This is a genomic window from Flexibacter flexilis DSM 6793 (assembly GCF_900112255.1).
Taxonomy (GTDB): domain Bacteria; phylum Bacteroidota; class Bacteroidia; order Cytophagales; family Flexibacteraceae; genus Flexibacter; species Flexibacter flexilis.
This window is the reverse complement of record NZ_FOLE01000004.1, coordinates 1-57,671: the sequence shown is the minus strand read 5'-3', so window position 1 is coordinate 57,671 and position 57,671 is coordinate 1. Positions and strand designations below refer to the sequence as shown.

Genomic DNA, 57,671 nt, shown 5'->3' with positions numbered 1-57,671 from the left:
CCTCTCCCTCGATGAGGCTATTACACAGGCTACCAATAGTAGCCGCAGCCTCAAAAGTTTGGACTATAAAGTAAAAAGCCTTACCGCCAAAACGGCTGAAAGTAAGTCAGGCCTTTTGCCAAGTCTCAAATATACAGGGTCTTATAATCGTTTGAGCAAAATTACCCCTGCTACTTTTTCGATTCCTGTGGGTACAGACCCAAGCGGACAACCGATTTTAAGAAGCGTTGCGCTTAACCCTAATATCCTCAATCAGTTTACCAACCGTTTGGCTTTATCACAACCATTGTTTGTGGGCGGACGCTTGCAATTAGGATTGGAAATTTCTAAGCTCAACCAAGAGGTTGCCTCCGTAGAATACGACCGCAGCAAAGCCGACGTAATCCTGAATACCAAAACATCGTACTGGAATTTGTACCGTGCTTATCAGCTCCAAAAGCAAGTACAAGAAAGCGTAACCAAAGCGCAAGCCCACGTAAACGACGTACAGGAGTTAGTGAAATTTGGAGCAGCTACCCAAAATGATTTGTTGGCTTCGCAATTGCAACTTTCTAACGCCAAACTTCAACTGATAGACGCTAACAATAACATTACGATTGCTACTGCATCGCTTAATAATTTACTTGGCACGTCTTTAGACCAGACCATTACGCCAACTTCTGCGCCACGTACCCAGACTATTACGTTGGCTTCTTTGCAAAGCCTAACCGATAAAGCGGTAAGCAGCCGTGCGGAAATGAAAACGGCTCAATTGCAAGAGAAAACGGCTCAACTTGGCATCAAAAACGCCAAAGCGGGTTGGTTGCCACAAGTAAACGCTTCGGCGGCACTGGATTATAACAATCCAAACCAACGCATTGTACCAGCCGAAGACAAATTTTATGCGACTTGGGCAGTAGGCGTAAACGTTTCGATGGATTTGTGGAATTGGAATACCACCAAGCACCAAACCGAACAAGCACGTATGCAGCAGCTCCAAGCCAAAGAAGGCATTGAGCAAACAAAAGAAGGCATTAGCTTAGAAGTAACACAGCTATATGTTTCTGTCAATCAGGCATTAGAAAAAATAAAAGTTACGCAAGAGTCGGTGGAGCAAGCCAAAGAAAACTACCGCATCGTAAACGAAAAATATAAAAAAGGCGTTGCGCTTAACTCCGATGTGATAGATGCCAACACCGCTTTGCTTTCGGCAAATGTAAACCTTACGGCTACTTTGGTAGAATACGAATTGGCTTTGGCCAAATTGGAAAAAGCAGTAGGGGGACTTCAATAAGCACGTACATCACAACAACAATATTAAATCGAGATAAAATGAAAAAGGTTATTATCATATTCGTAGGCGTTTCTGTAGGCATTGGTGCTTTGGGTTGGATGGGCTATACTTTGGCCGAAAACAAAAAGGTAATTGACCAACGTTCTAAAATTGTTCCTGCATCGGCTGTTCCTGTGATGGTTGTTTCGGTAGGCAACGCTATTTTCAATGAAGATTTGTCGGTAATTGGTACCATCGTAGCCAATAGCGAAGTGAAAATCGTATCCGAAACGCAAGGCCGCGCTACTGGCGTAAACTTCAAACTCGGCGATACCAAAGGCAAAGGTGTAGTGCTTGTACAAATAGATGACGAGCTAAAACGCGCCAATTTGTCGGTAGCAAAAGCCAATTTGGATAAAGCAAAATCTGATTTGGATCGCTACGAAGAATTGTTAAAAACCAAAGCGGCTACTGATGCACAAGTAGAAAGCTATCGTTATAGTTTCAAATCTGCTGAAAGTCAATATATTACGGCACGTCGCCAACTCAACGATACTCGCATTACGATGCCTGTGGCTGGCACGGTTACCAGCAAAGACATCGAACTTGGCTCAATGGTACAAGTAGGTACGGTGGTGGCCAATATCGTGGACGTGTCGCGCCTGAAAGTAAAAGTCAACGTGGCTGAAGCCGACGTTATCAAAATCAAAGAAGGACAAAAAGTAACAGTAGCCACAGACGTTTATCCAGGCGTACAGTTCAAAGGAACGATTACGACCATCAACGTAAAAGGCGACGAAGCACATACTTATCCAGTAGAAATTGCTTTGGATAATAGCACCAAAAATCCTTTGAGAGCGGGTATGTTCGCACACGTTCATTTCGACGGACTTACTTCGCGTTCTATTCTCAACATTCCGCGCGAAGCCCTTATCGGTAGTGTAAAAGACCCGCAAGTTTATGTGATAGAAAACAACAAAGCAGTTTTGCGTAGCGTGGTGATTGGTGCAGAAACCGAAACAGCCTTAGAGGTTATCAGTGGCCTGAAAGAAGGGGAACAAGTTGTATTGAGCGGCCATATCAACTTACGCGATGGCGTTGCCGTTCAGGTTATCAAATAATTAACTTTTACTATCTCATCAAGAAAAGAACTCCGTCAGGTCTGTATTTTTTCAAACTCCCTGACGGAGCATTCAAAAACACAAAGCCATGAGTATAACCGAAATTTCTATAAAACGCCCGTCGCTGATAATCATTATCTTTATCGCCCTGACGGTAGTGGGTATGTTTTGCTATAACCTGCTCAAATACGATTTGCTTCCCAAAATGTCGCCGCCTGTGGTTGTTATCACGACCGTTTACCCAGGGGCTTCGCCTGAGGAAGTGGAAACCAACGTAACAAAGCCCATTGAAGATGCCGTAGCCAGTGTTGAGAAAATTTCAACCTTGAACTCTACCTCTTCTGAAGGTGCTTCTTTCATCACCATTGAGCTTGACCAAAGTGCTAGTTCTGAAGAAGCTTTGCAAGATGCCCAACGCAAAATCAGTGGTATTGTGTCCACGTTGCCAGAAGGTTGTAAAGAACCTCAGTTGAGCAAAATTTCCTTAGACGAAACGCCTGTTTTGCGTATGGCCGTTACGGCCTCGATGCCTGCCCGTCAGTTCAACCAATTTTTGGTGGACAACGTACAGCCTCGACTCACCAACGTGCAAGGCGTAGGACAAATATATATGTTTGGCGGCGACGAACGCGAAATCAAAGTAAACTTAGATTACGATAAATTACGCGCCAATGGCCTTTCTATTTCGCAAGTGGCGCAAGCCGTGAAATCTGCGAACATGGATTTCCCGACAGGTAAAATTGACAAAACAGAACGCCAGTTTATTGTTCGTTTGGCGGGTAAATTCTCGACCATTGAGCAATTCAGAGACATTGTCATCGGAACAAGTAAAGCGGGTGGTGAAATTCGTTTGCGCGATATTGCCGAAGTGCAAGACAGCCAAAAAGAATATACACGCCTCAACCGCCTCAACGGCAAACAAGCCATTGGTATGTTTATCGTAAAACAAGCTGATGCCAACGCCGTAGAAGTAAGTAAAGTGTCGCGCAAAGTGCTTACAGCATTAGAGCAAGAATACAAAGGAATTAACCTCAAATTTGATATTGCTCAAGACTCTTCGGAGTTTACAGTAGCCGCCGCCGAAGCCGTAGTACATGACTTAGAGCTTGCCGTAGTATTGGTAGCTTTAGTAATGCTAGTGTTCTTACACAGCTTGCGTAACTCCCTGATTGTAATGGTGGCCATTCCTGCCTCGATGGTGGCAACCTTCATCGGAATGTACTTGTTTGGCTTTACGCTGAACCTCATGACACTACTAGGCCTTTCGTTGGTGGTAGGTATCTTGGTCGATGACTCCATTGTGGTATTGGAGAATATTTACCGACACTTAGAAATGGGTAAAGATTCGCGCCAAGCCGCCCTCGACGGACGTAACGAAATCGGCTTTACGGCCTTATCCATTACACTCGTGGACGTGGTGGTATTCTTGCCTCTGTCCTTGCTGCCAGGGGTAGTTGGTAACATCATGCGTGAGTTCTCTATCGTGGTATTGCTTTCTACGATGATGAGTTTGTTCGTATCCTTTACCATTACGCCGATGCTTGCTTCTCGTTTCTCGAAAGTCCAGCATTTGAGCAACAAAACAATCGGCGGACGTTTGTCTCTGATGTTTGAATCAATGTTCACTTCCCTTCAACACGGGTATGAGTCGCTTATTCGTATGTGTCTCAACAACAAAACCATTACCGCTGCCATTGCCATTGGCTTGTTTATGGGTTCGGTGCAGTTGGCAAAACGTGGCTTCATTGGTTCTGAGTTCTTCAAAACAAGTGATAAAGGGGAGTTTTCTGTAGTAATTGAGTTGCCTACGGGTTCGAGTTTTGAGAATACTAATACGTATTCGCGCCAAGTAGAAGAGTTGGTAAGCAAAATGCCTGAAGTGGCCAGAGTTTACGCCAACGTCGGTTCTAGTACCGAAGGTTTCTTGAGTGCTTCTTCCAATAATATTTCCGAAATCATCGTTACGCTTGTACCAAAAGATAAACGCAAGCAAAGTACCGACGAAATGATTGAGATTGTGAAAGAAAAAGTAGCGCAAATCCCTGGAGTTCGTCCGCGTGTAAACCCTATCGGCATCTTTGGTTCGGCCAACATGACTCCTTTACAGTTGATTGTGAGTGGTTCTAATCCCGACAGCGTGGCCAAATCCGTGAATATTGTACAAAATATTGTGCGTAACACAGGTGGTACAACAGATATTCGCCTTTCGGTGGAAGATGGTAAACCTGAAGCACGTATCAAAATTGACCGTCAGAAATTAGGTGCTTACGGCTTGTCTGTGGGAGAAGTGGGTCAAACATTGCAAATCGCTTTGCGTGGCGACGATGAATCTACTTTCCGCGACGGCAATACAGAATATGACATTCGTATTTGGTTAGATGAGTTTGACCGTTCTAACATTGAGAACTTAAAACATATCACCTTTGTTAATCGTGTGGGTCAGCAAATAGAATTGCAACAATTTGCCGAAGTAACGCAGTCTATCGGACCATCGAAATTGCAACGCCAAAACCGTAACGCCGCCGTAACCATTTTTGCACAAGTCAAAGGACGCGGTGTAGGTGATGTTGCCACAGAAATTGACGCAGCAATTGCCAAATCTAAATTGCCTTTGGGTATTCGTACCACTTACACTGGCGACGTGAAAAACCAACGCGAAAGTGCCATGAACATGGGCTTGGCCGTATTGGCCGCGATTGTTTTCGTGTACATGATTATGGTGGCTTTGTATGACTCCTTTGTTTATCCGTTCGTCGTGTTGTTCTCGATTCCTTTGGCGGTGATTGGTGCTTTCTTGGCACTGGCCTTGACGATGAACACTTTCAATACTTTCACGCAGTTGGGTATGATTATGTTGGTGGGTCTGGTAGCCAAAAACGCCATCTTGTTAGTGGATTTTGCCAACGAGCAAAAGAAACTCGGCAAGAACAGTTTTGAGGCACTCGTAGAAGCTGGTAAAGAGCGTTTGCGTCCTATCTTGATGACGACCATTGCAATGGTAATTGGTATGCTTCCAATCGCGATGGCCAAAGGCGCGGGTGGCGAATGGAAAAACGGCTTGGGTTGGGTTCTTATCGGTGGCTTGAGTAGCTCCATGTTCCTAACATTGGTGTTTGTGCCAGTGGTTTACCTTACAGTTGATAATATTATTGCGTTCGTAAGACGCATCATAGGCAACAGAAAAAAGAAAAGCGATAGCGGTAACCTCGAAATGGTAACAGGCGCGTAATTTTTCTTTTACAAGTTCCAGTATAAAAAATTATTCGTAATTATTTAAGTGTGTTTGTAGTGTTTAGTAAAAAGCGGCGTGAGATTCTCTCGTCGCTTTTTTGTTTGAATAAATATGTAATGTTGGTAGAGACGCATTTCAATGCGTCTTTTCTTTTTTATTTTTGTGGAAATAATTTTGGCAAATCATAGCAAAATGAAAGACCAGATATCTAAGCAGTTACTTGTAAGTGGAATCGAAATAGAGTTGTTGCGCAAAAACGTAAAAACCATTCGCCTGATGGTGCGCGCACCTCGCGGGCAAGTGCGTGTTACTGCTCCGATGCGTACGCCCGAAGCCGTTGTAATGAATTTTATCGAAAGTAAAATAGCATGGATACGCAAACACCAAGAACGTTTTGCGCAACGCCAATCGTTAGTGAATTATGAATTTGTTTCGGGTGAAAAGCATTTGATTTGGGGTAGGGAAGTGGAGCTAAAAATCTTGAATAATCAGCCCGTCAACGCCGCCATTTTGCGCGAAGACGGCTTGTATTTGTGTTTTAAGAAACAAAATAGCACCCCCGACGACCGCGCTTTGTTGCTCAAGCATTTTTATCAAAAGCAAGCCGCGCAAATCTTGCCCGACATGGCCGCCAAATGGCAAAAAATAATTGGTGTAAAGGTAGAATCTTTCCAATTCAAGCAAATGAAGACCAAATGGGGCACTTGCAATACGCGCACGCACCGTATTTGGCTCAACTTAGAGCTTATCAAACTGCCGCCTGTGGGTTTGGAATACGTGTTGGTACACGAGTTGGTGCATTTGCTGGAGGCTTCGCACAATGCCAGATTCTATGCCCTGATGACGCAGTTTATGCCCGACTGGAAAACCCACCAAAATATGTTGCGCAACTATTCTATCCGAGAAGAATAGTTTTCTCTAAAGCTAATATTGTGATGTATTGAAATTGATAGAATACTAAGTGTAGGTTTTTGCCAAATAAAAATCCCTTGCCTGAACTCAATCAAGCAAGGGATTTTTTATGTTTAATGCAGAAGAATATTATTCTTCGCCTTGTCCTCTTTTACCTTTTTTGGCATCAACTACGAATGGAATAGCCAAGTAGATAGTAGAATATGTACCCGTAATTACACCTAACATCAAGGCAAACGATAGGCCGCGAATCGTCTCGCCACCGAATACCAAGAGGATAAGCACCACCAACAACACGGTTGTTGCAGTGATTACGGTACGTGAGAATGTATCGTTCAAGGCTTTGTTTACAACCGTAGCCGTATCTTCTTCGATGTCGCTTTCGCGGAAGAACTCGCGTACACGGTCGAAAATTACCACCGTATCGTTTACCGAATAACCTACGATTGTCAAGATGGCCGCTACGAAGTTTTGGTCAATTTCCAATGAGAATGGAAGAATGTCTTTGAACAAAGAGTAAACCGACATAATAAACAAAGTATCGTGTACAACTGCCACAATCGTACCTGTTGCATATTCCCATTTCTTGAAACGTGCCCAGATGTAAGCAAAAATACCTAACATTGAGATAATTACAGCGATGTAAGCAGCGCGTTTGATGTCGTTGGCAACCGTAGGGCCTACTTTTGAGCTACTCAATACTTCGTATTTAGCATTTGGCAATTTGTCCAAACCTGAACGAAGCGCAGTCTGAACTTTGTCTGCGGCATCTTCGTTTTGGTCGTCAATCAAATAGGTAGTTGTGATTTGCACTTTGTTGCTGCCACCATAAGTTTTTACTTCTGGTGCTGCTTGCAAAGGAGCTGTAAGCACATCACGGATTTCTGTAGTGCCCAAAGGTTGTGCAAATTCTACTGTATAAGTCCAACCGCCTTTGAAATCTACACCGTAGTTGAAGCCACGAATCGCCATCGAAGCAATACCCAAACCAATGAAAATAGTTGAGCCGATGTAAGCCAATTTACGTTTACCTACAAAATCAAAGTTTGTTCCTTTGAACAAATCTTTAGAGAATCCTGTGCTAAACGAGAAGTTAGGGTTACGCGCCAACCAAGATTCTGTGATGATACGTGTAATGTAAATAGAGGTGAACAACGACGTACCAATACCAATGATAAGCGTTGTAGCAAAGCCTTTTATTGGACCACTACCAAAGAATAACAATACGAAACCAGAAATCAAAGTTGTAAGGTTGGCGTCCCAAATCGAAACCGAAGCCGCTTTGTAACCTTGCGAAACCGCTTCCGAAAGAGACAAACCTGTGCGAAGTTCGTCTTTTACGCGTTCGTTAATCAGTACGTTCGCATCTACGGCCATACCGATTGTAAGCACGATACCCGCAATACCTGGAAGCGTAAGTACGCCATGAACAGGTACCAAGAATCCCAAAATCAAGAAAACGTTGAGCAATACAGCCAAGTTAGCCGCAACACCAGAGTTGCTGTAATAAGCCAACATGAACAAAATGATAGTGGCAAAACCTGCAAAAATCGAAAGCAAACCTTTGTTGATAGATTCCTGACCAAGTGTCGGCCCTACTACGGCTTCTTCTACGATGCGTGTCGGAACTGGCATTTTACCAGCTTTCAGCGTGTTTGCTAAGTCTTTTGCTTCTTCGATAGTAAAGCTACCATTGATAGAAGAGCTACCGCCAGGGATTTCGTTTTGAACTACTGGAGCAGAATACACCAAGTTATCCAACACGATAGCGATACGACGGCCAACGTTAGCACCAGTTAGGCGTTTCCATTTGTTCGCACCAGTAGCGTTCATACGCATTGTTACTTCTGGTTCGCCAGTCTGACCGAAATCTTGACGCGCGTCCACGATTACGTCACCTTCCAAAGGAGCTTTGCCGCCACGGCTTTTCTTAATAGCGAAAAGTTGAAGAACAGGCTCATTGTCTGCACCGATTGGTTTAGAAGCCCAAAGGAATTTCATGTCCGAAGGCAACAATGCTTGTACGTCTGCACGTGCAAACAATTGATTTACTTTGCTTGTGTCTTTTACCAAAGCACCAAACACCCCGTATTTGCCACCAGCACTGAACAAACGCTCCAATACAGAGCTTTGCTTCGTGTTAAGTGAATCAGCACCAGCAGCTTTTTTAGCAGTATCGTTAGAGGCTTTTTTACCTTCTAATTGTTGAGCCAAATCGTTGGTATCTTTTTTAGCAGAATCTGAAGAAGCGGCAGCCGTTGTGTCAGTTGTAGCGGCAGCATCAGATTTTGTATCTAAAGCCAAAGGAGCAGCCGAAACGCCTGATTTTTTAGCTTCTTCTTCTTTTACTAATAGTTCGTTGATTTGAACAAAGTATTGGTTAAACTCATTGCCTTCCCATACTTCATAAAATTCTAATTTAGCAACGCTTTGCAACAATTTACGCACACGCTCAGGGTTATCTACACCTGGAAGTTCTACCTGAATGCGGTTTGTACCTTGCAATTGTTGAATGTTTGGTTGTGTTACACCGAACTCATCAATACGTGCACGCAAGATTTTGAAAGATTGTTCGATGGTGTTTTCAAGTTCTGTGCTCAAATATTTCTTCACGTCTTCGTCCGAAGATTGGAAAGTAATTTTGTCACGGTTGTTTTTGTTGGCGAAAATAGTAGCCAATTTCACGCCAGCCGCTTCTTTTTGGAAAGCTGCCACGAAAGCGTCAATGTAAGGTTGGTTAGTGGCACGATTGGCAGCAGTTGCCTCAGCCAAAGCCTTTTGGAAAGCTGCTGATTGGTTGTTGTTGCCCAATACACGTACTACGTCGGCAGCCGAAACTTCCATGGTTACGTGCATACCGCCTTGTAAGTCAAGACCCAACTTTACTTCATTGTTTTTTACTTGTTTGTAGGTGTGACCCAAAAACACAGGTTGTGTCCACATCGAATCGAGGTAGGCTTGCTTTTTGCGCAAATCTACTTTTCCGTCTGTGCTGGTGGCGAAAGAAACCGCGTCGCTTTCAATACCACGTGCCACAAACGTAAACGACAGATAATACAGACACAATAACGACACGATCGCCGTCAGCGTCAATAAGATACTCTTGTTACGCATTGGTTGGTTGTTAAAAATTAAAAGAATTAAACATTAAACTAAAGAAACAGTGCAGCCTACACGCCACTTTTTTATACAAAAGCAGCTGTGTTTCTGTACGGTAAGATTTTTATCAATAGTGATTTTTCGGGAAGAAAAACGATTGGCGGGCAGCTATGGCGCGTTGGTGGCTATGGCGTTGGCAAAAAGTTTTCGGAAATAAGAACTTAACGGTTTGGCCGACAGACTTTTACAAGTAAAAATGGCTGGCTTGGCCAAACAATAAAATACGGGTTGAGCAATCGTGTATTCCTGCGACAAATCCACTTGCAACACACTCATCACGGCCTCATGCGAAGTGGCAACGTCAATGGTTTGTTCGTGGGATTTTTGGGTAGGATTTTGCTTTGAAGCAGACTTTTCGGCCACATATGCGGCCGTACTCACACCATGCGAATAGCGCATAAGCGAAGCCGCCCACAGCAGTAGCGCGAGCAACCCATAAACTGCAATTCGTGTATGTCTTTGAGTCTTGTTCATAATTTGCAAGGCGCAAAACTATACATTATTTAGATTTTACCAAAAAAACTACACTGAAAACCCCGAATATTCGTTAATTGCTCGGCGGTAGGGGCGAGGCGCAAACACTAAAATCTTTATTTTAATAAGCGTGATTTTGGTAAGGCTCTTATATTTGTGCCGATAGCGCAAGCAAACGGCTTATTTTGTATTTTTGTCAGAATGAATAAATCGTCGTGCGCACATAGACATTTAGCTTGCTACCAAACGTTTATTTATAAAGTATTTCACTAAACAAGATTAATCCAAAGCCTTTTTCGGAAGGTTTTGCCAACGATACCCAAAATATTTGCTATGACAGTCGCAGAAGAAAAACGTAACAAAACCATTAGCTTTAGTATTACGGTGGCTTTACACATTTTACTATTGTTGTGTTGCTTTTTTGTATGGAAATGGTATCCGCCAGATCCGCCCTTGCCAGATTATGGCGTAGAGCTGAACTTTGGTTTGGACGAGGCGGGCTACGGCGATTTGCAGACCACCGCGCCGCCCAGCGATGCCACTTCTACGGAAGATGCCATAGCGGGAAATCCCGAAACGGAGCAAACTACCGAAACTGCGCCCAGCGAAGAGACTTCTGCCGAAAACGTAGAAGCCAATAACAAAACGCTCACGACCGACAATCCAGAAAGCCCGATTGCCGTGCCCGAAGAGCCGAAAGAAACCAAGCCCAAAAAGGAAAGCAAACCCGAAACGGCGCGCGCAGGCATCACCAACGAAAATGGTGCAGGTGGTCGCAACGGCAAAAGCAACCAAACGCCAGGCAACAACAACGGCGACAAACCTGGTACTGTTGGCGACCAAGGCGACCCCAACGGAAGTCTTGATGCCAAAGCTTTGTACGGAAAAGCGGGCAAAGGCGGTAGCGGCTCAAGTTTGCAAATGACGGGCTGGGCATGGGACGACAAGCCAAACGTACAAGATAAGTCTTCGGAGGAAGGAAAAATCGTGTTTGAGATAAAAGTAGATGACAGCGGCACCATCATCAACGTAACCACGTTGGAAAGTACGGTAAGCCCTGCCGTTGAGAAACTCTATAAGAAAGAAGTTGAAAATCTGACCTTTAGCCGCACGCGCGATAACGTAACGCCTGCGCCTATTTCTACGGGAAAGATTACATTTATTATCAAGTCTAAATAAATTTTAAATAACACAGCATGGAACTTAACATTCGCCGTCCACGTCGGAATCGCCAATCGGCGGCTATACGTGGTCTCGTGGAAGAAACTAATCTGCAAGTAAGCGACTTTATTCTCCCCGTTTTTTTGATTGAAGGAAAAAATAAAGCCGTAGAAGTGGCCTCAATGCCAGGTGTTTACCGCCATTCTGCCGACCGACTTTTGGACGAAATTGGCTACTGCTTGGATTTGGGAATTACGACTTTCGACGTGTTTCCAGCCCTTTCCGAAGACATCAAAGACCGTTACGCCACCGAAGGCAGCAACCCCGATGGTGTATATTTGCAGACGCTGCAACGCATCAAAGAAAAATATCCAGAGGCTTGCCTGATGACGGATTTGGCAATGGATCCGTACAGCTCGGACGGGCACGATGGTTTTGTAGAAAATGGCCAAATCGTCAATGATATTTCCGTAGAGATTTTGGGTAAAATGGCCGTGGCGCAAGCCCGCGCGGGTGCGGACATTATCGGCCCTTCGGACATGATGGACGGACGCGTCGGCTATATTCGTCAGTTGCTTGATGCCGAAGGCTTTACCAACGTGGCCATTATGTCGTACACGGCCAAATATGCCAGTGCTTTTTATGGTCCGTTCCGTGATGCGCTGGATTCTGCGCCGCGTTTTGGGGATAAAAAAACCTACCAAATGAATCCCGCCAACTCGCGCGAGGCACTCGTAGAAGCGGAGTTGGATTATGCGGAAGGCGCGGATATGCTGATGGTAAAACCTGCGTTAGCGTATCTGGACATTATTAAACTGTTGAATGATAATTATAATATTCCGATTGCGGCCTATAATGTGAGTGGCGAATATGCCATGATCAAAGCCGCCGCCCAACGTGGTTGGCTCGACAATGACCGCGCCATGTTTGAGTCGGTTTTGAGTATCAAACGCGCAGGCGCAAAGATTATCCTTACTTATTTTGCCAAAGAATTGGCCGTATTACTCAAAAGCCGATAAGCATATTTTACGAACGCTGTTGCCCTTCAAAAGGCGGCAGCGTTTTTTTTATGACATCGTTTGCGCAAACGTATAGGATATTTTGAGGAAATTTGCTTTTTTTGATTTTACAAATACACAGCCAATACACCAAATAGGCCATCATAAATTTTAACCGATTCATTATCAGTAACAACCATTATTTTTTTAACCCATAACTATTAAAAGATGATAGAGAACGCAACAGAAGTAACAAGCCCAATGGATGTTCTGAAAAAAAAGAACGCCGAGGCGTTACTTGGCGGCGGCCAAAAACGTATTGATGCACAACACAAAAAAGGTAAACTTTCGGCACGTGAGCGCATCGACCTTTTGCTTGATGAAGGTACTTTTGAAGAGATAGGTAAATTTGTAATGCACCGTTGCAAAGATTTTGGTCTTGACAAAGAATATTATTTGGGCGATGGTGTAGTAACTGGTTACGGTACAGTAAATGGCCGTTTGGTATATGTTTTCTCTCAAGATTTTACGGTATTCGGTGGCGCGTTGTCCGAAACGCACGCTGAGAAAATCGTGAAAATCATGGATTTGGCCATGAAAAATGGTGCGCCAGTAATCGGCCTCAACGATTCGGGCGGAGCACGTATCCAAGAAGGTGTGGTTTCGTTGGCGGGTTATGCCGATATTTTCTACAAAAACACATTGGCTTCGGGCGTAATTCCTCAAATCTCGGCGATTATGGGGCCATGCGCAGGCGGTGCGGTATATTCGCCAGCCATCACGGACTTTATTATGATGGTAGAAAATACCTCGTATATGTTCGTAACAGGGCCAAACGTAGTGAAAACCGTAACGCATGAAGATGTAACTTCTGAAGAGTTGGGCGGTGCTTCTACGCACAGCAGCAAAAGCGGTGTTACGCATTTTTCTTGCGCTAACGAAGTAGAATGTATCAATTACATCAAACAATTGTTGAGCTATGTGCCGCAAAACTGCGAAGAAACAGCCCCTCAATTGCCATACGAGTCGCCAGCTAATGGCGAGGCTCGTCCAGAATTGAACAAAATTATTCCTGAAAACCCCAATATGCCTTACGATATGCGCGACGTGATTGAGCATATCATCGACGAAAATTCGTTCTTTGAGGTGCACAAAAACTTTGCGGATAACATCGTAGTTGGTTTTGCGCGTTTGGGTGGCCGTAGCATTGGTATTGTAGCCAACCAACCTGCTGTTTTGGCGGGTGTGTTGGACATCAACGCCAGCACGAAAGCGGCACGTTTTGTGCGTTTCTGCGATAGTTTTAATGTGCCTTTGTTGGTGTTGGAAGACGTGCCAGGTTTCTTGCCAGGTACAGACCAAGAATGGAACGGTATTATCAGCAACGGCGCGAAACTTTTGTATGCGTTCTGCGAAGCTACCGTACCACGTATCACCGTTATCACACGCAAAGCCTACGGCGGAGCTTACGACGTGATGAACTCTAAGCACATCGGCGCAGACATGAACTACGCTTGGCCAACTGCTGAAATCGCGGTAATGGGTGCAAAAGGTGCTGCGGAAATCATTTTCAAACGCGAAATTGCGGAAGCGGCTGACCCTGAAGCGAAATTGCAAGAGAAAGTGGACGAATACACACGCAAGTTTGCGAACCCGTATCGTGCGGCGCACAGAGGCTACGTGGACGAGGTAATCGAGCCTTCGGAAACACGCCAAAAATTGATGCGTGCCTTCAAGATGTTGGAAAACAAAGCGGCTACGCTTCCACGCAAAAAACACGGCAATATTCCTTTGTAATTTGCCCGAATTATAGAAAACGCCAACCGCCGCCTGTATCTGATATGGGCGGCGGTTTTTGGTAAAAAGGAAGTAACAGATTAAAAAAGTAAAGGTGCATTCCCCCAAAAAAATAGCAATAATCAATTGTAGAGCAGGTTGTTTTCAAAATAATCTGCTTTTTTTGCATCTTCATTTTTTAGAATTTAGCTCAAAAGCAAATATTACAACACAATTTATGCACCATATTGACTTAGAACATCTTAGTTTTCAACAACTTGACACCCTTTGGCGCGATGCTTCCCTTCAGCTACATTTGCCTGAGGCGGTGGCTGCCCGAATCCAGCATTGCCGCGATTATTTAGACCAGAAAGTACAAGATACTGCTCACCCCGTGTACGGTATCAATACGGGTTTTGGGTCGCTGTACAAACACAGTATTGCGCCTGCCGACTTACAGACGCTTCAAACTAACCTCGTCAAATCGCACGCTTGCGGCATGGGCGCAGAAGTGCCCCAAGACGTTGTACGCCTGATGCTTGTACTCAAAATTCAGTCGTTGGCTTACGGCAATTCGGGGGTACAAGTGGTTACGGTACAGCGACTTATTGATTTTTACAATCATCACATTACGCCTGTGGTGTATCAGCAAGGTTCTTTGGGTGCGTCGGGCGATTTAGCTCCGCTGGCGCATTTGTCTTTGCCGCTTTTGGGTTTGGGGGAAGTGTATCACAATGGCCAAAAACGCCCTGCCGCCGACGTGTTGGCCGAAAAAGGTTGGCAACCAATTGCATTTCAGGCAAAAGAAGGCTTGGCCTTGCTCAATGGTACGCAATTTATGGCGGCTTATGGTGCTTGGTGTATCCTGAAGGCGCAACGCATCGTGCAGTACGCCGACCAAATTGCCGCGATTTCGTTGGAGGCTTTCGATGGTCGCCCAGAGCCATTTGATGCCCGAATCCATGCCATACGTCCACATGCGGGACAGGTGGCCGTAGCGGCGCATTTTCGGGAGTTGTTGCAAGGCAGCGAGCTAATTAGCCGCCCCAAAACGCACGTACAAGACCCGTATTCGTTCAGATGCGTGCCGCAAGTACATGGCGCGTCCAGAGATGCGCTGACGTACGTGCAAAATGTTTTTTTGACAGAAATAAATTCCGTAACAGATAACCCGAACGTTTTCCCCGACGACGACGTGATTTTGTCGGGCGGTAATTTTCATGGGCAGCCGCTGGCTTTGGCTTTCGATTTGTTGGGAATCGCTTTGGCCGAATTGGGGAATATCTCCGAACGTCGTGTGTATCAATTGATTTCGGGTTTGCGCGGCTTGCCTGATTTCTTGGTAGCGAATGCGGGTTTGCAATCTGGCCTAATGATTCCGCAATATACCGCCGCTTCCATTGTGAGCCAAAACAAACAATTGTGTTCGCCTGCTTCGGTGGATTCGATTGTTTCCTCCAACGGGCAAGAAGACCACGTAAGTATGGGCGCAAATGCCGCTACCAAAACCTACCGCATCGTGGAAAATGTAGAACGTTTGTTTGCGGTGGAATTGCTCACGGCTTCGCAAGCCATGGCTTTCCGTGCTCCTGCCAAAACTTCGCCAGTGTTGGAAGATTTGCTCGCACGCTATCGCCAGCACGTGCCATTCATCGAAACAGACCGCATTTTGCACGACGATTTACAAATTTCGGTGGCTTTCGTGCAAGCACTTTAAAACCGAAAAATGAGAAAAGAAAAAAGCGCAACCTTACCAATCGAGGTTGCGCTTTTTTAATAAATTTCAATTATCCAAATAAACATCAAACTTATATGAAGCAATGAGGCCAGAGGCCATATAAACACACTGAATTTTCAGTAACTTGTTTCTGTTTTATTAAGCAACCCACTGTTTTTCAAGTAAATGGGGTGCTACAAATTCCCGTTCGAACTCGCGCACACAAACGGTTATTTTTTCATTTTCAATCAAAAAACCATCGTGTCCGTAAGCCGAATCTATTTCCACATAATGCCCTTGCGCAATGTGGCGGGCAATTTGTTTTTGTTCGCTTGGAGGAAAAAGAACATCGGATTTGATACCAATCACCAGCGTATGCGCCCGAATTTGTCCCAGAGCTACTTCCACGCCGCCACGTCCGCGCCCTACGTCGTGCAAATCCATTGCTTGCGAGAGTCTGTAATAGCTATAAGCATTGAAACGCGCCACCAATTTTTCGGCCTGATAACGCTGATACGAAGCAGCTTTAAATCCGTTTTGAATCGCTGATTCGGCATCTTCGTCGGTTTGGTTTTTCTGATACGAACTGTAATTTCTGTACGAAAGCATCGCGGTTGCGCGTGCTGCTTTCAGGCCAGCCAAACCCGCTTCGGGGCTGTCGGTTTGCCAAGTGGCATCCGCTTCGATGGCCAATCGCTGTGCTTCGTTAAAGGCAATGCCCCAAGCCGAATGCACCGCATTAGTCGCCGTTACGACTACTTTTGAGAAAATATTGGGGTTAATAATCGCCCATTCTAAGGCCTGTTGGCCGCCCAAAGAGCCACCAATTAGCGTATTTATTTTTTTGATATTCAAATGCTTACGCAAAAGCTCGTGCGCCTGCGCCATGTCCCTGATGCTTAGCACTGGGAACGAATGAAAATAAGGCTTGCCCGATTGTGGATTGACAGAAAGCGGCTGCGTAGAACCATAACACGAACCCAAGACATTCGCACAAACGATAAAATGTTGCTCTGGGTCAAACAGTTTACCTGCGCCAATGAGTCCGTCCCACCAGTCGGCGGCATCGGAGTTGCCCGTAAGGGCGTGGCAGACCCAAATCACGTTGTCGGCAGCTTCGTTGAGTTGGCCGTAGGTGTGAAAAGCTATCGTTATTTCGGGCAGCTCGCCGCCCAAGTCTAAAGCGAATGGCTCGCGAGAGGTATATTCTTGCCTGCTATTCATACGCAATACATTTTTGTTTTGAAAGAAAGTAATTATAGGTTTCTCCAGATAAAAAGGTAGGAGGCGAGCTTATGTACTCGCCCTTACCCGTAATAACCTAATATATCTGTTAAGCACACGCAACAACATTACAAATTAACAAGTCCTAAATACAGAACGGTCAATCCTGTTGCATCAAATAACGAGCCTTTCGGCATCGTAGAACACCATAAAATTTTTATAAGAAAATCACACGTTCGGATTTTCGTTTAATGGTTTTTACTCACATATTCTAAACATACAAATCGCTAAATTTCAGCGTTTTGCGATATTTTTAAGCAGTTACGGCAATCGCTGCGAAAGCCTGTGCAAAGTCTGCTTTGATGTCGTCTATATGCTCAATTCCCGCCGACACGCGCAACAAACCAGGGTTTACACCTGCGTTGATTTGCTCTTCGTCCGAAAGTTGTTGGTGGGTGGTAGAAGCTGGGTGAATGATGAGTGATTTTGCATCGCCCACATTGGCCAAGTGGCTTACCAATTTGAGATTGTTCACGAAATTTTCGGCTTGTTCGCGGCCACCTTTTATCACAAAAGAAAGTACGCCGCCGTATCCGTTTGTCAAATATTTTTTAGCTAAAGCATTGTATTTGCTGCTTTCCAAACCTGGGTAATTCACCGATTCTACGTCTTCGTGTTTTTCGAGCCATTGCGCCAAAGCTAAGGCATTGTCCACGTGGCGTTGTACTCTAAGTGAGAGGGTTTCAAGGCCTTGCAAAAGCAAAAACGAGTTGAATGGGCTAATGGCTGGGCCAAAATCGCGCAAACCTTCTACACGTGCACGAATCGCAAACGCGATGTTACCGAATGGACCTTCTGTGCCGAACACGTCCCAGAATTTAAGGCCGTGATAACCTTCGGCTGGCTCCGTGAATTGCGGATATTTGCCATTGCCCCAGTTGAAATTGCCACCGTCCACGATTACGCCGCCGATGCTTGTTCCATGCCCGCCAATCCATTTGGTAGCCGAAGCCACGACCACGTGCGCACCATGTTTGAGCGGTTGGAACAAATAGCCGCCTGCGCCAAACGTATTGTCCACGATAAGCGGCAAATCATATTTGTTGGCTACGGCTGCAATTGCCTCAAAATCAGGAATATTAAATTCAGGATTACCAATAGTTTCCAAATACAAGGCTTTTGTATTTTGGTCAATGAGTTTTTCAAAAGAGGCTGCTTTGTCGCCTTCGGCAAAACGCGCCTCAATGCCCAAACGCTTGAAGGCTACTTTGAATTGGTTGTAAGTGCCGCCATACAAAAACGATGTACTTACGAAGTTGTCGCCAGCCTGCAAAATGTTATTCAGAGCCAAAAACTGCGCCGCTTGTCCCGAAGACGTTGCCACAGCCGCCACGCCACCTTCCAACGCCGCGATGCGCTTTTCAAACACATCAGTTGTCGGGTTCATGATACGCGTATAAATATTGCCAAACTCTTTGAGTGCGAACAAATTAGCACCGTGTTCCGCATTTTTGAACACATACGAAGTAGTTTGATAAATAGGCACAGCGCGAGAACCTGTAGTTGGGTCGGCTTCTTGGCCTGCGTGCAATTGGAGCGTTTCGAATCTGAATGTTGCTGACATAACGATAATATTTGGGTTTTGAAAAGATTTTAAATTGATTGGAAGGTAACTGGCCTGTGAAGAGGCCAGTTAGTTAGTTAAGTATAATTGGAAATGAAAAAGGTACAAGATTTGGAGCCGTTTGGGAAAGAATGGGTACGGCAAACCCGTTAGCTGTTTGGGAATTTCTATGCTTTAAATTGAAGCAATGAGATGAAAGCCGAGTAGTTGGTAAGAATACACTACAAGCCTAACAGCCCAAAACCATCAGAAACACGAAATTGCGAGCCTAATAGCTGGAGTTAACAACAGCAACAACAACAGTGTTGCATTCCACGAAATGACATTGAATAAATAACTTGGGTTGTACCGAAGCGAACCGAATTCGTTTTGGACGTTTGCGTAAAATCTTTGATGGCTGTGATAATGTTGTTTGAACTTTCCATTTTTTCCTTCTATGAATTTATAGTTCCTAAAATGTTTTTAGGCAGGAGTTAGCACCTTTCCCTTTGGGGCGGTTGCTAGAAGTTCGTAGAGCCTGTTCTCTCCCTTCTTCTGTATAAAATCAAGTGGCCTGCTACGGAAGCGCATCATTGACTTTTGCGATACAAAGGTACAATGCTATTTTTTGGAAAAGCAAATTTTGTAACGCATTTTTTTGATATTCTTATCTCGTCAAAAAGCTAAACACTTTATAATAAGTGTTTTGTGTTTTGAAAATATTTTAAAAAAACATAAATAGCTTGGCATTTATGGCGCAAAAAAAGAGGGATAGAAACAGTATTCTATCCCTCTTTTAGTTTTTATTTGCCTAATGCTTTTAGCTTTTCATCTACTTCCGCGATTTTGTCGGCGCGTTTGAGATAGCCATAAAGTTTAGATAAAACTTTGAGTGTTTCTACATCTTTAGGCTGTGTTTTGTGCGCTTTCTCGAAGTAAGGAACAGCTTGTGCCATTTTGCCTTTGGCTTCTGTTTCTAGCTTTTTGCCGTTGCGTTGGTATGTGGCCAAATCCATTTTATTGGCTTTGTTGAATAGGTCAGAGCCTTGATTGTAGTAGAATGTTCCTACGTTGAAGTTGCCTTCAAATGACATAGAATCTACGGCAAGAGCTTTGTTGTACAAAGAAAGAGCTTCATCGTTGAGGGCTTTGGCTTCGGCTGGAGCTTTTTTCGTGCTGGCTTCCTTAGAAAGCATATCACCTTTCACCAAATACAATGAAGTATTGCTTGGGTCAAGTTTGATAGCTTCGTCAAGTTTGGCTTTCGCTTCTGCCGAACGATTTTGCGTCAAATAAATATTCAACTCGTCAATCAACAAATTTTTGTTGTCAGGGAAGTCTTTGCGGCCTTGTGCCAAGATAGCAAGCGCATCATCAAACTTTTTGTTTTGTTGCGCAAAGTCGGCCATGTATTTGTACATTCCCAAGTTTTTGTACTTGAGTGTTACCAACTTGTCGTAGTATGTTTTTGCTTGCGGATAGTCGTTCAGATCCACTGCCGAGTAAGTCGCGTTGCGATAAGCAAGCGTATCTTCTGGCTTCATTTCCATCGCCAAACGATAGTTGTCTATGGCTTCTTTGTGTTTCTTTTCTGTATCAAATTTGATAGCCGTATTCAAAACACCCACCCAAACATTCTCCATATTGGCTTTGGCATCTTTGGCATAGCTGCCATCAGGCTTGTCAAGTTCGATTGCTTTTTTGAAAGATTTATAAGCCACAGATGCGCCAGAGTCGCCAGCAAGCCCCTGAAATGCAGGCAATTGTGTGTTTACAATGTCAATGTAAATCGCGCCGCGTTCGTACCAGCCTTTAGGCTTTGTATAAACTTTGTCCTTAACGATTGCCTTTTCGATGCTTACACGCGCTTTGTCCAAAAGACCGTTTTTGTGATTGAGGATAGCATCCGTAAGGTCAGGGTCTTGTTGAGCCATTGCCGCAAAACTTGCCGACATAGCCAACAGGGTTAATTTCGCTTTTTTCATGTTAATTGCTCTTTTTGTTTTAATCGGTAAAACTCGTTTAAAGCTGGGTGAAAGATAAATATTTTCTCGAAAGAAAAAGAATTGGCCTACTCATTTGCATTTTTTAGATACAAAAAGCAGGCCAGTTTTATTTAAAATTATTCTGTTGCTGTCGTTTCCGTTGCCTCGTCTGTGGTATTTTCGGAGGTTTCGTCCGTTAGGATTTCCACTTCCTCCACTTCGTCTTCCTCAATTTTGGCAATAGAAGAAATGGCATCCGTATCGTTGAGCTTGATGAGGCGAACGCCTTGCGTGGCTCTGCCCATTACGCGCAACTCCGAAACGCTCATGCGGATTGTCAGACCCGACTTGTTGATAATCATTAGGCCGTTGTTGTCGTTTACGTCCATGATGGCTACCAACTTGCCTGTTTTGTCAGTGATGTTCAGTGTCTTAACACCTTTGCCGCCTCTGTTTGTAACTCTATATTCTTCGATAGATGAGCGTTTGCCGTAGCCTTTTTCGGACACTACCAACAGATTGGTTTCGGGGTTGCTGATACACACCAAACCGACTACGCGGTCGTTTTCGTCTTCGAGCGTAACACCGCGTACACCTGCCGCATTACGTCCCATTGGGCGCACTTGGTCTTCAGGGAAACGCACCACACGACCCGAACGTTTGGCCAACATGATTTGCGCGTTGCCGTCCGTGAGGCGTACATCTAACAAACGATCGCCTTCGTTGATGGTAATGGCATTGATACCCGCCAAACGAGGGCGCGAATATGCCTCCAAAGACGTTTTCTTGATCGTGCCTTTTTCCGTACACATTACCAAGAACGTGTTATTGATATAATCTTCATTATCAAGGTTTTTAACGTTGATAACAGCACGTACACGGTCTTCTTTTTCTATGTTGATAAGGTTCTGAATCGGGCGACCTTTCGAGGCTTTTGTACCTTCGGGCAACGCATAAACTTTGTGCCAGAACATACGACCGCCTTCTGTGAAAATCAACAAATAGTTGTGCATGGAAGCAACAAATAAATGCTCCGTGAAGTCAGAATCTTTGGTTTTTGCACCTTTCGAGCCTACACCGCCACGGCTTTGCGTGCGGTATTCGGTCAATGGCGTGCGTTTGATATAGCCTTCGTGCGAAATGGTAATTACCATGTCGTCATCGGCAATCATGTCTTCAATAGAAATATCGTCGGCAGCATGGATAATTTGCGTGCGGCGTTCATCTCCGTAACGTTCTCTTACTTCCAAAAGCTCGTTTTTAATGATGTCCATACGCAATTCTTCGCTGGCCAAAACGCTATTGAAATAGTCAATTTGTTTTTTGATTTCGGCGTATTCGTTTTGGATTTTCTCGCGTTCCAAACCTGTGAGGCGTTGCAAACGCATTTCCAAAATGGCTTTTGCCTGAATTTCGCTCAAACCGAATTTTTCAACCAATCCCGCTTTCGCGATTTCTGGGTCGCGTGCCGAGCGAATCAACGAAATAACCGCGTCCAAGTGGTCTAAGGCTATCAACAAACCTTCCAAAATGTGGGCGCGTTCTTCGGCTTTGCGCAAATCGAAACGCGTGCGACGTACCACAACCTCGTGGCGGTGATCCACAAAATGACGAATTAAGTCCTTCAGATTCAGGGTCATTGGGCGGCCTTTCACCAAAGCCACATTGTTTACACTGAACGAAGATTGCAATGCCGTATGTTTGTACAAAGTATTCAATACCACGTTGGCGTTTGCATCTTTTTTCAAATCAAAAACCACGCGGATACCTTCGCGGTCAGACTCGTCGCGCAAGTCGGCAATGCCTTCAATTTGTTTGTCGTTAATCATGCCACCGATTTTTTCAATCATAGCGGCTTTGTTCACCATGTACGGCACGTCCGTGAAAACGATTTGCTCACGGCCATTTTTCGCGGTTTCAAAATGCGAATTTGCTCTCAAAACAATACGTCCGCGTCCTGTTTCAAACGCAGATTTTACGCCCTGATAGCCGTAAATCGTTGCACCCGTCGGGAAATCTGGTGCAGTAACAAACTTCATGAGTTCGGCAATCGTAATGTCGCGGTTGGCGATATAGGCAATAATTCCGTCCACCACTTCGCGCAAATTGTGCGGAGCCATGTTGGTCGCCATACCTACCGCGATCCCCGACGTACCGTTCAGCAACAAGTTCGGAATGCGCGAAGGCATTACGGTTGGTTCTTGGAGGGAATCGTCGAAATTGTATTGAAAATCAACAGTTTCTTTGTAAATGTCGTCGAGCAATTCGTCGGCGATGCGCTTGAGACGTGCTTCTGTATAACGCATGGCCGCTGCCGAGTCGCCGTCTATCGAACCAAAGTTCCCTTGTCCGTCCACAAGTGGGTAACGCAAAGACCAATCTTGCGCCATACGCACCATGGCTTCATATACGGAAGAGTCGCCGTGTGGGTGATATTTACCCAACACTTCCCCCACGATACGGGCAGATTTTTTGTACGCTTTGTTGTAATTGACACCGAGTTCGAGCATACCAAACAACACCCGACGATGCACAGGCTTAAGCCCGTCTCGCACATCGGGTAAGGCTCTCGACACAATCACCGACATTGAATAATCAATGTAGGCACTACGCATTTCATCTTCGATGTTAATCGGAATGATGTTTTCAGGACTATCTGTCATGGTATTTTAATATAGAAAGAATATTCTTTTACTTTAGATAAATAATTGATAGTAAATATCTTACCAAAATTTCCACCAAGCTTTTTTGGCATTGATGTTGGGTTGTGGCTTTTTGAAACCTTGCCCCACTTTGGGATTTTGGTTGCGTTTCCAGAATGGTTGGCCTCTGAAATCTTGTCCGCCGTGCGCGTGTATCATGCGCACATGGCAGCCATCTACGCGACAGCGTGGGGGGCTGAAGGTAAAGCAACCGCAGCTACTTAGCCCCATCATTAGCATCGCAAAGATTATTGTATGGATTTTGAGTCGCATATTTTTTTGATAAAAATTGTTTAGCCTGTAAGCCAACAAGAACTATGCCGCTGCCAATGAAGGCAATAAAATAGTTCCCTAAATAAGTTGGTAAAGGTACGGTTTTGTTACGGAATTGCCAAATATTTCGGGCTTGGGCTGTCGGGATTTTGTGTTTTCTTGTGCCCAAACCATGCCTTTTTGTAATAAAAGTTAGATTATGTTCGTTTTATCTGAAAGTAAAATTTTATATCTATCGGCTAAATGTTTGGTTTAGAGATTGATATAAATTAAATTACGCAATGGTGCGCCTATCTTTCAACCTTAAACCCCATTGTATTATGAGACATCTAACATTAGCCCTGACTACCGACGGGCAAAACCTCCAACCTCTTATTAATTTAGTTCGTGTGATAAGGCCGCCACGCTTGCAGAGCGTGGAATGGACCGTGCAACGGCTCGAAGAAATTATTAAAGAACTCAGGAGTGACGAAATTCTTCGTAATCAGTGGCACACGTACATACGCTCGGTGCTGGTCGTGCTTGACCCGCTGCGCACGTACACGGATTTGGGTATTTTGTCTAACAAAGGTTTTTTGGCCGAAACCTACGACAAAATTAGCTACAACATTCTGCCGCCAGCCGCGCAAGAGCGTGAGCTGAGTTATTTTTTGGGAAAAGTTTTTTATAAAAAAGACGATTTTGAATGGGTGGCGCAAGTGCCGCACGCGCTTTGGCTGGAATTGCTGGAGGCTTTGGGCTTTCAGATACAAATTACGGCTAAGCATCAAGAATATATTTTGAATGCCATTTTGGTATTGGCGCAACGCATTACGGCCATTGGGCTTGAGCCTGAAGTAGTAGCCAAATTGCCAGAAATGGACGATTTGCAATCGCCGTTTTTGGAACTGAACCGCGAAGTAATGCACTATGTGCATCATTTCAAACGCAATCGCGCCGAGTATCCGAACCAAAACGAAGAAGACTACAAACACATTTTGGTGATGCTGCGGCAGTCGGAAAAAGACATCAAGCGGCTGCAAAAAGACAAAGAAACGTTAGGCATTAGTGTAGAGCTTACTTACTTGATTCTCAGGCTCGACCAACATTTGCGCCGTATCCGAATTTTGTTGGAAATCGTGCAAGCTCCGCCGCAACAAGTGAACAGCCAAAAGCTGTTGGAGCTGCTCAAAGAGTTGATAGAGAAACGAAATACGCAATACAGTTTGCGCCGCCATTTTTCGGACAATCTCAGTTACATGGCTTACAAAGTGGTGGATAACACCTCCAAACGTGGAGAGCATTACATTAGCACTTCTTCCAAAGAATATTGGAATATGTTCAAAATTGCGTTGGGTGGTGGATTTATCGTAGCGTTTTTGGCCTGTTTCAAAACCCTGATTTACTATTGGCATTTGCCGCCGCTGGGCGAAGCGTTTATGTATAGCATGAATTATTCTTTGGGCTTTATCCTGATTCATTTGATGCATTTTACGCTGGCCACCAAGCAGCCCGCCATGACGGCTTCCACGATTGCGGCTTCTTTTGGGTCTGGGGAGAAAAACGCCATTCAAAATACGGTGCAACTCATTGCGCAAATGGTTCGGACGCAGTTTATTGCGTTGGCGGGCAATGTCGTGATGGCATTTCCTGCGGGTTTGTTGTTGGCTTGGCTGTTTCGGTTGGTGATGGGGCATAGCATCGCCACACCCGAAAAAGCGGTTAAACTCATTACAGAACTTCACCCAACGCACAGCAATTCGGTGATGTACGCGGCCATTGCGGGCGTTTTCCTGATGACTTCGGGTTTGATTTCGGGGCTTTACGAAAACCGCGTGATTTATCGTAACATTCCGCAACGTTTGCGCGAGCAACCGCTTTTGAACAAAATATTATCAGCCAAAGCCCTTGACCGTTTCGCCACGTACATCGGCAATAACTTGGGTGCGTTGGCAGGCAATTTTTACTTAGGCATTTTCTTGGGTTCGATGGCGGCCATTGGTTTTATCGTGGGCTTGCCACTGGACATCAGGCACGTAACTTTTGCGGCGGCTAACGTGGCCTTGGCTTGGGACGGAACGGGTTTTGCGCTTTCGTGGCATCAGGCTTTATGGGTGAGTTTGTCGGTGGCGGCCATTGGTATTACGAACGTTATCGTGAGTTTTGGCCTTTCGGTTATTTTCGCCCTCAAATCCCGTAACATTGACTTGCGACAAATGCGGTTGTTGATTGTTGCCTTGTTCAAACATTTTTGGAAAAATCCGCTTGCGTTCTTTTTTCCGTTAAAAAGTTCTGTGAAAGTCAAAATGCAAGCAACTTAACAATCAGTTACTTATCAAAGCACAGGTGTTGGCCTGTGCTTTTTTGTTACGGATAAATGACTAAAATGTTTCGTTTTGGAATATGGCTTGCGTATTTTTGCAGTTATGGAGAACAATAGGCCAGCATATAATAAGAAGACCTTGCAAGACCGCATTGCTAATACGGCGCGTGAAACGTCGGCGGTGCTTAACACTGCTCGCAAGCCGCCACAGGCCATTGAGTTGGAGGAAGCCGTATTGGGTGCCTTGATGGTTGAGAAAGATGCGCTGACTACTGTCATAGATATTTTGCAGCCCGAAAGTTTTTATGTGGACAAACACGCCCGCATTTATGAGGCCATTCGTGCGCTTTTTCAAAAGTCAGAACCTGTTGATATCCTGACGGTTATTAATCAATTACGTTCTACGGGAGAGCTGGAATTTGTGGGAGGAGCTTCTTACATCACGAAGCTGACCAGCACGGTACACTCCGCCGCCAACATCGAATACCATGCGCGTATTGTGGTGGAAATGGCCATCAAACGCGAACTTATTCGTATTTCGGGCGAAACGACCCGCGACGCTTACGAGGACACGACCGACGTTTTCCAACTTTTAGATAAAACAGAACAATCCTTTTTTCAGGTGTCCGAAATGAACATCAAGAAAAAAGTGGCAGATATGCGTTCGGTATTGGCCGAAGCCTTAGAAGAACTTAAATCTAAGAAAGATAACGCCGATGGCCTGACGGGTGTGCCAAGTGGTTTTACGAAACTCGACCGCATTACGTCGGGTTGGCAAAAATCCGATTTGGTGATTTTGGCGGCTCGCCCTGGTATGGGTAAAACGGCTTTTGTGGTGTCGGCGGCGCGTAACGCGGCGGCACTGTTCAAAAAAGGTGTAGCGATTTTTTCTTTGGAAATGTCGGCGGTGCAATTGGTGAACCGTCTTATTTCGGCGGAAGCCGAGCTGGAAAGCGAAAAAATCAAGAAAGGAAATTTGGCCGAACACGAATGGGTGCAACTGCATCAACGCATTACGACACTGGCCGAAGCTCCGATTTTTATAGATGATACGCCTGCACTTTCTGTGCTCGAATTGCGTGCCAAATGCCGCCGCCTCAAGGCGCAACACGATATTCAGATGATTATCATTGACTATTTGCAACTCATGAGCGGCGATAATGGTTCGGGCAAAGGTGGTGGCAATCGCGAACAAGAAATTGCCTATATCTCGCGTTCACTCAAGAACTTAGCCAAAGAATTGAACGTGCCCGTCATCGCGCTTTCGCAGTTGAGCCGTGCCGTAGAAACGCGCGGTGGCGACAAACGTCCGCAGCTTTCGGATTTGAGGGAATCGGGTTCTATCGAGCAAGATGCCGACATGGTGGTTTTCTTGTATCGTCCTGAATATTATGGCATTACACAAGACGAAAGTGGTAATCCCGTAACGGGCGTAGGAGAGGTGATTATCGCCAAGCACCGTAACGGCTCGCTGGATAGCGTTTACCTGCGTTTTGAAGGCAAATACACGAAGTTCACGGATTTGGAAGAAGACCGATTTAAGGCCTTTAGTTCGGGTACGTTTAGCGCGTTTCCTTCAGCTGAGGCACACGTGCCGCGCGAGTTTGAAGCTGCCGCACCGAACACACAGCAAGTCAAAACATTTGGTAGCAAACTCAATCAAAAAAATAATACAGATTTCTCTAAACCAGACGATACGCCCGCACCGTTTTAGTGGTGTAGAAAGTAAAAAATAGACAAAAAGCCGTTTGCGATACGTTTGCAAGTGGCTTTTTGCTTGATATTTTAGTTGTATAAAAAATGATTTGAGTCAGTTTGAAAGCAAATTATTAAATCATTCGCCGAGTAAAAGTGTCATTTCGCCGAGTTAAATTTGGTTTTCGCATAAAAAAAATTGCTAAACTGAAGTTTGTTCTTATCTTTGTATCAGTTCTGGACGGAATATTGCCGTAAAGAAGAGTTTTAGAGAGTAGAGCGATATGTTTTTTCGCTAAAGGTTTAGGTTTAAATAAAAATGAATGACGCAAAAAAGGCTACCGTTTGGCAGCCTTTTTTGTTGGTATAAACTCAACTAAAAACAAATCATTGTGTTGTTTTTGTAAACTGAAATAGGTCGTTGGTAAATCAATTCATCCTATTGGTGCAATTGAATTTGTAACAATAAATCATAACACTACTTTTGTGCAAGTTCTGAGCGGGGAATTCCGTACAAGAAGAGTTTAGAGAGTAAAGCGATATGTTTTTTCGCTAAAGGTTTAGGTTTAAATAAAATGAATGACGCAAAAAAGGCTACCATTTGGTAGCCTTTTTTGTTGATTTTTGGGCAAAAGAAAAAGCTATCCGAAAATCAGACAGCCTTTTTTCAAAACTTAAAATATACAAACTTAACCTATATAAATATCTTATAGCAAGGAAGTTAGGCCTTGCGAAGTTGTTTCAATTTCGCTGAAATGCTTGGGTGTGCAGAAAAATATACACGTGGACTGGCCATCATAAAAAAAACGTTTTGTGAGATTTGTGCAGCTTGTTTTGATGCTTCTTCTTGCGTAACGAGGGAATAATTAGCCCTATCATTTTTTATAAAGAAAAATACCCGATGCGATACAAATTGGCAGAAAACGCCGTTTAATCCCACGGAGCAAAGGTACTTTTGCAAAATCGTAACGTAATTAAAAATAGATTAAAATTCTTAAAATAAAAGTGCCGTGTTATTGACTTACTGGCAGAGAGTTGGACTTATTTTTTTATTTTCAATAGAGAAAGCAGTGTTTTTGCTGCTAAGTAATGTTTATATTGTATTTTTGTGGTTTTGGCGTTTTTTTTAACAATTTAATAATAAATAAAAAAAAGAAACGTAATTTTGCAATCCGTTTTGGAGAATGAATTACTGATATTATGGCAGATATTTCTCAGGGCATTCCCTTTAAATTCATAAAGCCACCACCATTATTAAAAATTGTTATGTTGCTTCGATCAAAATCATGAAAAAATATATTATTTGTCTGGTTATCTTTGTTTTATCTTTCAGCTTTGAAGAAAGTTCGGCCAAACGATTGTACCAACAATGGCACGGAACGAGTTGGGCTATTACCCAAAAACAAGGAAAAGGGACGGTTGTTTTTACGTACACCGAATCGCCTACTTTTTCGTACAAAGATAAAACAGGTAAGCTAACGGGTGTGTGTGTAGATATTATGCAAGGTTTTGTGAAATATGTAGAACAAAAGTATAAAGTCAAGCTTACGATTAAGTACGAACATTATCCGCACGATGATTTTTTTACCTTTTATAACTTGCTTAAATCTTCACAAGGCGGGGTGTTTGGCCTGACCAATGCCACGATTACTCCCGAACGCCAGAAAGAAGTTCAATTTTCGCCACCATTTTTGAATAATATTTCGATTATTATGACGAATCAGTCTGTAAAATCGTTGTCGACGGTGAAGAATATAGCCAAAGATTTTGCAGGAATGACAGCTTACACCAACAAAGGAACAGCCAACGAACGTCGATTACTTCAAATCAAAAAAGCGTATTTCCCTCAAATGAAAATTGTTTATTTGCCATATAATGAAGATATTTTGATGCAAATTGCTAAAGACAAAAAAGCATTTACTTGTTTGGATTTCAATTATTATAGCGACGGAAAACAAAAGAATAAGCCATTCAAACGCCACCCAGCAGGCGACGACTTTTCGGAAGAGTTGGGCTTGGTAATGCCACTCAAATCGGATTGGGGCGCGTTGATGAAAGAATATTTTGCGGCAAATGGTGGCCTTCGCCAATCCAAGCCCTACAAACAAATGCTTACCAAGCACTTTGGTACGGAAGCAGCCAATATTTTACTCAACAAATAATTGACCATAACAGAAAAACGAAAAGGTCGCTTTAGAGAAAGCGACCTTTTTTTTATGCCTTTTTGGGTTTGCGATAGGGGCAATGTTTGCAGCCATTTTTGCAGCAATAGCCGCGTTTGCGATGATAAATTTCCGTAAAAACCATCAAGCCTTGTTCGTTAAAATAAAAATCTTCGGGGCTTAATGGCTGTATCGGCGTTTTGGGGCTTGGTGTCATTTCTTTACAAAGAGCTTAAAAGCAGGAATTTAGTTTGTTTGGCTAATTTGTGTAACTTGCCGCTCGCACCAAATTTCGTATTTTTAATTAAAAATGTCGGGAAAATTTCCCATTTACTAACTCCTATTAAGTTTATATGTTACACCAACCAACGACACTTTCATCTGCCCAAGCCATTGAATTAGAAGACCGTTACGGCGCACACAATTATCACCCGCTGCCCGTTGTGCTCTCCAAAGGCGAAGGCGTACATCTTTACGACCCCGAAGGAAAACATTATTATGATTTCTTGTCGGCTTATAGTGCTGTGAATCAAGGCCATTGTCATCCACATATTATCGGTGCGTTGGTGGCACAGGCGCAAAATCTGACACTTACTTCAAGAGCTTTCTACAACAATCGTTTGGGCGAGGCCGAAAAATTCATTTGCGAAACTTTCGGATACGATAAAGTTTTGATGATGAACTCTGGAGCAGAAGCCAACGAAACGGCTCTTAAATTGGCGCGTAAATGGGGTTATACGGTCAAAGGTATTCCCGAAAATCAGGCTGTTATTGTGGCCGTAAACAGCAATTTTCATGGTCGTACGCTGGGAATGATTTCGGCTTCTACGGATGAGAATGCCCGCCAAGATTTTGGGCCTTTTATTGATGGCTATCAAATTATCCCTTACGACGATTTGCAAGCCTTAGAAGCGGCCTTACAAAATCCGAATGTTTGTGCGTTTTGGTTTGAACCCATACAAGGCGAAGCTGGCGTGCTTGTGCCGCAAGAGGGCTATCTCCGCAAGGTTTATGAGCTTTGCAGCAAATACAATGTGCTAATGATGGCCGACGAAGTGCAAACGGGCATCGCGCGTACGGGCAAACTCACGGCCTGCCAACACGAAGGCGTAACGCCACACGTTTTGATTCTGGGAAAAGCCTTGTCGGGTGGTGTGTTGCCTGTTTCGGCAGTGCTGGCCAACGATGATATTATGCTCACCATCAAAGCTGGGCAACATGGCTCGACGTTTGGCGGCAATCCGCTTGCTTGTGCTGTGGCTATTGCTGCGCTGGAAGTGGTTCATAACGAAAAACTCTCGGAAAATGCCGAACGTTTGGGCGCGATTTTCCGTAGCCGCATGGAAATGGTACAGCAAAAAGTGCCGAACGTGGTAACGGCAGTGCGTGGCAAAGGCTTGCTAAATGCTGTGGTGATTGCGCCAAGTGCCGATGGTCGTACGGCTTGGGACGTGTGCATTTCGCTCAAAGATAACGGCCTGTTGGCCAAGCCAACACACGGCGATATTATTCGTTTTGCGCCGCCGTTGGTCATTACCGAAGAGCAGTTGCATGAGTGTTGCGACATTATCGAAAAAGTGCTGTTGGCATTCTAAAAAATAGATTTTCAGGTAATAAAAAAAGTCCGTGAATAGACGTTGTGTCTGGTTCACGGACTTTTTATTTAATTAAAGAAATACAAATACTTAGAAAGATTGGGCTACTTTTTTACAAAAAACTACGTCCAACTGGTCAAGATTTAGGAGAATAAGCGATTCTTTGTTGATGTCTAAAGTGCTGTAAACATTGGGCAAATTGGCGGGTAGCTCGTGCGTAATTGTTTTAACAAAAACGCAAGCCGTTAGAAACGTGCCTAAATCGGAAGGGTGGCTGCCGTCGTTGTGATACAATACGAAATTGGGGCGCAATTGTTTGGCCAAAGCCCACGCATTCCCAACGGGCACTAATTCGGCTTTGTTGTCGGCGGCAGCTTTGGCATACAGTTTATTGATTTGCTCCTGATAATGAGGTACTTTCTCTCTTGCCCACGTTTGATACAAATACGGTTTTGCGCCGTTTTCTTTAACGAATTGGCAGAACAGTTTCATGTATTTGTACGCACTATCTGGGTTTTCGATGGCTCCCATACTAAATTCTTGCAGTACCACTATATCAAATCTGCCATTTTTAATAATATCTTTCGTTTTGAGACCTCTTTTGCCGTGCCAATGTTCGCTGAGATACGCGCCGCCAATGGTACTTTTTTTTGTAATGAGTTTGGTTTTGGTGCTGTCGGAAATAATAGAAACGACTTGCGCGAGATTTTGATAATATGTGTAGCTGTTGCCTACAAACAGAACACGAAGTGTATCTTTTTTTACTTGTGCAAAACCTTGATTGCTACATAGGAATAGCCCAAAAACGACAATAATTAAAGCAATTTTTTTCATGTTAATTTGGTTGATAGTGATTGGGGAAATATATGGTAAACTATGATTTGGCCATCGCTTTTTGAATCAATTCAATTTGAGTTTGTATATTATTATTTGTCGGATTAAGTTGTAATGCTTTTTGATAATTTTCAAGAGCCAAATCATATTTTTTGCTTTGAAATAGGCTTCGCCAAGGCTGTCATAAACATTCCAAGATTCAGGAAAAAGCGTAACATTTGCCTTAAATATATTAATGGCAACTTTCGGCTTTTTATCTATTTGGAGTATCCGATAACCCAAAGCATTAAAATACATTTCTGTAGATGGATATACTTTCAGAATCTCTTTAATGTGCGGCTTTAATTTAGTGGCAATAGTGGCACAAGCCTCTGCATCACTATTGATACCACTCAAATTATATTGGTCTAATATCTTGATGTATTTTGCTACACTATCTCTTTTAATTTTCAACTTGTAGAATGCTTCTTTATTTAACCCAAAACACAAATTATTCTGAAATGAATTTTCGGGAGCAGACATAGTCGTTAGGTAAAGATCACGATTCCCCAAGCCATTAATCATTTCTGATGCGAGGTAGCTTTTAAAAGAAGGACGAATATTGTTCTTTATTCTTCTATAATCACTAGAAAAATCATCCGAAATAATAATGATACCATTTGGTTTTAGTTTAGTTTTGAGGTTTTCTATCGCAGCAATTTCATCAAAAAAGCTATAAAAAGAATAATGAAGAATGATTTTATCAAAGAAATTATTGGGCAAGGACGTTTCTTTTTCTGTTCCAATTATTTTATTTACAGCACCAAAATGCAATGTGTCGTATCGGATGGCTTTATTTAATTGATTTTGATTAACTAACACACTGTCTGCACTTTGAAAATAGAATACTGTACTATCTTTCACTCGAAAACAAGTGCTTATTGTTGTTCTATTACTTGCATTAATTTCCGCCACAATATCATTTGTTTGGATATTATGATTACGAAATAAACGTTTTAAATAATTACATTTTTCTTGTGTAAAAGCGATATTATAGTTTTTAGATTCATTTAATAATGTGTTTGCTTTTTTTGCTTTTTTTCTTGGCTATAATATTATTAAGTTCATTTATTTTTTCTTTAATAGGCTGGTTATATGGATCTAACTCTAATGATATTTTGTAATTTTCTACCGATAAAACATAATTATTATCACTGCAATATGACGTCCCTAATCCTTTATAAATTTCTGCTGATTTTGGATATAATACAAGACCTGCATGAAATACGTTAATTGATTTTTTAAGATCCATTTCTTCCCAATATAAAGCATCACCTAAAGAACTAAAATAAGTATTAAATCTTGGATAAATACGTTCTATTGTTGCAATATATGGTTTTAAGTTTTCTACTATTTCCAAACAGAGATTAGCGTTAGAATACGTTTCCTCTATATTTAATTGATCCAGTATTTTAATATATTTTTCAACGCTACTTGTTTTTAATTTAAAATCGTCACTTTTTTGCTTACTAAACTCAAAAAATAAATTATTTTCTAATGAATTGATAGGAGCAGATATATTCGTCAAATAAAGACCTTGTTTTTCAAATTCTTTGATAACCATAGATGGTTTAGGGCTCGTTATTCTACAACCTAAATGCTTATGCTTTATATAGTTATTTGAAAAATCATCAAAAATAATAATAGTCCCATTGGGTTTTATTTTTTTTGCTAAGTCCTTGACCATAGAGGCTGGATCTTTAAATTCATGGTAAGAATTACTGATAATTATTTTATCAAATGCACCGTCAGGTAAATTAGTACCCGTTTTAGTTCCAATCACCATCTTGAAAGTATTGGTTTGCGGTGTTTGGCGTACAGACGAATAATGTTTGACCATTTTGCTGAGCTGGTCTTGGTTTAAAATGCTCGTATCTATGTCTTGTACGTAATACGTAACACTAGCCGTCATAACAGAATATACACCTTCCAGCCAGCCGCTTGCTGCCCCCACTTCTGCCACTACATCGCCTTTTTTGATGTTATAAAGCGTCAAAGTTCCTCTGTATTGTTCACATTCTTCGCGAGAATACGCAAAGCCATATTTGAAAGGCCTGCTCGAATGCGTACTAATAATTGCGTCAGGATTGTTACTTACATACAGACTACCGCAGCCAACCAAAAAAATAGTAGTAAAAAAAGAAGCAATAAGAGCGTATATTTTTGTCATTTAACTGTTTTTGTTAGGTGATATTCAAATGCCAAAAGTAAGGATTTGTTTTTAAACCATATTGGTTTGAATAATAAAAAAGTCACCTTTTCGGGCGACTTTTGGGTAAAATGCGCAATTGTATTTTAGTTGAAAAATATGGTTTGTGCAAGCGTATTTATGCTTTATTTTCGTCAATTAGTTGCACCATATTTTGATTAAACCCAGAAAGTTTGTCGTTGAGTGCCGCAAAAAAAGCCAAATCCGCATTTTCTATCTCTATGAGGGCTTTTTGTAAAACGATTTCTCCGTCGGGTGTCAGCCGAATACATTTGGCTCTGGTGTCGGTCTCGTGTTCGTGGCGCGTTACAAATCCTTTTTCCTCCAACGTGCGCAGCACTTTGGACACCATCATTCGGTCGGCGTTGCTTTGGTTGGCAATGTCAATTTGCGTTACGGCATTACTTTTTTTGGAAAGCCACGCCACCGCCGCCAGCAACACAAATTGCGTTTGCGTCAAGTCCAGAGGATCTAACACTTTCTTTTGTTTGCGCTGCCAAAGCATGGTGAGCTGTCCGAGCAAGTACCCTGGACTGTCTTGGGGGCTTTTAAAATGAAATTCTATTTCTTGAGGCATCGTATTTTTCAAAAAATTTAGGCGGGAAATTTAAACTAAAATTTCAAATCCAGTCCGTATAGGTTCTGAAAATCTGTACGGGTCAGATTCGCTGACGCAAGCGTTTATTTGGCTTCCAAAAACGTAAGTTTGTAACCATCAGGGTCTTTGACGTGAAACGCACGACCAAAAGGCGTTTCGATAATCGGCCCCGCCGTCGTAATACCGCCAGCAAGGTATTTTTCTTTCAAAGCCTCTACCTTTTCCTCAATAGCAAACCACAAAGCTACGCCCACGCCCAATTCTTTGCCTTCGAGCGGTTCGAGTGGTGTGCGTATCGCAAAACTGGCTTGTCCTTGGTTGTATTTAAACACGCAGGCTTGCGGATTAGCGTTATCAATTTCAAATCCTAATTGTTGGGTATAGAAGTTTTTGGAAACTTCAAGGTCTATCACTTGTAGCGACGCAAATGTTAACTGTTTCATTTTGTGTAACTTTATTTTGTTGTCGCAAATATAGTATATGCGACAACAATAAAACAAATAATAACCCAGAAATTTTTGTCAGTCAATTTTTTACGTTTTAAGGATTTGTTCGGACGGAACGGTTTTTTCCCATTCCTTGTGGTCGAGTCGGTCTTGTACTTGGTGTATCATCATGTCCATTTTGTTGGCCGTCGTTTTTAGATAGCCCTCAATATCTTTGTGTTGCGCCAACATATTTTCGCTTTCTATCATATTAATGAGTCCGAGCATGGTGGCCACAGGGCCGCGTATTTGGTGCGCATTCATAAAGGCAAACTGTTCTATTTGGTCTTTTTGAGACTCTACGACGGCGGTTCTGTCCCTGACGAGTTGGTCTAAATTTTCGTTGATGGAAGTGAGTGCCTCGTTGGTTTCGCTGAGTTGCTCGGTTTGTGTCAAGATTTCTTCATTTTGTGCCGTAATTTCTTTGTTTAGCTCTGCTAATTTTATTTCACTTTCTCTTTTCTGAGAATATAATCGCCAGAAAAGGCCAATTGTAATGAGGCTCATAATCAGTAATCCAAGCATAAAAAAAAGAAATTGCCGTGCCTGCAATGTTTCGTTTTGGGATTGTAGCAGTTCTTGTTTTTGTAATGCCTCTTGGTAGTGCAACTCCGCATCAAAAATCTGTTGTGCTACCTGCAAACTAAAGGATTTTTCTTCTATCTCTTTGGCTTGTTGGTAGTGTTTGAACGCGTTTTTATAATCGCCTTCTTTCCAAAAAATCTTGCTTAAGTTATTGTTTACCATCACACTTTTGGTCAAATCGTTTATTTGCTCGGAGCGTAAATAATAATCTTTGGCTTTGGCGTAGTGGTTTATTTTGTAGTAGGCATTTCCCAAATATTTATAAAAAGTTTTGATAGAATGCTGCTCACCTCGTTTCTTGGCTTGCTGCAAACCCAATTCAAAATACTGGATAGCCTGTTGCGTGCTGTCCAAATCCAATAAAGCCCATGCGATGCCGCCCACTTCGTACATGGTGTCAATGCTTTGGCGTGCTGAATTTCTGTAAGCGTCAAGGGACAAGCGAGCATAATATTTTAAGGAATCCTCTTTGTGTTGCTCTCGATAAAATACACGGATATTGGTCAGGATGTCGGCTTTTCTTCGGAAATCTTGTGTTTTATTAATGAAATCGAGGGCTAAATGATGGAACTGTAAGGCTTTTTTCTCGTTTTTTAGCACCGTATAATTAAAGCCCAATACGGTGTAAATGTCTGAAATTAAGGCATATTCTTGATGCTCTTTGGCCGCGAGCATGGCGTTAAGTGCTTTGTAGCAGGCCTGATTAGACAAAATAATTTGTTTGTTAAGGCTATGATGCGATGCCACCCGAAACCAACCTTTCGCCACCAATACAGAATCTCCCACTTGCCTGCCCAGTCTGATAAGTACTTGGTAGGATTGCAAACTACTGCTATCCGTAAAACCAAACATTTCTAAATGTTCGGTTAGTGTATCTAAAAGTAAAATCTTTTTTCTGGGATTGCTTTCTTGTTCGTAGGCACGCCTGAGTTTGTCCGCGTCTATGTCTCGTGCAAAGCCTAGTGTTGTACTTAGGCATAAGAGCAGTGCAGTGAACAAGGAAGGCAGTTGTTTCATGTGGGTGTGCTTGTTTTGGATTGGTTAAAATTGGCTGTTGGGTACTTGTTGTGCATATCTATACAATCACTATTTCAAATATAGTAAAAATAATGATTGGAGATAACAATAAATAAACGAAGTATTTATGTGCTAAAAAGGTGGTTGTAGGAATTGTTATATCGTCGTGCTTTAAAATGTAGCATAGACCGAACTCGCTAATGAAATTATTATAATGTACGCGTAGTGCCTTATCAGGCAAGATTAATTTTGAGCTTGCAGATATTGCGTTTGAATAGAAATTTGGCTTTATAAAAATATCATACACCAAAACAATGTTCACTTTTATATAAAACACATTTCTTTAAAAGTATTCATTGTATTTTAACATTACATACGCACTTATTTTTTTAATATTATTAGTGGAATATTAAAAAATAGGACATATAACATTTAAATAAAAAATAAAAATAATTCAAAAAAATTTGGTTAGAATAGCTCCTATCATTACATTTGAATATTCTAAATCAGGTGTAATGTTTTGGTTATTAGTAAGTTATAACTATATAATCTAAGATTAAAACTCTAAATAAAGCCATGAATACAAATACAAAAAACAAGCCTAATAAGTATATAGGCTCGGATGACACGCTTAAATTTAGTTTGAGCAATTTAACCTCTAATGGGTTTCCTGTTCAGGATAATGAAGCATTTGAGATGCTTTTGGATAATGCCAGCTCTGGGGGAAACGGAACTGCTTATTATTTGAAAACAATGTTAAAGTTTTCAGATTTGGCGCAATACCTAAATGACAAAGGATTAGATGCCTACACAATTGATGCAGGCCTCAATAATTCTTTACAGGCAACAGCAACAGACGGGATTTCTTCGCTTTGTATCAATGTTACCTTGAATGAAAATTTAGAAGTAACCCAAGCGTATGATGGAACGCCTGTGCAGGGAATAGCGACAGTACAATTGTCCTTACCAGATCCTGAGAATATTAATAAAATTGTCAATTTCGGGATTTCCGTGTTAGAGCTTCCGCCTACCATTGTCGTAACACAACAGCTTTGGCAAGCATTATTCAAACCACTATTAAGTAGATTAACAAAGTTTGTCCAGGGTTCTATCGAAAATTGGCTTGAAACAGAAGTAGGAGATGATATTGAGGGCTTAGGCGATACGCTGAGTGCAATCACCGAAGATACGGCCAGCACAGTGTCAGAAGAAACCGCAGATATAGTGGTAGAAGAGGAAGTTGTAGCCGAATTAGCGGTTGATTTGTCGATGGCTGCCGTTAGTTTTGGAGCATTAGCCATTTTAGTCGCAGTACCTATTATTGTGAAGCTATTAGAAAAGAAATTCATTCTTCATATAGAAGTGACCAATGAAACGGATATTGATTTGAATTGGTCTATTCCATATATGAATGAAGGCGGAATGGCTACTGCACCCCAAGACAGTGTTATTCCCAAAATGTCCAAAGTAAAAGACATTTGGGGCGACGAAACCAATACCCCAGTGATGTTTCAAGCCGACTATATCGCCATGAACAAAAGTGGATTTTCTGGAATTGGTTTTGTAATCGGTTTCTCTCAAGATGAATTTGAAAATCAAGATTTTGCCGCCGTAATATCGATCCCTTGGATAAGCAATAATAGTATAGCCTTATGCAACCCCGACGATTTCGATGGATGGGAGGATGTTTATAACCAGAATAGTTTTGCTGACAATAATCAGATAAAACGATTTGAAAATCAAAGATTTGCAACCGAAATAGCCATTGATGCGCTTGATGGGCAAGGCGATGAATACCATGTTTCACTCAGAATACAAAAACTCTAAATATTATCATTCAATTAAAACTACAATTTTATGTCGCAAGAATTAATACAATCAGTCGGCCAGTTGAGCCTTGAGAACAAAACGTTTGGTACACCTGCCATTGTTGATGATGCTTTTGTCCAAACGCTCAACAAAAGTAAAAATGGAGGAGATGATACTTGGCAATTTTTTTATGGCATAGCCCAAACAAGCGATTTTTGGGGAAAGGTTGCCAATAATTCCATTGATTTTGCCGATGGGGTTGATAAGAATGGAAACCCTATTATCATGGCTTCTGATGGGAATATCGCACTACGAATCGTAGGTTTATTTTCCGTTCCCGAAAATACAGATGACGATAACCCTGTTATTGGGGTTGCTACAGTTCAGACAGGAAATACCACTACTTCAGCCTCAATGATTATGGCGTTTACTGTTCGTGTGGCATCATTGCCCGTCTATATTCCGCTGACCAAAAGCTTGTTAGCTGATTTTGTCAAGCCAGTTTACAGCAACTTAAAGACATTTTTGCAAAAGATGTCTTCGAGTTTATCAGAATCTACTTCTGTGGGCAATGTTGTGGATGCGGCTGCTACTACCGAAGAAGTGGTGGCAGAACAAAATTCAGTAGAAGAAATAGTGGAGAATGAAGCCTTGGAATATATTAAACTCAATTGGTCTGATATCATGCTTGAAGCAGCGGGAGTAGGTTCTCTGATGGCACTCTCTATGGCTTTGACTTCTTTAGGACACCAAATGTACCATTCACTGTATATTCAAAATCTAACAAGTGAAGACATTACATGGTCTTATGATATTATCACGGGAAAGGTTTCTTTATTCCCTGGCGAAGCAAACACGACCATCCCCGCTCAGATAACTACCAGTGCTATCCCCGACGTTCAAGACAGCACAGTTCTTTCTTATCAAGCCAATTTCCAATTCATTAATTCAAATGATTATGATTCACTGGCTTATGTCATGTCGCTCAAATTGCCAAGTCAGGACGTTCCCGTAAAAATACTCATTTACATCCCATGGCAAGGTAGCAATATTATTTGGGCTGGGGTTACGAACGACAATAGCCAAACTGTTTTTAATAAATACGCTACTTCTCCACAGACATTATCTTTTGTGGTGGATGTCTATGATTACCAACTGACGCTGTCGCTTAATGCCATTTCTGGTAAAACAATTGACAATAATTACTTCTATTGCTCAACGGCAATTTTAGAACCAAAACATTGATTTTCAATAAAATCAATTAATATATTCATTATTTTAACTTTTAAATAACCATGGAATCTAAGAAAACTTTATCACCAATAGCGACAGATGCTATTGACCCAAAAGCGGTTACTGTTAGTTTGCAACCGTTAGTAGCTGGCTATCCTAATATTATGGATGATGCAGGCAACTACACCAATTCACTTAATCAGGCCAAACAGGGGGGACAATCGACCCAAGACTATTTTGATAATCAGAATAAAACGTCTGATTTTTGGAATTGGGTGGGCGATCACACTTCTCCAGACAACAATCCGTTTGCCGATGGCACAGACCCTGATGGAAATCCGATTGTAATGGCTTCCAATGGCAATGTAGCGATGCGTATGGGGACTTTCTTTAGAGCCTCTGCTACTGGAGATGGTTTTACGGCTGATAGCGACACGCCGCCAATTTTTGGTATTGCCACCATTCAAACTGGAAATACCACTTCTTTGGTCTCAAGAAACATCTCTTTTGGGCTTGGCCTGACTGGCATACCTGCGGGGATTGTGCTGACCAAAGCATTATTTGCAGATTTAATCAAGCCTGTTTATAGTAACATGAGGACTTTTGTTACTAAAATGTCGGCTCAAATGAAAAGTGCAAGTAGTGTGGAAGATCCAGCTATAGATCCAGAAGAAGAGTCTGAAGAGCCATTGTCCGATGCTTCTACTGACACAGAGGTAATCGAGGGAGATTTGGCAGATCAAGGCGCAGAATATCTTGCTATTGACTGGGGTTCGGCTGTCTCAGAAGCGGCTGGCTTGGGGGCTGTTGCTGTAATACCAATGATTGCCGAGCTACTTGGCCACAAAATGGTAAATACTGTAGAGGTTCATAACCTAACACCTGTTGATATAACTTGGAGCATTGATGCTCAAATATCAGGGAAAAGCTCTGTTGCGCCAAAACCTGATGCCTCTGGAACAAATACTATTCCAAAAATGAATTATAATGTAGATCAATGGGGTGACAAAACTACTGTAAAAGTAGCATACTCTGCTGATTTTCAGTTTATTAATTCAAATGATTATGGCTCTATAGGATACGTTCTTAGTTTTACACCAGCAGGCGGGACTCCTATCAAAGCGGTAGTTTCAATCCCTTGGAGTGGAGATAATGCTATTTGGGCTGGAGAATCTACTGATAGCGCAGAGGCAATTTATAATACTTATAGCTGGGGTAACCCAGAGGATCCACAACCAGCTAACTGGGGACAAATGCAGTGGAGTGCCGAAGTTGATAACTATAAAGTTTCCATCTCAATTAATAAATTAAGTGGAAAAACAGAAGGGCAATACTTCTTTGGAAACTTGATTGTCATAGAACCTAAAAGCTAAAAACGATGGGATACGGTGCTTACATGAGTATTCAAAACGACCAAGCTAATCCAATAAAAACCTACGTCATCGATGTCAATTGCATGTATGATCAAGGAGAAGATGGGTCTAATCTTTCATTATTCAATGATGTTGAAATTAAAACTGCTACATCACTACCCAGCAGCGGCAACGGGCAATATATTGAAGCGAAAGGTAGCGGTAGTTGTTTTTTTTCCAATTCAGCATTTTCCATAAAAATCGAAGATGCAACCAATAACGTCATCATTGGTCAGGTAGATTTTACCGATACTGGAAATGATTGGGGTTATAAAAACACGAACGAAGATGTAGTTGATGTTTATGTCAACAATAGCGGCGATCAGGCTGTCATTAAAATAACGGTTGAAAATACCTAATTTTAATAAATGGCCATTTTGCTGGCAGCGTATAAGCTGTAACCCAACAAAAAAAACCGCCCTTACAAGGCGGTTTTTTTTGTTGTTGCAAAAGGAACATCTAATTCATTTTGAGGGCGCAGTCCCAATGCTCGACGGCTTTTCCGTTTCTGAATCGCCATTGGTCAAACCACGTAGTCGTGTAAGTTTTGGAAGGGTCTTTTGCGTCTTTTTCTACTCTGACGGTTGCCACCGAAACCAAATCGCCTTCGGCCATCACCGACACAATTTTGGTTTTCATCTTGTCGGGAATGGGGGAGGGCTGTACTTTTAGCACATTTGTAAAAAAATCGACTACAGCTTTGCGGCCATTGGCAGCGTTGGGGTTGTGCTGAATGTAGGTTTCGTCGATGTATCGGTCGGCCAGTTCCCAATGATTGGCCTCCAACAAATCTTTCATGATGTGGTAAGCGGCTTGCTTGTTGGTGTGCAGTGTTTTGTCGGGACTGGTAAATAACGCTTCAGGGTTTGGAGCGGCTGTTACGGCTTCTTGCGCCATGCTATCAAATGCGCCAAGTAGCAGCAGCAAAAACGAAAATCGTAGAAAATTTGCTTTCATGTTGGAATAAAAATTTTGAAGAAAATGAATTGTGTTATGATTTTAGGCAAACACTAAACGGCTTTCTTTGGTGCGTATCGTCTGCTCCAATAAATAATATAAGCTGTCCCGATAATGGTTGGCAATATCCAAACTAATATACTTCCGATATTGAGTCCCGCGACTAAAAATGCTGTAACAGAAGCAATTAGTGCGCCAATCATGCGCCCCAAATGACTGATAAGCCATGCGTTTTTCTGGGTCGTAAAAGTGCGGAACGTCTGAAAATCTTTTAAGCTCATAAAAGCCCCAAATCCTCCAAAAAAGACGTACAAAATGCTGTTATCAATTTTTTGTATCATACCAAAAATACCAATGGCCAGCATTCCAATTGAGGTTATGAGCATACTTCCAGAAACCAATTTGTCTGTGAGGTCGGCTTGGGTTTTGTTTTTTAGCGTCAAAGCCCTGTTGCCTGCCAATATCATGTAAATCGTAAACACACCGATAAGGAATAAGAACAGATTTTCGTGGTTTGGCATTCGGGCAACTACCAGCGAAATAAGCGCACTAATAAGCATGGCGTAAGAGAAAATTTTCCCTGCTTTTTTGTGATTAGTGCTTCCTTTCTGCACAAAAATACTGATAAGCCCCGTAATGAGACCTAATCCACCTGTAAAGGCATGAATGTAAATAAGAATATTGATAGTGTTTTCCATGAGGTATAAGAATATAATATGCGTTTGAATTTTTATGAATAATGATATATTAGAAGAATGCTTTGTTATCTACTTCTCGTTTTTTCTACATATTATTGGATTTAATTGCTGTAAATAATTTTAATAAAAAGCGCAATCTCCATCCTGAAAATATAAATCATTGATTGAATTAAATTTTTTTGAGATAAGATAATGCTTTTTTATTTCTTTATGAAACAAAAATAATGTTTTCATTTGGTTAAATATAGAAACTAATTCTTTATTAAAAATAGTTGCCATATTTAATTTTAAATCCATCATTTTATTGATCAAAAATTTGCAAGATATTTGTAGATTATTTCCTTCAAAAAAAACATACGGAACTGTTAAGTTATTTCCTCTAATGCAAATCATCATAACTCCTATGATATTATTTTTCGAGTCATAAAACTTTATTATTTGATAAAAAAACACTTGTCAAGGGAAGAAAAATAATAGCGATTACTATTAAAGTCGGCATCTGCTCCTTCAATAATCCACGGGTTATTGATAATCCAATTGATATCCTCAATCCCTCTTTGTGTACAATATTTCATCTTATATGAATCAATAAAATGAGAAGAATCATTGTCTAATTATTGTACGTATTCATACTTGATATTGTCTAGCTTATATTTTCTAAAAAACATAGAGGAGAGATGCTGTAGATTTCATGTAGGCAAAATACTAAAAAAATAAATGTATTGCTATTGTTTTTAATTGTGTGTATTGTATTTGTATATTTTAATATTATGTGTTTTTTATGTGATATGTCTGTTGTATAAAGTTTCATTTTTTTTGATTTTCAGATGGATAGTAAAAATATATTTGATGTATGAATAAAATGGTATATGGAAAAAATAGATTTTTATTTGTGAAATATAGTATGAAGACATTTTAGAAAGCAAATTAAGGCAATAAAATGGGTCCTACGATTTTCATCCATAAAACAAACCCCAATGATCCACCCACTAATCCACTTACAATAAATGTTATTTGCCATTGTTTGGGTATTATTTTAAAAATAACAAATAAAGAAATGAGCAAACCCATTATTCCTAAAACTATAGCAAAAGTGCCTTCCCATACCTGCAAATACCAAGCAATATGCAATTCATCTCCACTAAAATAATTGCCACTCCCCGAAAGGATTCCCGCGCTTACAGATGCCAAAAGATTGAATATTTCTCTCAACCAAAATAAAGATAAAAGTACTGAAAACCAGTCGAATATTTTCATTCCGTGTGCTTGAATTTTGGCATTTTGGTACAATAACAAAATTAGCCCAATCGTACCTGTAAGTATTGTTTGCAAAGGTCCTCCGATAGCGATGAGCAATGAATTATATAGAGATTTTCTAAGTAAATTCGTATATAATTCTTGCTCTATAAAGTGATGCTTTTCGGTGATTGATTGTAGATTTCTATTATGAATATCGTTTAGTTTATTCGTTAATTCACTGCCGTGATAATTCATACTTCCGTAATGCAAAGTAGTTTCATAACCGAGTGATTTTGCTACCAAAATATGCCCAAACTCATGGCTAAGCGTTCCGATTACTGTAAATAAAACGAACGAAAGACTTAAATATAAAAAATATTGGTAGTTAATTATTTTTTTCATTTGAATGGTTGTCGTAGAAATAGAGAAATAGATTTCTATTTGTAAAATATAGTATGATGTTATTTGAAAAATTAAGATAATAATAAAAAAGTCCATGAACAGGAATAATTTCTCGCTCGCGGACTTTTTTATGAGATTAATTTACTTTAGATTTTTGAATGTTTGCGGTGGCAATGGCGGGTAGTTCAGTATTTCCGCTTTGCGTTTTAAAATTAAATCGCAATAAACTCACTTTGCCATCTGCTTCGGTTTCTGCGTAATAGTTCCCGATGACCGTCCAAACCGAATCATTGATATAATGGTCGGCTTTTCCATCAAAAGTAACAGTGTTTGCCTGTTGCTGAAAATTGCTTAACTGATGATGTGTTTTGTCAAACCCAGGTAAAAAATTGGCCCAAGCTGCCGTTATTTCTTGTGGTGTGAGCAATGCAGGTTCGCCGCCTGTCATGGACGTATAGTCCAGTAAAACTTTGTTAGCCATTGCGTTACTGGCTTTTTGCCAATTTCTCTCGTCTGCACCTTCAAAAATGTCTAAGATGCTTTGAATTGTAGTTGTTGCCATTTTTTTAGAATAATAGAAGTATATTTTGTTAGATTTTATTTGATTAGAAAAACTGATTATTTCAAATCTTTCGGCTTGGTTTTGGCTTTGCCTTCTTCGCTCATGGCAAAGTCGGCATTTCGGGTCATGGTTTTGATAAAAGCGACTTTTCGGAAACGCAAAGCACTCCAATCTGCGTCGATAGCTACTTGCATGACAGGCTCAAAACCCGCTTGACCAAACACACTCCAACCTTTGTCGCGGTTGATAGTAGATTTGTATTTTCGGGACGATTTTTTTGGGTACGCAAACCACAAAAGTTGGTCGTCTTGTAGTTTGGCACACAATGCAGGTGCAATGTTATTTATTTCCTCTTTCGTCTTGACGAACACTAAGGCCAATTCGGGCTGCTGACATTGTTCTAATGCTGTATGAATAGCTGTCTCGCTGCCGACCGTTTCTAAAACTGCGTTAAATTCTGGTGGGGCATTCAGTACTACTATTTCTTTTTGCTGCTTGTATTGTAATTTTTTGAGTACTGACATGGCATTATGATTGAATATTACGATTGTGATACGTTTTTAAGGCTTCGGCGAGCATGGTTTGGAGTGCCGCTTTTTCAATGTCTTCAACTGTTTTTATTTCTACATAACGCGAAATTTTGCCGTTGCCTTTCAGCAAATGATGTGGGTCTGGCAAATCTACGCCCTTATAAAAACCAAGCTTTAGCCCCTTTTGGGACGGAATAAGCATACAAATTAGTTCCGAATATTTTTGCCCGTAACAATACCCAATCATCTTGGCCGAAACATCTAATTGCTCTTGTACCTGCGGCAAATTTTGCAAAACCAGCTCACGTAGCAAGTGCGCATTACTGGAGACTTGCGCATCGTATCGCGACAAAAAAGTTTCGATAGTTTCTGGTATATTCATTTGATTTTCAATAAGATAAATTGTTTCTGTGTTCTTTCCAATGTGATTTGGTAAGCTCAAACCAAAACGTCGGTTCGCCTTCATACTCAAAGGTTTCTTGATACGCAAATCCCAATTTGCCCAACACTTTTTGAGAATTGGCATTGTGCGGATGCGTAATGGCAAATATGGTTTCGGTAGGCAAATGCTCAAATCCGTAGTCCAAAATCGCTTTGGAAGATTCCGTCGCAAAGCCTTTTCCCCAATGTTTTTGCTTGAATCGGTAGCCCAATTCGTAGAAATTTTGGCGGTTATTCATTTGCTCCCGAAAAAGTTTGAGACCCGCCCAACCCACACATTCGTTGGTTGCTTTCTCAACCACCGCCCAGCGAGCGATTCCGTTGTCTTGGTATTGTTTTTGGAGCGAACGTATCACGGGTTCTATTTCTTCTATAGAAATAAGCGGCTGATTTTCAATATATAAATGTACCGCTGGGTCGGAATCCATCTCAAACAAATCGGCGGTATCCGTGTTGTTTATTTCTCGCAAATAAAGGCGTGTCGTTTCGGTTAATATTTTCATGGCACAATAATATTTTTCCCCTAAAACTATAAAAAAAAGCCGACAAAATAGATGTTGTCGGCTTTAAATAAGCTGTTTTTTTTACAATAAAGAATGCAAAAAGATCAATTATGTTATTTCATTTTGACTTTTACTTTTTTGTTTCCATGCCCAGGGTTGGTAGAGTGGGGGTGGTGCGGATTGTTACTGTTTTTGTACCAACCTTTATGCTTGCCCGAATCCTTTTTGACAACTGTCGTATGAGTCGAAGAAACCAAACACGATGACATAGAGAAAAGGAGGCTGGAGCATAAAAATAATGCTATGGCTCTGAAAAATACGTTCATGCTGATTGAAATTAATTTTGTTCTACTCGTATGGCTTTTCGATTTCGCCCTGTTTTTGTCGTGGTTGCTCGTCTCCACGCTTAGTGCTGTTTGGAAAAGTGGCCGTATTAGTATTGTGAAAGAAAAGATTTATGAAAATATAAATCTTTGTATGTAAGAATTGTTTTGAATATTTATGAAAAACATTCCTTAAATCTGCTGCCCAAAGGTTAGTAGGTTATGGTCTGGGTCGAGCAACGAAAACTCTTTTTGCCCCCATGGCTTGGCCGCCAAACGCCCGTTTGGGTGAATGGCTATCTGCTTTTCTACCAACCACTGATACAATGTCTCAATGTCAGTGGTGCGAATGTAAACTTGTCCGTAATTATTTTTTGGGTCAAGTTCCTGAAATTCAAAAAGATGAATCTCTATATCGTCTTTTTTTAGAATTAAATAACCTTCGTAATCAGCCGCGCCAATATTCTCAAATCCCAGTTTATTGACATAAAAATCTTGAGTAATATCCAAATTTCGCATCGGCAATTTGGGACAGATGTTTGTAAGCATATTGCGTTTTTTGATGACGTGAATATCAATGTATAAAAGCTGTTGTTAAATGTATTTGATACAATATAAGTAGTGTTTGGAAATACGCCAATTGTACGATTGTCAGGGCTGTATTATCTGTGTAATTTTCGGAAAATTAAATTAATAGAATATTTTTTTGGACTGATTATTTTGTTCAATCAGCTTAAATTTTAATTTTCTAAAGAACATGAAAAGAACTTACTGGCTAATTATCTTATTTATCTCTTTTGCTACCAATCGTTTATATGCGCAAGGCGCGTGTAAAGGTACAAGTAACAAAGTTGATTTTTCGGTGGGAACGCCACTTTGTAAAGGCCAAGCCATTTCCTTTACGATTACCTCTGCTGCCACCGATTCGCCTACCTACGAATGGCGTTGGGGCGATGGTAGTCCGTTTGAAGCGGTAGGTAACACTACACACACCTTCGCTTCGGCAGGCTCGAAAACGGTGGTTTTGGTGCGCCGCTATACGAGTCCATCACCTTGCGAAGATTCTATCAAAAAAACGTTTGTGGTTAATGATTTGCCGCTTGCGCCTGTTTTCACTTTCAATCCTGCCAACCCTTGCGGTCAAGCCAATACGACATTTGCCATCACAGCCCCCGATGCGGCCACAGTTTATACTTGGAACTTCGGCGATGCTTCGTCGGGTAGCAGCAACACGGCCACAGGCACAAATGTAAGCCATGCTTTCACGCCCACAGGCGCGACAAGCGGCAATTATAACGTAACGGTTACGGCCACCAAAAACGGTTGTAGCACCACCGCCGCACCCGTGAGCGTTCCCGTAAAAGCTACACCGCTTATCAATATTAATACGCAGGGTATCAATGCCTCTAACTTTAGACGATGTTTGGCCGCCAGTGATGCGGAAACCGTATTTAACTTTCAGTTCCGAAATACTTCCAACGCCGACCCCAACACAACTTACACTTGGAACTGGGGCGACGGTTCTCCCAACGAAATAACGACCAGCCTCACGCCCAATATTTTCCATACCTACAACATCGGGGTTTATACCTTCGTGCTCACGGCCAAAGACAATGTGTCGGGCTGTACGTCCACTTTTACCAAACAATTGGTGTACGAAAAAGACCCTTCGGGCGCGATTATCATTCCCGCCAATCTCGTAACACTTTGCGAAGGCGATACGATGCGCGTAACATTCAGCACCCAAAATGCCACTTCTTATACGTTGTATTGGGCAGATGGCGACTCACTGGAAACCACCAGCACAGGGCCTCACAAACACGTTTATAAGTTTAACTCTTCGCAGGCCTGCAACTTGCCGCCCAATGTTACGACGGGTTTTAGCCGCTTTATGAAATTGGTTTCTAAAAATAATTGTAACACCCAAACGGCCACGTCCGAATTTAGAACCAAAATTAAAGCAAAACCAAACTTTACTGTTCCTGCCAACTTGTGTTTGTCGGGCGGTTCGCGTACCGTGAACTTTACGAATACGTCTTGCCCCAGCGATGCCCAAACCACGTACTTAGACCCCATCGCCCAGTATGATTGGGACTTTGGCGACCCAGCCTCTGGCGCAAGCAACACGCTACAAACTTTTTCGGTGTCCGACCCCGTAAGCCATACTTACACCGCCGCAGGCGTTTATAACGTAAAGCTCACGGCTACAAATAGTTGTGGGGCAAAAGATACGATTATTCAAGTAACAGTCGGCACTCAGACGCAAGCATCTTTTTTGTCGGGAATGAGCGGCACGACCGCCGTAACCAGTTGCTCAGGCACACCCATCGACCTGACCCCAGCCGCAGGCGTTTGTTTGCCTGTTTCTTTGCCACTCAATAGCACTTCGACGGGTGGCGGCAATCTTACTTGGACGGTTTCGGGTGGCACGGGCTTCACTTTTAACAGCACCAACAGCAGCAGCGCGGTAGATACCTTAAATTTCACCAAAGCAGGCACTTATACCGTTACACTTACGTCCTCAAATAGTTGCGGTTCACCTACATCAAGTTGCGCCACCATCACCATCAAAGGCAAACCAACCCCAACACCCGCCGACATTGGTGGACTTTCGGCGTTTGCGCAACCCGCTAACGCACAGTTTCCGAATGGCTATTACGCCAGTTGCGGCGCGACGGCTATTGCTCCGACCACTACGCCCAAAACTGGCGAAACCTACGCTTGGTCTGTGATTGGGACAAATGGCACGCCCAACCCGACAGGCAACACGGGTACAGGCACTACTCCAAACTTTACGTTGCCTGTGGGTCAGTATAACCTGAATCTTACGCCGTCCAACAGTTGCGGAGCGGCGGCGCAACCCGCTACCGTGCCTTTTATCGTTACTAATCCGCCAGTGGCGCAAGCCAGCACCGCGCCAAGACCAGCCGCAGGCCAACCCAAACAAGTAAAAATTTGCCCCGCCACTACCGTGAATTTGGGGGTAGGTACGCCAGCCACTAACGTAACGTATTCGTGGGCAGTAACAGGCGGCGGCGCAGGCGTAACCAGTCCTAACAGCCTGACAACCACAACCACCAACAGCACGGTAGGCACGTATTTGTACGTCCTGACGGCTACCGACCAACTGTCTAATTGCGTGAGCAAAGACACGGTACAAGTGTTGGTAAATCCGCGTCCTGTTATCAAAATCGGCGGCGATGCACTTGCCGATACAACTGTTTGTTTGTCCACTGTTCCGTTTGGTATGAAAGCCACGCCCAACGGCGGCGGCTGGAAAGGACAAGGCGGCATTTCGGCAGCAGGTTCATTTACCCCAAATACAATTGGTTCGTATGCAGTGCGTTATGGCGTAACCGATGCCAATGGCTGTACGGATACACTCACGGCCAACATTACGGTAGTTGCTCCGCCTGTGATTAGTTTTGCAGGAAATAATTTTACGTTTTGTAACACCCCGAACACCGAACCTTTACCAACACCTACGGCCAACGCGGTGGGTACGGGCGTTTGGTCGTGTCCGTCAGTCCCTGCGGCCATTACGTTTTCTGGCGGGCAATATTTAATCAATCCGTCGGTGGCGTTGGGTGCGGCTATTCCTCCCCAAAACGTCGTGATTCGTTATACGTTTACGGCGGCGGCTTCGCCGAATTGTATTACCGTAAAAGATACCATTGTGCGAATTATCGGCTCGCCTTCGGCGGAAGCGGGAGCAAACAAAACGGTTTGTGCTGATGCTGCTCCTTTCACGATTACGGGCACGCCAACGGGCGGCATTTGGTCGGGTAGCGGCGTGGCTTCCAACGGAATTTTTACGCCTTCGTCCGTGCCAGCCAATACAAGCACTGGTTATTTGCTTACTTACACGATTGGCGGCGGCAGTTGTTCGGCCTCTGACACGATGCGCGTTTTTGTAAAACCATTGCCAACTATCGCCGACAGCATCGCCACGCCGACGGCTGTTTGTATAGACAAATCCCCTTATTTGCTTACCGATTATAAACAGATAAACGGAACAGTGAGTTGGTCGGGAACTGGCTTGCCTGTGGGTTTGCTTACGTTTGATAACACATCTCATTTGTACGAAATAGACCCAAGCAAAGGCGTTGCAGGCACAACTTACACGCTTACGTTTACTTACACGGAAACGGGCAGTGCGCCGCTTTGCGTTCAGACCAAAACCAAGCAGCTTACTATCAATGTGTTGCCAGTGGTAACAGTACAAAATGCGAATTTTTGTAAAAATACTTCGCCCGTTACGATGCCAAGTTTTAGCCCAACGACAGGGGGAACAGGCATTTGGACAAACGTAACCAGCCCAACCCCAACGCCCAACATTACGGTAAACGCGAACGGCACTTTTGTACCGAACGAAACAGGAACTTTTACGCTTCGCTATACTTTTACGGACAACAATGGTTGCGTGAGTTTCAAAGATGCGACCGTCGTCATTAGCGAACCGACCACCGTAGAAGCAGGTGTAAATGACACGGTTTGTGTAAGCGATGCGGCTTTTAACCTCACAGGTTTTAGCCCTGCGGGTGGCCAGTGGACAGGTACAGGCATTACCAATATTAACGGAACTTTTGACCCTGCCGTTGCAGGAGTGGGTGTGTTTACACTAAAATACACCACCAACCCCAGCGACCCACTTTGCGAAAGGCACGACACCAAAACCATTAGGGTAAAACCTTTGCCCGTGATAACTGATACCGTATTGGCGGCTCGCACGCCTTCGGAAGTTTGTATTGATAAAGCAAAATATGTGCTATCAGATTATAAACGAGCTAACGGAACAGTGAGTTGGTCGGGTGTGGGTTTGCCTGTGGGTTTGCTTACGTTTGATGCCCTGCAAAATGTTTATGAATTTGACCCAAGCAAAGGCATTGCAGGTACAACTTACACGCTTACATTTACTTACACAGAAAATAGCATTGCGCCACAGTGTAGCAATACGCACACCAAAACCATCAAAATCAACCCGTTGCCAGTGGTGTTGGCGCGTGATACTACGTTTTGCCGAAGCCTTACGGCTACGTCGGTGCAATTGGCCAACTTTAGTCCGACCGTTGGCGGTACGGGTGTTTGGACAAATATCACAACACCTGCGCCAGTGCCTAACATTACGCTAAATGCCAACGGTAGTTTTGTGCCAAATGCTTTGGGTAATTTTACATTCCGTTACACGTTCACTGACGGGACGACGGCTTGCCAAAGTTTCAAAGACATTAGCGTAAACATTACAGAACCCGTAACAGTAGAAGCAGGCAACAACTTAGTAATGTGCGTGGATACGGCGGCGGCCAATTTCATATTGCCGAGTTTCTCGCCTGCGGGTGGCACGTGGTCAGGAACGGCGGTAAGCCTTGCAGGTGTGTTTACGCCACGCAATGCCAATCCTTCGCCCAGTAACCCGAACGGCACAACTTACAAACTCGTGTATAGCGTGGGTGCTGGACTTTGTTTGCGGAAAGATTCTATCACGGTGCGCGTGAAGCCTTTGCCAAGCGTAAACGCAGGCGCGAACCAAGATACAATTTGTTATTTTGATGCGCCGCTGCAACTTTCGACTTTAGCAGGCGTAACGCCAACAAGCGGCGGAACGTGGTCAGGTACAGGCATTACCAATAATAGCACAGGTATTTTTGACCCAAAAACTGCCGTAGGTGCAACGCCACCCACTACGCCCCAAACATTTACGATTAGTTATAATTTTCGTGCGGCCAACAGTTGCGACAGCACGCATACCAAAACTATCGTAGTAAATCCGATGCCTGTGGCGCGATTCGATACGCTTACGCCACGCGCCATTTATTGCAAAGGCGTTGCCTATACGTTCCCGAACACAAGCATTGTGCCTGCGGGTAGCAGCAGCATGACGTATCTCTGGGATTTTGGAGATGGTGTATTGCGCCCAAGTCTGCCCAACGGCAACGGCCAATTTACATTTACCAGCACAGGTTTTAAAAACATAACGCTTTATGCCAAATCGCAAAAAACCTGTTGGGATACGCTCACGTTGCCGATACGTGTCGTAGAACCTGCCGTACCGAATTTTACATTTAACAAACCCGTTTCGGCCAGTGATTCGTGTGCGCCTAAAGTCGTAATATTCACTAACCAAACTACAGGTTTTGAGCCGTCGTATCAATGGAATTTTGGGAATGGCGTTACTTCTACGTTGGCCGTGCCGCCGCCTGTTACTTATTTGCCGAGCAAATACCGCGACACGACTTATTACATTACCCTCACCACCCCAAACAGTTGCGGAACGCCCATAAAACGCGATTCTATCACGGTGCACCCTGTGCCTACGGCTGGTTTTTCGTATGATAAAATAATTTGTGCAGGATTTCCGCTAACCATTTATAACACGTCTTACGGCAAAGCGAAGCAGTATAAATGGACGTTTGGCGATGCGCCAAGCACTGTGGTTACGACTTTCCCCGTGAATCCGCCGCAACAAAATACCGTGATACACGCCTTTCAGTATAGCGGCAAAGACGACACGACGTATGTGGTTAAACTCATTGCCCTCAACGAGTGCGGCTCTGATACGCTCATAGATTCCATTAAAGTAAAAGCCAACGAGGTAAAAGCGTTTTTTGCTTTGGGAAATGATAGTGTCGGTTGTGCGCCTTACACGATTACACTCACCAGCAATCAGCCGCAAGGTACGAGCAACGCCCTGACGTGGTTTTGGGGTGATAATACCTCTACGGCAGGTGGTTTTCAGCAAGCGCACACTTTCACGGCGGCAGGAACTTACAAAGTTCGTTTGGCGGTAGTTAATGGCTGTAATCAGGACACCATTACCCGAAATATTCACGTAAAACCCAAACCAATTGCGGCTTTCGCAGTGAATAAAACCAACACTTGCAAAGGCGACACGATTTATATTACTAACAATTCAAGTTCGCCGAGCGGCTTGCCTATCAAGTATTTGTGGGATTATGGCGACGGTACGACCAGCACCCAAAATCCGCCGCCGCCCAAAGTTTACACCAATTCGGGCAACTACACTATTTCGCTGACCGTAACCGAAAATGTAGGCGCGGGTACGGTGGCTTGTGAAAAAATAGCAACTCAAAACATTGTGATTGGGGCGGACAGCATCGTAAAAGCGAAGTTGGGCATAGACACGGCGCGAGGTTGCGAAGGGCTACCCGTTACGTTTACCAACCAAACGAGTGGCAACAACCCGAATTTTGTAATTTTTGGAGGAAACGGCAATATAGCCACGACTTCGCCCGTAACGTTTGTTTATAATACGGCAGGCACTTATTTCGCGTATATGAAAGTGATAGGTAGCTGTAATACAGACTCTACCGCAAAAGTTGCTATCAAAATCACGCCAAAACCGCAGGCGGCGTTTGCCGTGTCGCAAGACTCAATTTGTTTGGGTGATACGTTGCACATTACCAACAATACACTCAATCAGGGCAACTTTCAATTTTTCTGGGATTTTGGTGATGCCACTACTTCCGACCTCAACGCGCCACCAGTCAAAATGTACACGACGGCAGGCATTTACACCATTACGATGCGCGTAGTGTCGTTTGCTTCGGCAGGCGTGCCAAGCTGTACGACTTTTGTACAAAAAACCATCAAAGTAAGGCCATTGCCTACGGCGAATTTTGCTACCGTAAACGCTGTGTGCGAAGGCACTACGGTTACGTTCCAAAACCTTTCGACCAATGCCGTACAGTATTTGTGGGATTTTGGTGTGTCGGGTTCGGCGTTGGTGGGTACAAACGTAAGTTACACATACACAACAAGCGGCGTGTTTAACGTAAGGCTTATTGCTTACAACTCAGTGGGTTGTACGGATACGCTTTACAAACAAATTAACGTGTTCCCGAAAGCCTCGCCAGATTTTAGCATGACCGACACGGCAGGTTGCAGCGATTTGACCGTAAACTTTACGAATACTTCGCCATACCCGACCATCGCGCAAGGTTTCTTGAAATGGGATTTTGGAAACGGAAATACTTTTAACGGATTTTTTGGCGTGCCAGCCCAAACCTACACTAACACGACGGCATTACCCAAAATTTATACCGTGAAACTTATCGCTACCACAGCTTTTGGTTGTAAAGATTCTGTTAGTAAGCAAATTACGGTTTATCCAACGCCGAAAGCAGGCTTTACGATTGCGCCAAACGATACTTTGCTACAAAGCAACGCGACGTTTACGTTCCAAAATACCACCACACCGACAGGTAGTTGGTCGTACATTTGGAATTATGGCGACAACACGCCAAGCGATACGGTAACGACTACCGCCGACCAAACGCACAGTTACGACTCGCTCGGTACTTATACGGTTACGCTTATCGCCGTTTCGGACAAAGGTTGTAGCACCAGTGTAAGCCATTCGGTAACGGTGTTGCCTGTGCCGCCACAAGCTAATTTTGAGGTAATAGGGGACTCGGCAGGCTGTGCGCCGTTCGTGTTTCAGGTACAAAATACCAGCCGTTTTGGACAAAATTATTTTTGGGATTTTGGCAACGGCGTGCGCTATGAGCTAAAAAATCCGCCGCCAATCACGTATTACGATGCTGGAAAATATACGGTTCGGTTGGTGGCTGTCAATCCGTCGGGTGTGGATACGCTGATTCGTAGCCAAATCGTAACGGTATATGACCGACCGATTGCGGCTTTCAGGGTGAATCCCAAAACCGTGATTTTGCCAAATAAATTACTCAAAACCCTGAATATTTCGCGCGGCGATACGGTTAAAGCACGCTATTTCTGGGAGTTTGGGGACAGTACGGCCACCGTAGAAGGTTTTGAACCAAGTCATCTTTATACCAAAGAAGGCGTTTATACAATCCGAATGGTAATGGTTTCGCAACATGGCTGTACGGACACGACCGTCATTGACAGTGCCGTAACGGCTACGACTGGCGGCGTGTTGGTGGTGCCAAATGCCTTTACGCCTCGTGGCGGCAATTTGCCAAGCCCCGACAATCTGAATGATGTGTTTTTGCCACTCACGGACGGAGCAGTAAAGTATAGCTTGAAAATTTTTAGTCGTTGGGGAGAAATGCTGTTTGAGAGCGACGACCCCGCCAAAGGCTGGGACGGCTACCACAGAGGCCAACTTTGCACGCAAGACGTGTACGCGTATAAGGTAGAAGTAACGTTCGCGGACGGAACCAAGAAAACCAAAGTCGGTGATGTAACGCTGTTGCGCTAAAGCCTTGATTTTGTGTTCATTTCCCCAAAAGAAAAATTTAAAAACACCATGAAAAAGATATTATTCATACTCGGAATATTAATGGGTTTAGGGCTTGAGGCTTGGGCGCAAGACCCACAATTTACACAGTTTTACGCCGCGCCGTTGTACCTGAATCCTGCGTTTGCGGGCAGCAGCCATTTGCCGCGCGTTTCGGCCAGTTATAGGAATCAATGGTCGGGTTTGCCTGCTTCGTTTAGTACGTTTGCGGCGGGTTATGACCATTGGTTTAAAAGCTATAATAGCGGTGTGGGGCTTTTGCTCCTGCACGATAGGGCGGGTTCTACGCGTTTGCAATCCACGTCCGCAACGGCTATTTATGCGTATGAACTAAAAATTTCGGACAATGTAAAACTGCGTTCGGGCTTAGAATTTGGTTTTGTGCAACGCACTTTGGACTACAATCAGTTTGTTTTTGGCGACCAATTATTGGACGGACAAGGCAACATTAGCGGCGGCATTGACCAAACGCAAGAACAGTTTGGCGGCGCGGCAGGGCGCGTGAGTTACATGGACGTTGGCACGGGTTTTATGTTGTATTCGCGTAAATTGTTTTTGGGTGTGGCAGGCAAGCACCTAAACCAACCCAATCAGTCGATGGTGGACGGAACTGCGCCTTTGCCTATCAAATATGTGGTGCATGGTGGTGCAAAATTGCCGTTGGGCGATGGTGGCGCACGCCGCCGCAGAGGTCGCACGCGTAGCCGACAACTCGAAGACTCCAAAACTATTACGCCAGCTTTTATGTATCGTTCGCAAGGCAAATACGACCAGTTGGATTTGGGGGCGTATGTGCATTACAATCCTATGATTTTGGGTGTGTGGTACAGGGGCGTAACAGGTTTGAAAAAAGAAGGGGCAAAGTCTAATAACCAAGATGCAGTGGCTTTACTAATTGGTTTTCAGCAAGATAATTTTACGGCGGGTTACAGTTACGATGTTACGCTTTCGCAATTGGGATTCAAAACGGCGGGTTCGCACGAACTTTCGGTAAGTTTTGAAATTCCGTCGAGCAATCGCAAACGTAAAGGTTCGCGCCGCTACCACGTGATTCCGTGTCCGAGATTTTAATTATTTCGATTAAATAAAAAATTATTTGCCCAATAAATAAAGCCCATACAATTTGCTGTATGGGCTTTATTTATGTATTTAAAAGATAAAATATAGATTACTACTTCACCATTACTTTGGCGGTGCGCGTTTCGCCTTTT

General features: G+C 42.9%; 41 protein-coding genes and 1 riboswitch (1 of these 42 running past the window's edge). Of the genes, 18 read left to right on the top strand and 23 right to left on the bottom strand.

Features of this window, described 5'->3' with window-relative positions; translation table 11 throughout:
• The 4 genes from BM090_RS07940 to BM090_RS07925 all read left to right on the top strand — a co-directional run.
• Nucleotides 1–1,273, top strand: the 3' portion of a protein-coding gene (locus BM090_RS07940; protein WP_091510467.1) for a TolC family protein. Its footprint begins 62 nt before the window's first position; 1,273 of the gene's 1,335 nt are visible here — the last part of the coding sequence; the start codon falls outside the window, past its left edge; it ends in the stop codon at nt 1,271–1,273.
• Nucleotides 1,274–1,311: 38 nt separating this feature from the next.
• Nucleotides 1,312–2,373, top strand: coding sequence for an efflux RND transporter periplasmic adaptor subunit (locus BM090_RS07935; RefSeq protein ID WP_091510463.1), 1,062 nt, complete (start codon nt 1,312–1,314; stop codon nt 2,371–2,373).
• Between the two features lie 88 nt (nt 2,374–2,461).
• Nucleotides 2,462–5,602, top strand: coding sequence for an efflux RND transporter permease subunit (locus BM090_RS07930; RefSeq protein WP_091510460.1), 3,141 nt, complete (start codon nt 2,462–2,464; stop codon nt 5,600–5,602).
• 195 nt (nt 5,603–5,797) lie between these two features.
• Entirely contained in the window at nt 5,798–6,517 is a 720-nt protein-coding gene (locus tag BM090_RS07925; RefSeq protein WP_177199873.1) for a M48 family metallopeptidase, read from the top strand.
• Between the two features lie 129 nt (nt 6,518–6,646).
• Here the strand turns inward: BM090_RS07925 and secDF are convergent, their stop codons facing one another.
• Both secDF and BM090_RS07915 read right to left on the bottom strand, forming a co-directional pair.
• A complete protein-coding gene (gene secDF, locus BM090_RS07920; protein ID WP_091510453.1) occupies nt 6,647–9,631 on the bottom strand; it encodes a protein translocase subunit SecDF in 2,985 nt (994 codons plus the stop codon).
• Between the two features lie 153 nt (nt 9,632–9,784).
• A complete protein-coding gene (locus BM090_RS07915; RefSeq protein ID WP_091510451.1) occupies nt 9,785–10,150 on the bottom strand; it encodes a hypothetical protein in 366 nt (121 codons plus the stop codon).
• 333 nt (nt 10,151–10,483) lie between these two features.
• Between BM090_RS07915 and BM090_RS07910 the strand changes: the two genes are divergently transcribed.
• From BM090_RS07910 to hutH, 4 genes are all read left to right on the top strand, one after another.
• On the top strand, nt 10,484–11,329 hold the full coding sequence (locus tag BM090_RS07910) for a hypothetical protein (RefSeq protein ID WP_091510447.1): 846 nt from the start codon (nt 10,484–10,486) through the stop codon (nt 11,327–11,329).
• A 17-nt stretch (nt 11,330–11,346) separates the two neighbouring features.
• Complete coding sequence (gene hemB / locus BM090_RS07905; RefSeq protein ID WP_091510444.1) at nt 11,347–12,330, top strand: porphobilinogen synthase; 984 nt, start codon at nt 11,347–11,349, stop codon at nt 12,328–12,330.
• Nucleotides 12,331–12,537: 207 nt separating this feature from the next.
• Nucleotides 12,538–14,106 carry an acyl-CoA carboxylase subunit beta gene (locus tag BM090_RS07900; protein ID WP_177199872.1) on the top strand — a complete coding sequence of 523 codons (1,569 nt, stop codon included), beginning with the start codon at nt 12,538–12,540 and terminating at the stop codon, nt 14,104–14,106.
• Between the two features lie 217 nt (nt 14,107–14,323).
• Nucleotides 14,324–15,802, top strand: coding sequence for a histidine ammonia-lyase (hutH, locus tag BM090_RS07895; protein WP_091511269.1), 1,479 nt, complete (start codon nt 14,324–14,326; stop codon nt 15,800–15,802).
• A gap of 159 nt (nt 15,803–15,961) precedes the next feature.
• Here hutH and metX read toward each other — a convergent pair whose 3' ends face one another.
• The 5 genes from metX to BM090_RS07870 form a co-directional block, all read right to left on the bottom strand.
• Complete coding sequence (metX, locus tag BM090_RS07890; protein WP_091510442.1) at nt 15,962–17,026, bottom strand: homoserine O-acetyltransferase MetX; 1,065 nt, start codon at nt 17,024–17,026, stop codon at nt 15,962–15,964.
• A 313-nt stretch (nt 17,027–17,339) separates the two neighbouring features.
• On the bottom strand, nt 17,340–18,650 hold the full coding sequence (locus BM090_RS07885) for an O-acetylhomoserine aminocarboxypropyltransferase/cysteine synthase family protein (protein ID WP_091510439.1): 1,311 nt from the start codon (nt 18,648–18,650) through the stop codon (nt 17,340–17,342).
• A gap of 439 nt (nt 18,651–19,089) precedes the next feature.
• A riboswitch (SAM riboswitch) is annotated at nt 19,090–19,195 on the bottom strand.
• Nucleotides 19,196–19,432: 237 nt separating this feature from the next.
• The gene (locus tag BM090_RS07880) at nt 19,433–20,614 is read right to left on the bottom strand and encodes a tetratricopeptide repeat protein (RefSeq protein WP_091510436.1); all 1,182 of its coding nucleotides are present in this window, start codon (nt 20,612–20,614) and stop codon (nt 19,433–19,435) included.
• A gap of 137 nt (nt 20,615–20,751) precedes the next feature.
• The gene (gene gyrA / locus BM090_RS07875; protein ID WP_091510433.1) at nt 20,752–23,277 is read right to left on the bottom strand and encodes a DNA gyrase subunit A; all 2,526 of its coding nucleotides are present in this window, start codon (nt 23,275–23,277) and stop codon (nt 20,752–20,754) included.
• Between the two features lie 60 nt (nt 23,278–23,337).
• Nucleotides 23,338–23,589, bottom strand: a complete 252-nt coding sequence (locus BM090_RS07870; protein ID WP_143083916.1) for a hypothetical protein — start codon at nt 23,587–23,589, stop codon at nt 23,338–23,340.
• A 320-nt stretch (nt 23,590–23,909) separates the two neighbouring features.
• Here BM090_RS07870 and BM090_RS07865 point away from each other — a divergent pair, with 320 nt between their 5' ends.
• The 3 genes from BM090_RS07865 to BM090_RS07850 all read left to right on the top strand — a co-directional run bounded on the left by BM090_RS07865 (nt 23,910) and on the right by BM090_RS07850 (nt 29,748).
• Complete coding sequence (locus BM090_RS07865) at nt 23,910–25,889, top strand: site-specific recombinase (protein WP_177199871.1); 1,980 nt, start codon at nt 23,910–23,912, stop codon at nt 25,887–25,889.
• 105 nt (nt 25,890–25,994) lie between these two features.
• Nucleotides 25,995–27,605, top strand: coding sequence for a replicative DNA helicase (gene dnaB, locus BM090_RS07860; RefSeq protein ID WP_091511265.1), 1,611 nt, complete (start codon nt 25,995–25,997; stop codon nt 27,603–27,605).
• Between the two features lie 1,267 nt (nt 27,606–28,872).
• On the top strand, nt 28,873–29,748 hold the full coding sequence (locus tag BM090_RS07850) for a substrate-binding periplasmic protein (protein WP_091510421.1): 876 nt from the start codon (nt 28,873–28,875) through the stop codon (nt 29,746–29,748).
• A gap of 52 nt (nt 29,749–29,800) precedes the next feature.
• On the opposite strand, the gene BM090_RS18330 is transcribed toward BM090_RS07850, so the two are convergent.
• Nucleotides 29,801–29,965, bottom strand: coding sequence for a C1orf53 family protein (locus BM090_RS18330; protein WP_177199870.1), 165 nt, complete (start codon nt 29,963–29,965; stop codon nt 29,801–29,803).
• A gap of 136 nt (nt 29,966–30,101) precedes the next feature.
• Here BM090_RS18330 and rocD point away from each other — a divergent pair, with 136 nt between their 5' ends.
• Nucleotides 30,102–31,343, top strand: a complete 1,242-nt coding sequence (gene rocD / locus BM090_RS07845) for an ornithine--oxo-acid transaminase (RefSeq protein WP_091510416.1) — start codon at nt 30,102–30,104, stop codon at nt 31,341–31,343.
• 90 nt (nt 31,344–31,433) lie between these two features.
• Here the strand turns inward: rocD and BM090_RS07840 are convergent, their stop codons facing one another.
• The 6 genes from BM090_RS07840 to BM090_RS07815 form a co-directional block, all read right to left on the bottom strand.
• Nucleotides 31,434–32,177, bottom strand: coding sequence for an SGNH/GDSL hydrolase family protein (locus BM090_RS07840; protein WP_091510411.1), 744 nt, complete (start codon nt 32,175–32,177; stop codon nt 31,434–31,436).
• A 40-nt stretch (nt 32,178–32,217) separates the two neighbouring features.
• Entirely contained in the window at nt 32,218–32,319 is a 102-nt protein-coding gene (locus BM090_RS18905) for a hypothetical protein (RefSeq protein WP_221405358.1), read from the bottom strand.
• A gap of 903 nt (nt 32,320–33,222) precedes the next feature.
• Nucleotides 33,223–34,386: a methyltransferase domain-containing protein gene (locus BM090_RS07830; RefSeq protein ID WP_091510408.1), complete on the bottom strand. Its 1,164-nt coding sequence runs from the start codon at nt 34,384–34,386 to the stop codon at nt 33,223–33,225.
• 157 nt (nt 34,387–34,543) lie between these two features.
• The gene (locus BM090_RS07825) at nt 34,544–35,002 is read right to left on the bottom strand and encodes a MarR family winged helix-turn-helix transcriptional regulator (protein WP_091510405.1); all 459 of its coding nucleotides are present in this window, start codon (nt 35,000–35,002) and stop codon (nt 34,544–34,546) included.
• A 104-nt stretch (nt 35,003–35,106) separates the two neighbouring features.
• The gene (locus tag BM090_RS07820; RefSeq protein ID WP_091510402.1) at nt 35,107–35,466 is read right to left on the bottom strand and encodes a VOC family protein; all 360 of its coding nucleotides are present in this window, start codon (nt 35,464–35,466) and stop codon (nt 35,107–35,109) included.
• Between the two features lie 90 nt (nt 35,467–35,556).
• Entirely contained in the window at nt 35,557–37,110 is a 1,554-nt protein-coding gene (locus BM090_RS07815; protein ID WP_091510398.1) for a ring-infected erythrocyte surface antigen domain-containing protein, read from the bottom strand.
• A gap of 576 nt (nt 37,111–37,686) precedes the next feature.
• On the opposite strand from BM090_RS07815, the gene BM090_RS07810 reads away from it, so the two are divergent.
• From BM090_RS07810 to BM090_RS07795, 4 genes are read left to right on the top strand one after another with little or no spacing between them, the layout of a single operon-like run.
• Nucleotides 37,687–38,937, top strand: a complete 1,251-nt coding sequence (locus BM090_RS07810) for a hypothetical protein (RefSeq protein ID WP_091510395.1) — start codon at nt 37,687–37,689, stop codon at nt 38,935–38,937.
• Nucleotides 38,938–38,967: 30 nt separating this feature from the next.
• Entirely contained in the window at nt 38,968–40,164 is a 1,197-nt protein-coding gene (locus tag BM090_RS07805) for a hypothetical protein (RefSeq protein ID WP_091510392.1), read from the top strand.
• Nucleotides 40,165–40,214: 50 nt separating this feature from the next.
• On the top strand, nt 40,215–41,525 hold the full coding sequence (locus tag BM090_RS07800; RefSeq protein ID WP_091510389.1) for a hypothetical protein: 1,311 nt from the start codon (nt 40,215–40,217) through the stop codon (nt 41,523–41,525).
• 5 nt (nt 41,526–41,530) lie between these two features.
• On the top strand, nt 41,531–41,923 hold the full coding sequence (locus BM090_RS07795) for a hypothetical protein (protein ID WP_091510386.1): 393 nt from the start codon (nt 41,531–41,533) through the stop codon (nt 41,921–41,923).
• A gap of 100 nt (nt 41,924–42,023) precedes the next feature.
• On the opposite strand, the gene BM090_RS07790 is transcribed toward BM090_RS07795, so the two are convergent.
• The 9 genes from BM090_RS07790 to BM090_RS07750 all read right to left on the bottom strand — a co-directional run bounded on the left by BM090_RS07790 (nt 42,024) and on the right by BM090_RS07750 (nt 47,768).
• Nucleotides 42,024–42,521 (bottom strand): nuclear transport factor 2 family protein, encoded by a 498-nt coding sequence (locus BM090_RS07790; RefSeq protein WP_091510383.1) that lies wholly within the window; start codon nt 42,519–42,521, stop codon nt 42,024–42,026.
• A gap of 53 nt (nt 42,522–42,574) precedes the next feature.
• The gene (locus BM090_RS07785; RefSeq protein ID WP_091510380.1) at nt 42,575–43,219 is read right to left on the bottom strand and encodes a DUF2306 domain-containing protein; all 645 of its coding nucleotides are present in this window, start codon (nt 43,217–43,219) and stop codon (nt 42,575–42,577) included.
• A 120-nt stretch (nt 43,220–43,339) separates the two neighbouring features.
• On the bottom strand, nt 43,340–43,519 hold the full coding sequence (locus tag BM090_RS18135; protein ID WP_143083914.1) for a hypothetical protein: 180 nt from the start codon (nt 43,517–43,519) through the stop codon (nt 43,340–43,342).
• A gap of 627 nt (nt 43,520–44,146) precedes the next feature.
• Entirely contained in the window at nt 44,147–44,860 is a 714-nt protein-coding gene (locus BM090_RS07775; protein ID WP_091511262.1) for a hypothetical protein, read from the bottom strand.
• A gap of 136 nt (nt 44,861–44,996) precedes the next feature.
• Nucleotides 44,997–45,422: a nuclear transport factor 2 family protein gene (locus BM090_RS07770; protein WP_091510375.1), complete on the bottom strand. Its 426-nt coding sequence runs from the start codon at nt 45,420–45,422 to the stop codon at nt 44,997–44,999.
• Nucleotides 45,423–45,478: 56 nt separating this feature from the next.
• The gene (locus BM090_RS07765) at nt 45,479–45,946 is read right to left on the bottom strand and encodes a hypothetical protein (RefSeq protein WP_091510371.1); all 468 of its coding nucleotides are present in this window, start codon (nt 45,944–45,946) and stop codon (nt 45,479–45,481) included.
• A 4-nt stretch (nt 45,947–45,950) separates the two neighbouring features.
• Nucleotides 45,951–46,334: a DUF1801 domain-containing protein gene (locus BM090_RS07760; RefSeq protein WP_177199869.1), complete on the bottom strand. Its 384-nt coding sequence runs from the start codon at nt 46,332–46,334 to the stop codon at nt 45,951–45,953.
• 7 nt (nt 46,335–46,341) lie between these two features.
• The gene (locus BM090_RS07755; RefSeq protein WP_091510363.1) at nt 46,342–46,896 is read right to left on the bottom strand and encodes a GNAT family N-acetyltransferase; all 555 of its coding nucleotides are present in this window, start codon (nt 46,894–46,896) and stop codon (nt 46,342–46,344) included.
• Nucleotides 46,897–47,411: 515 nt separating this feature from the next.
• Entirely contained in the window at nt 47,412–47,768 is a 357-nt protein-coding gene (locus BM090_RS07750) for a bleomycin resistance protein (protein ID WP_091510360.1), read from the bottom strand.
• 208 nt (nt 47,769–47,976) lie between these two features.
• On the opposite strand from BM090_RS07750, the gene BM090_RS07745 reads away from it, so the two are divergent.
• Together BM090_RS07745 and BM090_RS07740 are read left to right on the top strand one after the other, a co-directional pair.
• Nucleotides 47,977–56,421, top strand: coding sequence for a PKD domain-containing protein (locus BM090_RS07745; RefSeq protein WP_091510353.1), 8,445 nt, complete (start codon nt 47,977–47,979; stop codon nt 56,419–56,421).
• A gap of 48 nt (nt 56,422–56,469) precedes the next feature.
• Nucleotides 56,470–57,531, top strand: a complete 1,062-nt coding sequence (locus BM090_RS07740; RefSeq protein WP_091510347.1) for a PorP/SprF family type IX secretion system membrane protein — start codon at nt 56,470–56,472, stop codon at nt 57,529–57,531.
• Nucleotides 57,532–57,671 lie beyond the last annotated feature (140 nt).

What these genes read in the sequence shown, in the direction of transcription:
- gyrA (WP_091510433.1), bottom strand. Translation starts at nt 23,277, where the DNA reads ATGACAGATAGTCCTGAAAACATCATTCCGATTAACATCGAAGATGAA.
- BM090_RS07750 (WP_091510360.1), bottom strand. Translation starts at nt 47,768, where the DNA reads ATGCTTACAAACATCTGTCCCAAATTGCCGATGCGAAATTTGGATATT.
- dnaB (WP_091511265.1), top strand. Translation starts at nt 25,995, where the DNA reads ATGGAGAACAATAGGCCAGCATATAATAAGAAGACCTTGCAAGACCGC.
- BM090_RS07840 (WP_091510411.1), bottom strand. Translation starts at nt 32,177, where the DNA reads ATGAAAAAAATTGCTTTAATTATTGTCGTTTTTGGGCTATTCCTATGT.
- BM090_RS07850 (WP_091510421.1), top strand. Translation starts at nt 28,873, where the DNA reads ATGAAAAAATATATTATTTGTCTGGTTATCTTTGTTTTATCTTTCAGC.
- BM090_RS07770 (WP_091510375.1), bottom strand. Translation starts at nt 45,422, where the DNA reads ATGGCAACAACTACAATTCAAAGCATCTTAGACATTTTTGAAGGTGCA.
- BM090_RS07930 (WP_091510460.1), top strand. Translation starts at nt 2,462, where the DNA reads ATGAGTATAACCGAAATTTCTATAAAACGCCCGTCGCTGATAATCATT.
- BM090_RS07745 (WP_091510353.1), top strand. Translation starts at nt 47,977, where the DNA reads ATGAAAAGAACTTACTGGCTAATTATCTTATTTATCTCTTTTGCTACC.
- BM090_RS07865 (WP_177199871.1), top strand. Translation starts at nt 23,910, where the DNA reads ATGAGACATCTAACATTAGCCCTGACTACCGACGGGCAAAACCTCCAA.
- BM090_RS07820 (WP_091510402.1), bottom strand. Translation starts at nt 35,466, where the DNA reads ATGAAACAGTTAACATTTGCGTCGCTACAAGTGATAGACCTTGAAGTT.
- BM090_RS18330 (WP_177199870.1), bottom strand. Translation starts at nt 29,965, where the DNA reads ATGACACCAAGCCCCAAAACGCCGATACAGCCATTAAGCCCCGAAGAT.
- BM090_RS07800 (WP_091510389.1), top strand. Translation starts at nt 40,215, where the DNA reads ATGGAATCTAAGAAAACTTTATCACCAATAGCGACAGATGCTATTGAC.
- BM090_RS18135 (WP_143083914.1), bottom strand. Translation starts at nt 43,519, where the DNA reads ATGATGGATTTAAAATTAAATATGGCAACTATTTTTAATAAAGAATTA.
- BM090_RS07935 (WP_091510463.1), top strand. Translation starts at nt 1,312, where the DNA reads ATGAAAAAGGTTATTATCATATTCGTAGGCGTTTCTGTAGGCATTGGT.
- BM090_RS07755 (WP_091510363.1), bottom strand. Translation starts at nt 46,896, where the DNA reads ATGAAAATATTAACCGAAACGACACGCCTTTATTTGCGAGAAATAAAC.
- BM090_RS07910 (WP_091510447.1), top strand. Translation starts at nt 10,484, where the DNA reads ATGACAGTCGCAGAAGAAAAACGTAACAAAACCATTAGCTTTAGTATT.
- hutH (WP_091511269.1), top strand. Translation starts at nt 14,324, where the DNA reads ATGCACCATATTGACTTAGAACATCTTAGTTTTCAACAACTTGACACC.
- BM090_RS07795 (WP_091510386.1), top strand. Translation starts at nt 41,531, where the DNA reads ATGGGATACGGTGCTTACATGAGTATTCAAAACGACCAAGCTAATCCA.
- metX (WP_091510442.1), bottom strand. Translation starts at nt 17,026, where the DNA reads ATGAATAGCAGGCAAGAATATACCTCTCGCGAGCCATTCGCTTTAGAC.
- BM090_RS07805 (WP_091510392.1), top strand. Translation starts at nt 38,968, where the DNA reads ATGTCGCAAGAATTAATACAATCAGTCGGCCAGTTGAGCCTTGAGAAC.
- BM090_RS07765 (WP_091510371.1), bottom strand. Translation starts at nt 45,946, where the DNA reads ATGTCAGTACTCAAAAAATTACAATACAAGCAGCAAAAAGAAATAGTA.
- BM090_RS07925 (WP_177199873.1), top strand. Translation starts at nt 5,798, where the DNA reads ATGAAAGACCAGATATCTAAGCAGTTACTTGTAAGTGGAATCGAAATA.
- rocD (WP_091510416.1), top strand. Translation starts at nt 30,102, where the DNA reads ATGTTACACCAACCAACGACACTTTCATCTGCCCAAGCCATTGAATTA.
- BM090_RS07760 (WP_177199869.1), bottom strand. Translation starts at nt 46,334, where the DNA reads ATGAATATACCAGAAACTATCGAAACTTTTTTGTCGCGATACGATGCG.
- BM090_RS07815 (WP_091510398.1), bottom strand. Translation starts at nt 37,110, where the DNA reads ATGAAACAACTGCCTTCCTTGTTCACTGCACTGCTCTTATGCCTAAGT.
- BM090_RS07830 (WP_091510408.1), bottom strand. Translation starts at nt 34,386, where the DNA reads ATGACAAAAATATACGCTCTTATTGCTTCTTTTTTTACTACTATTTTT.
- BM090_RS07775 (WP_091511262.1), bottom strand. Translation starts at nt 44,860, where the DNA reads ATGAAAAAAATAATTAACTACCAATATTTTTTATATTTAAGTCTTTCG.
- BM090_RS07900 (WP_177199872.1), top strand. Translation starts at nt 12,538, where the DNA reads ATGATAGAGAACGCAACAGAAGTAACAAGCCCAATGGATGTTCTGAAA.
- BM090_RS07810 (WP_091510395.1), top strand. Translation starts at nt 37,687, where the DNA reads ATGAATACAAATACAAAAAACAAGCCTAATAAGTATATAGGCTCGGAT.
- BM090_RS07825 (WP_091510405.1), bottom strand. Translation starts at nt 35,002, where the DNA reads ATGCCTCAAGAAATAGAATTTCATTTTAAAAGCCCCCAAGACAGTCCA.
- hemB (WP_091510444.1), top strand. Translation starts at nt 11,347, where the DNA reads ATGGAACTTAACATTCGCCGTCCACGTCGGAATCGCCAATCGGCGGCT.
- BM090_RS07740 (WP_091510347.1), top strand. Translation starts at nt 56,470, where the DNA reads ATGAAAAAGATATTATTCATACTCGGAATATTAATGGGTTTAGGGCTT.
- BM090_RS07870 (WP_143083916.1), bottom strand. Translation starts at nt 23,589, where the DNA reads ATGCGACTCAAAATCCATACAATAATCTTTGCGATGCTAATGATGGGG.
- BM090_RS07885 (WP_091510439.1), bottom strand. Translation starts at nt 18,650, where the DNA reads ATGTCAGCAACATTCAGATTCGAAACGCTCCAATTGCACGCAGGCCAA.
- secDF (WP_091510453.1), bottom strand. Translation starts at nt 9,631, where the DNA reads ATGCGTAACAAGAGTATCTTATTGACGCTGACGGCGATCGTGTCGTTA.
- BM090_RS07915 (WP_091510451.1), bottom strand. Translation starts at nt 10,150, where the DNA reads ATGAACAAGACTCAAAGACATACACGAATTGCAGTTTATGGGTTGCTC.
- BM090_RS07880 (WP_091510436.1), bottom strand. Translation starts at nt 20,614, where the DNA reads ATGAAAAAAGCGAAATTAACCCTGTTGGCTATGTCGGCAAGTTTTGCG.
- BM090_RS07785 (WP_091510380.1), bottom strand. Translation starts at nt 43,219, where the DNA reads ATGGAAAACACTATCAATATTCTTATTTACATTCATGCCTTTACAGGT.
- BM090_RS07790 (WP_091510383.1), bottom strand. Translation starts at nt 42,521, where the DNA reads ATGAAAGCAAATTTTCTACGATTTTCGTTTTTGCTGCTGCTACTTGGC.